This window comes from Psychroserpens citreus, assembly GCF_055686305.1.
The window spans coordinates 3,064,531-3,122,201 of the sequence record NZ_CM145999.1 but is presented as its reverse complement, the minus strand read 5'-3'; the positions used below and the strand labels follow the sequence as shown (position 1 = coordinate 3,122,201).

The 57,671-nt window shown below is 32.7% G+C and carries 53 protein-coding genes and 1 other RNA gene (2 of these 54 only partly in view); 37 read left to right on the top strand and 17 right to left on the bottom strand.

Going from position 1 to position 57,671, the window contains the following annotated elements:
• The 5 genes from mutL to ACTU6T_RS13930 form a co-directional block, all read right to left on the bottom strand.
• Positions 1–770, bottom strand: partial view of a DNA mismatch repair endonuclease MutL gene (mutL, locus tag ACTU6T_RS13950; protein WP_460218808.1) — the start only. Its footprint begins 1,096 nt before the window's first position; 770 of the gene's 1,866 nt are visible here — the first part of the coding sequence; it begins with the start codon at positions 768–770; the stop codon falls past the left edge of the window.
• Positions 770–1,057: a riboflavin synthase subunit beta gene (locus ACTU6T_RS13945; protein ID WP_460218807.1), complete on the bottom strand. Its 288-nt coding sequence runs from the start codon at positions 1,055–1,057 to the stop codon at positions 770–772. The genes mutL and ACTU6T_RS13945 overlap by 1 nt, the downstream gene beginning before the upstream one ends.
• A gap of 4 nt (positions 1,058–1,061) precedes the next feature.
• The gene (locus ACTU6T_RS13940; protein ID WP_460218806.1) at positions 1,062–1,280 is read right to left on the bottom strand and encodes a hypothetical protein; all 219 of its coding nucleotides are present in this window, start codon (positions 1,278–1,280) and stop codon (positions 1,062–1,064) included.
• A gap of 153 nt (positions 1,281–1,433) precedes the next feature.
• Positions 1,434–1,919, bottom strand: coding sequence for a 6,7-dimethyl-8-ribityllumazine synthase (gene ribH / locus ACTU6T_RS13935; protein WP_460218805.1), 486 nt, complete (start codon positions 1,917–1,919; stop codon positions 1,434–1,436).
• A 7-nt stretch (positions 1,920–1,926) separates the two neighbouring features.
• Complete coding sequence (locus ACTU6T_RS13930) at positions 1,927–2,700, bottom strand: tetratricopeptide repeat protein (protein WP_460218804.1); 774 nt, start codon at positions 2,698–2,700, stop codon at positions 1,927–1,929.
• Between the two features lie 121 nt (positions 2,701–2,821).
• Between ACTU6T_RS13930 and recF the strand changes: the two genes are divergently transcribed.
• From recF to ACTU6T_RS13885, 9 genes are all read left to right on the top strand, one after another.
• A complete protein-coding gene (gene recF / locus ACTU6T_RS13925; protein ID WP_460218803.1) occupies positions 2,822–3,901 on the top strand; it encodes a DNA replication/repair protein RecF in 1,080 nt (359 codons plus the stop codon).
• Positions 3,898–4,314, top strand: coding sequence for a hypothetical protein (locus ACTU6T_RS13920; protein WP_460218802.1), 417 nt, complete (start codon positions 3,898–3,900; stop codon positions 4,312–4,314). The genes recF and ACTU6T_RS13920 overlap by 4 nt, the downstream gene beginning before the upstream one ends.
• Positions 4,314–4,610 (top strand): DciA family protein, encoded by a 297-nt coding sequence (locus tag ACTU6T_RS13915; RefSeq protein WP_460218801.1) that lies wholly within the window; start codon positions 4,314–4,316, stop codon positions 4,608–4,610. Before ACTU6T_RS13920 ends, ACTU6T_RS13915 begins: the two co-directional genes overlap by 1 nt.
• A 48-nt stretch (positions 4,611–4,658) precedes the next feature.
• Entirely contained in the window at positions 4,659–7,073 is a 2,415-nt protein-coding gene (locus ACTU6T_RS13910) for a penicillin acylase family protein (protein ID WP_460218800.1), read from the top strand.
• A 1-nt stretch (position 7,074) separates the two neighbouring features.
• Entirely contained in the window at positions 7,075–7,431 is a 357-nt protein-coding gene (locus ACTU6T_RS13905; protein WP_460218799.1) for a hypothetical protein, read from the top strand.
• A gap of 126 nt (positions 7,432–7,557) precedes the next feature.
• The gene (locus ACTU6T_RS13900; protein WP_460218798.1) at positions 7,558–8,010 is read left to right on the top strand and encodes a hypothetical protein; all 453 of its coding nucleotides are present in this window, start codon (positions 7,558–7,560) and stop codon (positions 8,008–8,010) included.
• On the top strand, positions 8,007–8,465 hold the full coding sequence (locus ACTU6T_RS13895; RefSeq protein WP_460218797.1) for a GNAT family N-acetyltransferase: 459 nt from the start codon (positions 8,007–8,009) through the stop codon (positions 8,463–8,465). The genes ACTU6T_RS13900 and ACTU6T_RS13895 overlap by 4 nt, the downstream gene beginning before the upstream one ends.
• A 159-nt stretch (positions 8,466–8,624) precedes the next feature.
• The gene (locus tag ACTU6T_RS13890; protein ID WP_460218796.1) at positions 8,625–9,101 is read left to right on the top strand and encodes a tellurite resistance TerB family protein; all 477 of its coding nucleotides are present in this window, start codon (positions 8,625–8,627) and stop codon (positions 9,099–9,101) included.
• Positions 9,101–9,463, top strand: coding sequence for a VOC family protein (locus ACTU6T_RS13885; protein ID WP_460218795.1), 363 nt, complete (start codon positions 9,101–9,103; stop codon positions 9,461–9,463). Before ACTU6T_RS13890 ends, ACTU6T_RS13885 begins: the two co-directional genes overlap by 1 nt.
• Before the next feature lie 76 nt (positions 9,464–9,539).
• Here ACTU6T_RS13885 and ACTU6T_RS13880 read toward each other — a convergent pair whose 3' ends face one another.
• Positions 9,540–9,959 carry a nucleoside-diphosphate kinase gene (locus tag ACTU6T_RS13880; RefSeq protein WP_460218794.1) on the bottom strand — a complete coding sequence of 140 codons (420 nt, stop codon included), beginning with the start codon at positions 9,957–9,959 and terminating at the stop codon, positions 9,540–9,542.
• Positions 9,960–10,047: 88 nt separating this feature from the next.
• Here ACTU6T_RS13880 and ACTU6T_RS13875 point away from each other — a divergent pair, with 88 nt between their 5' ends.
• From ACTU6T_RS13875 to ACTU6T_RS13865, 3 genes are read left to right on the top strand one after another with little or no spacing between them, the layout of a single operon-like run.
• Positions 10,048–11,064, top strand: coding sequence for a DHH family phosphoesterase (locus tag ACTU6T_RS13875; RefSeq protein WP_460218793.1), 1,017 nt, complete (start codon positions 10,048–10,050; stop codon positions 11,062–11,064).
• 5 nt (positions 11,065–11,069) lie between these two features.
• Positions 11,070–11,603 carry a gliding motility-associated peptidyl-prolyl isomerase GldI gene (gldI, locus tag ACTU6T_RS13870; protein WP_460218792.1) on the top strand — a complete coding sequence of 178 codons (534 nt, stop codon included), beginning with the start codon at positions 11,070–11,072 and terminating at the stop codon, positions 11,601–11,603.
• 25 nt (positions 11,604–11,628) lie between these two features.
• The gene (locus ACTU6T_RS13865; RefSeq protein WP_460218791.1) at positions 11,629–12,849 is read left to right on the top strand and encodes a peptidylprolyl isomerase; all 1,221 of its coding nucleotides are present in this window, start codon (positions 11,629–11,631) and stop codon (positions 12,847–12,849) included.
• 62 nt (positions 12,850–12,911) lie between these two features.
• Here the strand turns inward: ACTU6T_RS13865 and ACTU6T_RS13860 are convergent, their stop codons facing one another.
• The gene (locus ACTU6T_RS13860) at positions 12,912–14,375 is read right to left on the bottom strand and encodes an aminoacyl-histidine dipeptidase (RefSeq protein ID WP_460218790.1); all 1,464 of its coding nucleotides are present in this window, start codon (positions 14,373–14,375) and stop codon (positions 12,912–12,914) included.
• A gap of 52 nt (positions 14,376–14,427) precedes the next feature.
• Here ACTU6T_RS13860 and ACTU6T_RS13855 point away from each other — a divergent pair, with 52 nt between their 5' ends.
• From ACTU6T_RS13855 to ACTU6T_RS13845, 3 genes are all read left to right on the top strand, one after another.
• Positions 14,428–15,498, top strand: a complete 1,071-nt coding sequence (locus ACTU6T_RS13855) for a DUF3810 domain-containing protein (RefSeq protein ID WP_460218789.1) — start codon at positions 14,428–14,430, stop codon at positions 15,496–15,498.
• Between the two features lie 80 nt (positions 15,499–15,578).
• Entirely contained in the window at positions 15,579–18,557 is a 2,979-nt protein-coding gene (locus tag ACTU6T_RS13850; RefSeq protein ID WP_460218788.1) for an amidohydrolase family protein, read from the top strand.
• A 13-nt stretch (positions 18,558–18,570) separates the two neighbouring features.
• Entirely contained in the window at positions 18,571–19,878 is a 1,308-nt protein-coding gene (locus ACTU6T_RS13845; protein WP_460218787.1) for an amidohydrolase family protein, read from the top strand.
• Positions 19,879–19,940: 62 nt separating this feature from the next.
• Here ACTU6T_RS13845 and ACTU6T_RS13840 read toward each other — a convergent pair whose 3' ends face one another.
• From ACTU6T_RS13840 to ACTU6T_RS13830, 3 genes are all read right to left on the bottom strand, one after another.
• The gene (locus ACTU6T_RS13840) at positions 19,941–20,744 is read right to left on the bottom strand and encodes a DUF6503 family protein (RefSeq protein WP_460218786.1); all 804 of its coding nucleotides are present in this window, start codon (positions 20,742–20,744) and stop codon (positions 19,941–19,943) included.
• Positions 20,745–20,848: 104 nt separating this feature from the next.
• A complete protein-coding gene (locus tag ACTU6T_RS13835; protein ID WP_460218785.1) occupies positions 20,849–23,149 on the bottom strand; it encodes a DUF7619 domain-containing protein in 2,301 nt (766 codons plus the stop codon).
• Positions 23,150–23,261: 112 nt separating this feature from the next.
• Positions 23,262–27,740 carry a DUF7619 domain-containing protein gene (locus tag ACTU6T_RS13830; protein ID WP_460218784.1) on the bottom strand — a complete coding sequence of 1,493 codons (4,479 nt, stop codon included), beginning with the start codon at positions 27,738–27,740 and terminating at the stop codon, positions 23,262–23,264.
• A 165-nt stretch (positions 27,741–27,905) separates the two neighbouring features.
• On the opposite strand from ACTU6T_RS13830, the gene ACTU6T_RS13825 reads away from it, so the two are divergent.
• The 15 genes from ACTU6T_RS13825 to ACTU6T_RS13755 all read left to right on the top strand — a co-directional run bounded on the left by ACTU6T_RS13825 (position 27,906) and on the right by ACTU6T_RS13755 (position 45,891).
• On the top strand, positions 27,906–28,706 hold the full coding sequence (locus ACTU6T_RS13825; protein WP_460220774.1) for a TrmH family RNA methyltransferase: 801 nt from the start codon (positions 27,906–27,908) through the stop codon (positions 28,704–28,706).
• A gap of 4 nt (positions 28,707–28,710) precedes the next feature.
• Positions 28,711–29,943, top strand: coding sequence for a M48 family metallopeptidase (locus ACTU6T_RS13820; protein WP_460220773.1), 1,233 nt, complete (start codon positions 28,711–28,713; stop codon positions 29,941–29,943).
• 42 nt (positions 29,944–29,985) lie between these two features.
• On the top strand, positions 29,986–31,050 hold the full coding sequence (locus ACTU6T_RS13815) for a T9SS type A sorting domain-containing protein (protein WP_460218783.1): 1,065 nt from the start codon (positions 29,986–29,988) through the stop codon (positions 31,048–31,050).
• A gap of 55 nt (positions 31,051–31,105) precedes the next feature.
• Positions 31,106–33,310, top strand: coding sequence for a RelA/SpoT family protein (locus tag ACTU6T_RS13810; protein ID WP_460218782.1), 2,205 nt, complete (start codon positions 31,106–31,108; stop codon positions 33,308–33,310).
• A 27-nt stretch (positions 33,311–33,337) separates the two neighbouring features.
• Positions 33,338–33,793 carry a Fur family transcriptional regulator gene (locus ACTU6T_RS13805; protein WP_460218781.1) on the top strand — a complete coding sequence of 152 codons (456 nt, stop codon included), beginning with the start codon at positions 33,338–33,340 and terminating at the stop codon, positions 33,791–33,793.
• 9 nt (positions 33,794–33,802) lie between these two features.
• Positions 33,803–35,074 (top strand): adenylosuccinate synthase, encoded by a 1,272-nt coding sequence (locus ACTU6T_RS13800; protein WP_460218780.1) that lies wholly within the window; start codon positions 33,803–33,805, stop codon positions 35,072–35,074.
• 113 nt (positions 35,075–35,187) lie between these two features.
• A complete protein-coding gene (locus ACTU6T_RS13795) occupies positions 35,188–36,984 on the top strand; it encodes an OstA-like protein (RefSeq protein ID WP_460218779.1) in 1,797 nt (598 codons plus the stop codon).
• The gene (locus tag ACTU6T_RS13790; protein ID WP_460218778.1) at positions 36,985–38,166 is read left to right on the top strand and encodes an aspartate aminotransferase family protein; all 1,182 of its coding nucleotides are present in this window, start codon (positions 36,985–36,987) and stop codon (positions 38,164–38,166) included.
• A gap of 168 nt (positions 38,167–38,334) precedes the next feature.
• A complete protein-coding gene (locus tag ACTU6T_RS13785) occupies positions 38,335–39,738 on the top strand; it encodes a tetratricopeptide repeat protein (RefSeq protein WP_460218777.1) in 1,404 nt (467 codons plus the stop codon).
• A gap of 96 nt (positions 39,739–39,834) precedes the next feature.
• Positions 39,835–40,803 (top strand): DUF368 domain-containing protein, encoded by a 969-nt coding sequence (locus tag ACTU6T_RS13780; protein ID WP_460218776.1) that lies wholly within the window; start codon positions 39,835–39,837, stop codon positions 40,801–40,803.
• A complete protein-coding gene (locus tag ACTU6T_RS13775; RefSeq protein ID WP_460218775.1) occupies positions 40,803–41,822 on the top strand; it encodes a DUF368 domain-containing protein in 1,020 nt (339 codons plus the stop codon). Before ACTU6T_RS13780 ends, ACTU6T_RS13775 begins: the two co-directional genes overlap by 1 nt.
• Positions 41,815–42,555, top strand: a complete 741-nt coding sequence (locus tag ACTU6T_RS13770) for a shikimate dehydrogenase family protein (RefSeq protein ID WP_460218774.1) — start codon at positions 41,815–41,817, stop codon at positions 42,553–42,555. Before ACTU6T_RS13775 ends, ACTU6T_RS13770 begins: the two co-directional genes overlap by 8 nt.
• An 83-nt stretch (positions 42,556–42,638) precedes the next feature.
• Complete coding sequence (locus tag ACTU6T_RS13765) at positions 42,639–44,738, top strand: DUF349 domain-containing protein (protein WP_460218773.1); 2,100 nt, start codon at positions 42,639–42,641, stop codon at positions 44,736–44,738.
• Positions 44,739–44,855: 117 nt separating this feature from the next.
• On the top strand, positions 44,856–45,320 hold the full coding sequence (locus ACTU6T_RS13760) for a nuclear transport factor 2 family protein (protein WP_460218772.1): 465 nt from the start codon (positions 44,856–44,858) through the stop codon (positions 45,318–45,320).
• Between the two features lie 82 nt (positions 45,321–45,402).
• Positions 45,403–45,891, top strand: coding sequence for a DUF3052 domain-containing protein (locus ACTU6T_RS13755; protein WP_460218771.1), 489 nt, complete (start codon positions 45,403–45,405; stop codon positions 45,889–45,891).
• On the opposite strand, the gene ACTU6T_RS13750 is transcribed toward ACTU6T_RS13755, so the two are convergent.
• From ACTU6T_RS13750 to ACTU6T_RS13725, 6 genes are all read right to left on the bottom strand, one after another.
• Positions 45,888–46,436: a 1-acyl-sn-glycerol-3-phosphate acyltransferase gene (locus tag ACTU6T_RS13750; protein WP_460218770.1), complete on the bottom strand. Its 549-nt coding sequence runs from the start codon at positions 46,434–46,436 to the stop codon at positions 45,888–45,890. The two genes, ACTU6T_RS13755 and ACTU6T_RS13750, sit on opposite strands and share 4 nt — an antisense overlap.
• Before the next feature lie 2 nt (positions 46,437–46,438).
• Positions 46,439–47,503 (bottom strand): iron-containing alcohol dehydrogenase family protein, encoded by a 1,065-nt coding sequence (locus ACTU6T_RS13745; RefSeq protein ID WP_460218769.1) that lies wholly within the window; start codon positions 47,501–47,503, stop codon positions 46,439–46,441.
• A gap of 123 nt (positions 47,504–47,626) precedes the next feature.
• The gene (locus ACTU6T_RS13740; protein ID WP_460218768.1) at positions 47,627–48,331 is read right to left on the bottom strand and encodes an HAD family hydrolase; all 705 of its coding nucleotides are present in this window, start codon (positions 48,329–48,331) and stop codon (positions 47,627–47,629) included.
• Positions 48,332–49,060, bottom strand: a complete 729-nt coding sequence (gene kdsB, locus ACTU6T_RS13735) for a 3-deoxy-manno-octulosonate cytidylyltransferase (protein ID WP_460218767.1) — start codon at positions 49,058–49,060, stop codon at positions 48,332–48,334.
• Positions 49,061–49,106: 46 nt separating this feature from the next.
• Positions 49,107–49,673, bottom strand: a complete 567-nt coding sequence (locus ACTU6T_RS13730) for a DUF4126 domain-containing protein (protein ID WP_460218766.1) — start codon at positions 49,671–49,673, stop codon at positions 49,107–49,109.
• Positions 49,674–49,684: 11 nt separating this feature from the next.
• Positions 49,685–51,112, bottom strand: a complete 1,428-nt coding sequence (locus tag ACTU6T_RS13725) for an ATP-dependent DNA helicase (protein ID WP_460218765.1) — start codon at positions 51,110–51,112, stop codon at positions 49,685–49,687.
• A gap of 203 nt (positions 51,113–51,315) precedes the next feature.
• On the opposite strand from ACTU6T_RS13725, the gene ACTU6T_RS13720 reads away from it, so the two are divergent.
• The 4 genes from ACTU6T_RS13720 (at position 51,316) to ACTU6T_RS13705 (ending at position 54,392) form a co-directional block, all read left to right on the top strand.
• Positions 51,316–52,053 carry a hypothetical protein gene (locus ACTU6T_RS13720; protein WP_460218764.1) on the top strand — a complete coding sequence of 246 codons (738 nt, stop codon included), beginning with the start codon at positions 51,316–51,318 and terminating at the stop codon, positions 52,051–52,053.
• A gap of 1 nt (position 52,054) precedes the next feature.
• On the top strand, positions 52,055–52,864 hold the full coding sequence (locus ACTU6T_RS13715) for a DUF3822 family protein (RefSeq protein WP_460218763.1): 810 nt from the start codon (positions 52,055–52,057) through the stop codon (positions 52,862–52,864).
• Positions 52,864–53,397 carry an RsmD family RNA methyltransferase gene (locus ACTU6T_RS13710; RefSeq protein ID WP_460218762.1) on the top strand — a complete coding sequence of 178 codons (534 nt, stop codon included), beginning with the start codon at positions 52,864–52,866 and terminating at the stop codon, positions 53,395–53,397. The genes ACTU6T_RS13715 and ACTU6T_RS13710 overlap by 1 nt, the downstream gene beginning before the upstream one ends.
• A gap of 236 nt (positions 53,398–53,633) precedes the next feature.
• Positions 53,634–54,392, top strand: coding sequence for a hypothetical protein (locus tag ACTU6T_RS13705; RefSeq protein WP_460218761.1), 759 nt, complete (start codon positions 53,634–53,636; stop codon positions 54,390–54,392).
• 48 nt (positions 54,393–54,440) lie between these two features.
• Here ACTU6T_RS13705 and rnpB read toward each other — a convergent pair.
• Positions 54,441–54,759, bottom strand: an RNA gene (rnpB, locus tag ACTU6T_RS13700) — RNase P RNA component class A.
• A gap of 68 nt (positions 54,760–54,827) precedes the next feature.
• Here rnpB and ACTU6T_RS13695 point away from each other — a divergent pair.
• The 3 genes from ACTU6T_RS13695 to ACTU6T_RS13685 form a co-directional block, all read left to right on the top strand.
• A complete protein-coding gene (locus ACTU6T_RS13695) occupies positions 54,828–55,694 on the top strand; it encodes a hypothetical protein (RefSeq protein WP_460218760.1) in 867 nt (288 codons plus the stop codon).
• Positions 55,695–55,799: 105 nt separating this feature from the next.
• Positions 55,800–57,533 (top strand): DNA polymerase III subunit gamma/tau, encoded by a 1,734-nt coding sequence (locus ACTU6T_RS13690; protein WP_460218759.1) that lies wholly within the window; start codon positions 55,800–55,802, stop codon positions 57,531–57,533.
• Between the two features lie 9 nt (positions 57,534–57,542).
• A protein-coding gene (locus tag ACTU6T_RS13685) for a hypothetical protein (protein WP_460218758.1) crosses the window boundary here: on the top strand, positions 57,543–57,671 show its 5' end (the start). The gene runs 435 nt beyond the window's last position; only the first 129 of its 564 coding nucleotides appear in the window; the start codon lies at positions 57,543–57,545; the stop codon falls past the right edge of the window.

Sequence of the window (57,671 nt, the reverse complement as noted above, 5' to 3'; positions counted from 1 at the left end):
CTATTGTTGACAAAAAAGAACTGTTCGTTTTTAGTCCGTTTTGCAAATTCAGGCTTTCCAACAAATCCTGAAATTTTTAGAACTTCAGTATCTTCTTCAACTGGAACTAATTTTTCATTTGTTTTAGTCCCAAAGATATTTACAACTCGCTGTCTATAGTTACTCACTGGAAGGTTAAAGTTTTCACTACCGTTATTATACATTAAAAATGCAATATTTGGATGCGCCAATGCAACGCGATGAAACTCATCGATGATGTGTCGCAACTCTACATTATTAGACTTCAAAAAATTTCGCCGAGCGGGAATATTAAAAAATAAATGCTTTACAGATAACGAAGTTCCTTTTGGAGTAACAACAACGTCTTGACTTTTAATAGTACTGCCTTCAATTTCTATAATAGTTCCTAATTCGTCTTGATCTTGTTTTGTTTTGAGTTCTACATGAGAAATAGCAGCAATACTGGCTAAAGCTTCTCCGCGAAAGCCTTTGGTATTCAAACTAAACAAATCTTCGGCAGAACGTATTTTGGAGGTGGCATGCCGCTCAAAGCTCAATCGAGCGTCTGTAGGACTCATACCCTTTCCGTTATCAATCACTTGGATTAAAGTTTTACCAGCATCTTTAACAATAAGTTTTATAGTATCAGAACCAGCATCTATGGCATTCTCTAGTAATTCCTTTACAACAGAAGCGGGTCGTTGTACAACTTCACCTGCTGCAATTTGATTCGCAACATGATCTGGTAACAATTGGATAATGTCTGCCATTAGCGTTTAAGGGAGAATATGGATAAATCGAAATCTATGATAAATAAAAAAGTTACGACTAATATTGCAATAATAATTAATACTCTGCGGTTAGCACCAGAAGTGTCTTTATTAGATTTATAATCATTTACAGCATTATTAAATTTTGTCTTCAAGCCTTTATTACTACTAGCAGTTACTCGATAATCATCAAATTTATGCTTTAACTCAAATGGACTACCTTCACCTTTGTAAAAACGTGGTTGATAGCTATACTTTTTGTTTTTCCGTGTGTTTAAAATTCCCATAATGCTATGATGTTTCGTAATGCGTTAAAATAAACCATAGTGCAATTATCATACCTAAAATAAGTAAAAGTAAACCGAGTGAAACACTTCTTTTACTTTTATGTTTACCTTGACCTCGTATAGATTTCCATTGTGATTTCAAATCTTCACCTCCTTCAGCATCTCTATGATGTCTTGGTTTATAATTAAATTGTCTATGTTTTCGTTGCTGAAATAAACCCACTACTTATCAAGTCTAATATTTCAAAAATACAGAATTTACAAGGAAAATAAGATATTCTATTCCTAAAAATTGTTAACAAATACAACCGCTAATTGGAAATACTAAAAGAAGAATTTAATGCTGAAGAGAATGGACTAAAAACTGTATTCTATATTAAATAGTTCGTCTTAAATTGGCCATTTTAATAGCAGCTATAGCAGCTTCTGTACCTTTATTACCATGTTTTCCTCCCGAACGATCAATAGATTGCTGCATTGTGTTGTCGGTAAGCACACAAAAAATTACTGGAGTATCCGAATTAAGGTTTAATTCCTTAATACCATGAGTTACACCTTCACAAACAAAATCGAAGTGCTTCGTCTCGCCTTGAATTACACAACCAATGGCAATAACAGCATCTACTTGATACTCCACCATTTTTTTGCTGCCATAAATCAATTCAAAACTGCCAGGTACATCCCATTTTATAATGTGTTCTGGCAAAGCACCACAATCAATTAATGCATCATATGCGCCTTGATATAGACCATTGGTGATCGTGTCATTCCATTCAGAAACAACAATCCCAAACCGAAAGTCTTTCGCGTTTGGGATTGTGTTCTTATCGTAGTGAGATAAATTATGATTTGCAGTTGCCATAATTTAATTATTTACTACCTCCAGCTCTTCCAATAAAAGCTTCTATATTTTTAGCTTGATCTGAATCTGAAAATTCAGACTTAATACGTTCGTAATATCCTAATGCTTTTTCTGGTTGACTAAGCGTTTCAGCAACACCAGCTGCCTTAAATAAATACATAGGCGTTGTATAGTCATTCGTTGAAGCATTAATCGCTTGCTCATAATAGCCTAAGGCATCTTCCAACTGATTTAATTGCACAAACGCATCTCCTATTGCTCCTTTTGCAATTGGGCCTAATACGTCATCGCTAGTATCAAAATCACTCAAATACTTAACCGCATTGGTATAATCTTTAGTATTTAAATATGCCATTCCTGCGTAGTAATTAGCCATATTTCCTGCTGGTGTGCTTCCATATTCATTCACGATATCAACTAAACCATATTTTCCTTCACCTCCATTAAGTGCTAATGTAAACAAAGAGTCTTTGTTTGTTCCTGCAATAGCTTCTTCGAAGTATTTTTGAGCCGTATACATTTCATTCATTGCTTCTTGAGCTTTAGGCTCAGCAATAAACTTATTATACCCTAAATATCCTAGAACGATTAAGGCTACTAAACCAATAATTACGAATATACCTTTCTGATTTTTAGCAACAAAATCTTCAGCCTTATTTGCACTTTCATCAAGTGTATTAAATACTTCTGCTGTTGTAGACTCTTGCTCTAAAACTTCTATCTTTTCACCTTTTTCCTTAATAGGTTTCGGTTTGTATCCTCTTTTCTTATATGTTGCCATAATTCTATATTTGTGCCCGCAAAAATAAAATTTTTATTGGGATTTAAAAGGTAAATTATTTGTTATTTTTACTTCGTCTTAGAATAAAAGCAACCTTAATACGAATATTCCTATTAGTTTTATGATTTTAAACACGTTAAGCTTAGTTAATTATAAGAATTTTGAAAGCCAAGATTTTAAATTTGACACTAAAATTAACTGTTTTGTGGGTTCTAATGGCGTTGGTAAAACAAATGCTTTAGATGCGATTTATCATTTATCCTTCGGAAAAAGTTATTTTAATCCAATAGCTACACAAAATATCAGACACAATGAAGACTTTTTTGTGATTGATGGCATTTTTAACAAAAACGATAAAACAGAAAAAATAGTGGTGTCCTTAAAACGCGGACAAAAGAAAATGATTAAGCGTAATGGTAAGGCCTATGAAAAATTTAGTGATCATATTGGGTTTATTCCTTTAGTGATTATCTCGCCTGCAGATCGAGATTTAATTATAGAGGGTAGCGATACACGACGAAAGTTTATTGATAGTGTAATTTCTCAGAGTGATAAAGGCTATTTAAACAATCTTATCAATTATAATAAAGTACTATCACAACGAAATGCACTACTAAAATATTTTGCACTAAATAATACATTTAATGCTCAAACTTTAGAAGTCTATAATGAGCAATTGAGCACTTATGGAAGTGAGATTTTTAAAGTTCGTGATGAATTCCTAAAGGTGTTCATTCCTATTTTTAAAGCTCGTTATAAAGCCATTAGCAACGACAATGAAGAGGTTAACTTAAAATATAAAAGTGATTTATTTGATGATGATTTACAATCACTTTTAGTCAAACAGATTAACAAAGACAAAGCATTACAATATACGAGTGTTGGGATTCACAAGGATGATTTAAATTTTCAAATAGAAAACTACCCAATTAAAAAATTTGGTAGCCAAGGACAACAAAAGTCGTTTTTAATTGCCTTAAAACTGGCACAATTCGATTTTATTAAACAACAAAGTAGCGTCACTCCTCTACTCCTCTTAGATGATATATTTGATAAACTAGATGAAAATCGAGTGGCACAAATTATTAGTTTAGTAGATAATGACGACTTCGGTCAATTATTTATTAGTGATACGCATGCAGAGCGCACAGAGAATGTAGTCAAACAAGTTCATCAGTCGTATAAAATATTTAAACTATGAAAAAACTCGCACTATTATGCTTTTCACTTTGCATATTTAATTGTTCCAAAGACCCTTCAAATTACATACAACATGTAGAAGGTTATTGGGAAATTCAAGAAGTTACTCTAAGTAATGGAACAAAAAAAGAATACACATTTAGCAACACTATAGATTATATTGAAGTTTCAGAAGATATGTCTGGTTTCAGAAAAAAATTAAAACCTAACCTAGTTGGAACATTCGAAACTTCAAAAATTAAAGAAACTTTCAGTATTAAAATAGAAAATGACAGCTTAAATGTGTATTATCAAACGCCATATGCGAATTGGAAAGAAACGATTTTGAATGCGACCGAGACTCAATTAAAAATAGTAAATACCAATAAAGATGTATATCTTTATAAACGATATCAACCTCTAGAATTAGAGTAATGGCAAAACGACAAAATGATCACTTACCAATTAGTGATATTCTTAAAGAATTTGTTGACACAAACAAACTGCAATCTGGCTTAGATAAAGTTGATGTTCGTGAAGCATGGACCTCAATGATGGGAAATGGAGTCAATAATTATACTACAGATATCAAGCTTGATAAACAAGTACTCTACGTCTCACTAAGTTCTAGTGTACTCCGTGAAGAACTCAGTTATGGATCTCAAAAAATCATTGAAATGCTCAATGAATCTATTGGTAAAGAGGTCGTTAAGAAATTAGTGTTACGCTAAGATTACTCTCAAAATATTTCAGTATTTTCATAATCTAATTCCAACCTTATGAAATTCCTTAAACTCATTACTACTCTGGTACTAACCTTAGTAGTATTTTATTGTTTAAATTCAAAACTTGGTGCCATTCCTCCTATTGGAAAGTTTCTAGATCCTGCTCATGGTATCTGGCAAAATGAATACGATGAAACAATTTCTGGAGACATCAGTATAAATGGATTGTCTGCGCCTGTAAACATTTATTATGATGAGCAATTAATTCCTCATGTCTTTGCTCAAAATGATATTGATTTGTATACAACTCAAGGCTATATAACCGCAAAGCATCGCTTATGGCAAATGGAATTTCAAACCTATGCTGCTGCAGGTCGATTATCAGAAATTTTTGGGTCCACCACTATAAACTATGATAAACTAGAACGCCGACGAGGCATGGGATTTGGAACAGAAAATGCTTTAGAACAAATGAAAGCTGATCCAGAAACACTAAAAATTATTCAAGCCTATTGCGATGGTGTTAATGCATACATCAATACTTTGGAAGATAAAGATCTTCCTGTAGAATATAAATTATTAGACTATAAACCAGAGCCTTGGACTATAAAAAAAACAGCATTGCTATTAATGTATATGACTAAAATGCTAGCTAGTAGAGAACATGATTTAGAATATACTAATGCGCTACGATTATTTGGTAAAGATCGTTTTGATGTGCTATATCCTGATTTTTTTCCAGATAATGATCCCATTATTCCAAAAGATACTGATTGGAGTTTTATTGATGTTGAAATCACACCAACTCCTCAAAGTGAATTACCGCTAGATACTATTGTAGAAACCATCACTAAACCACATCCAGATAATGGTAGTAATAACTGGGCAATATCTGGTTCCAAATCTACCACAGGTCATCCTATTTTAGCAAATGATCCACACTTAGGTTTAAATTTGCCATCTATTTGGTTTGTGATGCAACTCAGTACTCCCGAGCACAATAGCATGGGTGCTACATTGCCAGGTGCTGTTGGTATCATATCAGGTTTCAATAACCATATCGCTTGGGGAGAAACAAATGCTACTCGAGATGTTACCGATTGGTATAAAATTGAATTTAAAGACAATTCAAAAACCCTGTATAAGTACGATAATGAATGGAAATCTACTTCTTATCGCATTGAAGAAATCAAAATAAAAGGTGCTGCTACAATTAAGGATACGGTCTACTATACACATCATGGTCCTGTAACATATGATGATAACTTTAAAAATGACAATCCGAAATCTGGTTATGCTATGAAGTGGATTGGTCATCTTGGCGGAAATATCCAGCGCACATTTTTAGAGCTAAATAGAGGACGAACTTATGATGATTATCTCGATGCCATAAAACATTTTAATGCACCAGCTCAAAATTTTGTATTTGCTTCAACGGAGGGAGATATAGCCTTATGGATACAAGGTAAACTACCAAACAAATGGAAAGGGCAAGGTAAGTTTTTAATGGATGGATCAAATCCAGATCACGATTGGCAAAGTTTTATTCCTCAAGAATTTAATGCACATACAAAAAATCCAAAACGCGGATTTGTGAGTTCTGCTAATCAACATCCAACAGATGAAAACTATCCGTTTTATGTGTTTAATGATGGTTATGATACGTATCGCAGTCGGGTTATTAATGACTTCTTTAGATCAAAAGACAAATTTAGTATCGAGGATTTTAAAGCTTTGCACAATAATAATTTTAACCTAAAGGCTTCAGAGCTATTGCCTTATGTGTTTGAAACAATGGATACTTCTAGTTTAACTTCCGAAGAGCGAGACATTTATAATATCATAAAAACTTGGGATTTCAATAGTGACATAGATGATTTGGCTCCTAGCATTTGGCTCACTTGGTGGAGCAAACTCTACAACATAACTTGGGATGAATACGAGAATCAAGATGTAGCTATGGACAAACCATTTGAATATCAAACCATTTATATGCTTAAAAACAATTCCAATGATGAATTTATGGATATTGTAGACACTCCCGAAATTGAAACCTCTAAAGAATTGTTTTTGTTATCGTTTAAAGATGCAGCTAAACATTTATTACAATGGAAAACAGAACACGGAGATTTTGTCTATAAAAATTATAAAGCTACTTATGTTGGGCATTTACTTCAAGCTATACCTGCATTTTCCCGATTTAATGTCCCTATTGGTGGTGATCGAAATACGGTAAATGCCGCAGCTAAAAATCATGGACCATCATGGCGTATGATTGTTGAAATGAGTACGCCACCTAAGGCTTTAGGCATATATCCTGGAGGTCAGTCTGGTAATCCGGGGAGCCAATACTATGATAATATGATTGATGATTGGGCAAAAGGAAACTATTATGAGCTTAACTTTATGCAAAATGATAAGGCTTCAGGAAATATCATCGCTACACAAACATTAATACCAATTAATTAAGATGAAAAATAAAAACCTCATAAATTTTATTGTCACAATAATTATTGCATTACTCTTATCTCAGTTTTTACCTTGGTGGTCTGTTATGGTCGCTGGTTTTGTTTCTGCTTTGTTTTTTAGTTTGAAACAATCCGCTGTATTCATAGTGCCGTTTTTAGCTGTATTTTGCTTTTGGGTACTCTATGCGTTTGTGATAAGCAGTGCTAACGATTTCACCTTAGCTAAAAAAATAGCTGTGCTATTACCTCTTGGAGGGAATCCCTATGTTCTTATTTTAGTAACGGGCTTAATTGGTGGTTTAGCAGCTGGAGTTTCTGCTCTATTAGGCAAACAATTGAGTGTTATTGTTGGTCGGTAGTCTTATACTCTATTAATTCTGCTTGCTCTACATAAATTTAGCCAATTCCTATTATTAATTCATTTTTATTAATTTATATTAGACCATATTCAAATGCGTTTTGCATAAATCTATTATGAAATCTGAATGAAAAAAATACCGAAAAACATAAAATATCTCATTTTTGGAATAAGTATTTTGATTTTCATAGTACTAAATTCGGGGTTTGGAACAAGACTTATGGTTGGAATTTCGAATAAGTTATTACTACTTACAGATTATTTTTTTGCATTTTCTAGTACTAGCTTAGATTATTTGATATTATCGTTAACTCCAATTTTCGGAATGTTATACAATGCAACTAGAGACCATTTTAAATTAACCGAACTAATTATGGATATTGGCACAATTTTACTTTTTATAATCATATGTTTTGGAATCGGACTCTTTATTTTAACCTTTATTGGAAAACCTGAAAACCCAATAATGCCTCAGTATATACTTACGGAACCCTTTCATTTTTATATGACAATATTTATTAGTTTAGGAATTGTAACGCCATTTCTGATTTTAAGATGGATTAAAAATATAAAACTGTGACTTCAAATTTTAAAATAAGACCTGTTGCAAAAAGTGACCTAGAACAAATTTTTCAAATGGAAAAAGAGGCTTTTAAACCTAACCATTATCCCTTATTTGTACTTAGGCAATTTTATGATCTCTCTCCAAATCTCTTTATTGTATCAGTTAATGAATTCAATCATATCATAGGATATTGTTTTGGAGGTATTGACCATAATAGTAACATAGGTTGGATATTCGCATTAGCTGTAACTAAAGATCAACAAAAGAAAAAGATAGGTCAATATCTCACTACTAAATTGATAACGAGGTTTAAGAATAAAAACATAACTACTATTCAATTAACAACAACGCCAGATAATAGTCCAGCCATAAGTTTGTATCAAAAATTAGGTTTTAAAATTGAAGCTGAGGTTGCGAATTATTATTTTGACAATTCTCCAAGATTATTAATGAAATTGGAAATACAATAACTTTAATTCTATAAATATTCATTTTATTAATTAAACCTTTAATGAATCTATTGGTTAAAATCCTTTTATTACTTTTAAACTCTCTACACATTTGAGTTTTTTTAATGATGGTGATTGTAGAATAAATGAAACTATACTAATATAACTTAAAACAATAAAATGGGGGTATTTGATAAATTTGTTAGACAGCAAGAAACTAAAGAAACAGCTTACAAGCCTCATTCAGATTATGAAGCTTGGATTGGTATTCTCTATGCTTGTATGTCATCTGATGGAGTTGTAAGCGATGTAGAAATAGATGCACTTACCAGAATGATTGTGCACAAGCGAAAGTTTGTAGGCATAGATATCGCACCACTTTACAATGCAGTTTTTGAAGCTAAATTAAAGATTGGCGGTATTGGTTTAGTTGACATCTGTTCTAAATTTGTTGCCGAAAGCGATAAAGATACTTTGTTTTCTATGGCAATTGAAATTGTATTAGCAGATGGTATCCTTAATAAGGATGAAGAGAAAGTGATTGAACTAATTGCAGACCGAATGAATATAGACCCTGATTTAGTTGACAAAATTATTCAAGTCATGCTCATTAGAAATAAAGGAAATGTTGTTATTGTTGATAAAAAACCTTCCTAATGAAGCTATCAGGACAATCTATTAGAGCATTTATTGGTTCTAAAGACTTTCATATTTCTCGAAAATTTTATTCCGATTTAGGATTTGAGGAAATTGTCACCTCAAAAACCATGTCTTATTTTTATAATGATGCATTAGGGTTTTATTTACAGGATGCATATATAAAAGATTGGATAGATAACTCAATGATTTTCTTTGAAGTAGATGACTTGGAAAACATGTTAAAATATATACAAAGCTTAAAATTACCAGAACGCTATGATCATGTAAGGTTATCTAATATCGTATATAATGATTGGGGAAACGAGTTTTTTCTTCACGACCCTAGCGGTATATTATGGCATTTTGGAACTTTTAAGTAGAAAAAACTTGATTAACGACTCAAAAAAAACGCAACCTTTAGAGTTGCGTTTTTCCTTATAATTAATTTTGTATGTACTAAAACATATCTCTTCCAGAGAAATGAAAAGCACCTTCAATAGCTGCATTCTCATCACTATCACTTCCGTGAACTGCATTTTCTCCAATAGACGCAGCATATAATTTTCTTATAGTTCCTTCAGCCGCTTCTGCTGGATTAGTTGCTCCAATCAATGTTCTGAAATCTTCAACTGCATTATCTTTTTCTAAAATAGCCGCAACGATAGGTCCTCGAGTCATATATTCTACTAATTCTCCAAAGAATGGACGTTCTTTATGAATTGCATAGAATGCTTGCGCATCTGCTGTTGTCATTTGCGTTAATTTCATCGCTACGATTCTAAAACCTGAAGCTGTTATCTTTTCTAAAATTGCACCAATATTCCCTTTTTCAACAGAATCTGGTTTAAGCATTGTAAATGTTCTATTTGTTGCCATTTGTTTATTTTAAATTCGGTGCAAAAGTAATACATTTCTTTAAAATTTCAGTACAAACCAATATTAAAAAATTGTATCTTCGCTCACTATGAACAAAGACGATATTAATAGCATAAAATCGCTTTTGAATACTCCAAAAGCTATAGTTATCATTCCTCATAAAAATCCAGATGGCGATGCCATAGGATCTACCTTAGGCTTATATCATTACCTAAAGACATATAATCATGAAGCTGTCATAATTGCACCTAATGATTACCCTGACTTTTTAAAATGGATGCCAGGAGAATCTTCAATTCTTAAATATGACCAACAACAAGAGCAGTGCGATATACGTATTCAAAGTGCTGATATTATTTTTACTTTAGATTTCAATTCTTTAAGTAGAATCGACAATATGCAAAACATTGTAAAATCATCGCAGAGTGTAAAAATCATGATTGATCATCATCAACAACCTGATGATTATGCAACATTTATGTATTCAGATGTCAGCATGTCTTCAACTTGTGAAATGGTGTTTAATTTTATTGAAATGTTAGAAGATCTTAATCGCATTGATAAAGATATTGCAACATGTTTATATGCAGGTATTATGACAGATACTGGGTCATTCCGATTTCCATCAACCACAAGTGCAACACATCATATTGTAGGGCAACTTATTGAGAAAGGGGCTAATAATTCTCAAATTCACAATAACATACTTGATACGAACAGTTATGAACGTATGCAACTCCTTGGAAGAGCTTTAAGCAATCTTAAAGTGATTCCAGAATATCGCACAGCATATATCACTCTGTCTCAAGAAGAACTTAATAGATTTAATTTTAAAAAAGGTGACACCGAAGGCTTTGTCAATTATGGGCTCTCATTAAAAGGTATCATTTTCGCTGCCATATTTATTGAAAATCATCAAGAGAATATCATAAAAATATCCTTACGTAGTAAAGGTAATTTCTCTGTAAACGAATTATCTAGAGCACATTTTGAAGGTGGAGGTCATACCAATGCAGCAGGAGGAAAAAGTGATTTAAATTTAAATGACACCATTGATAAATTTATTAGTATCTTGCCTCAATACGAACAAGACCTCAAAGCGTAATGACCATGATGTATAGATTAATAATAATACTCCTACTTTTTGCTAGTTGCAAAGCGCCTGAAGCCCGTCAACCAGAACAAGTACAATCAGGATCATTTTATAAAGAATCGGCTGAGCGTAATAAAAAACTTAATCAAAGAGAACAAAAGCGTATTGAAGCCATTATGGCTCAAAATCCTGAATATGATTATCAAGCTTCTGAAACTGGATTTTGGTATTATTACCACACCAAAGTTGAACAAGAAGAAACAAATGCTGGGTTTGGAGATATTGTAAATTTCGATTATGATATTAAGGATCTTAATGGAAATACAATATATTCACAACAAGAACTAGGTAATCAAAATTATGCCATGGATCAGGAAGAGCTTTTTACAGGATTACGAGAAGGTTTAAAATTAATGAAACCCAACGAATCTGTAACGTTTTTATTTCCGTCTCAAAAAGCATTCGGCTATTATGGCGATAAACATAAAATAGGAACTAACATTCCTTTAATGGTCAAGGTGACCGTAAATTCAATAACACAAAATCAATAAATTTAAATAGAAAACTATGCAATTGATGAGTAGAACACTCCAAATTTTAATGCTATGTCTACTGGTAACAGTAACCGCTTGCAAAGAAGAATATCCTGAATTAGAAGATGGGCTTTATGCAGAAATTAACACAACTAAAGGAACAATGATCGCAAAATTATTTTACGATAAAGTACCAGTAACTGTGGCTAATTTTGTAGCTCTAGCTGAAGGAAATCACCCAATGATGGGAGATGAATTTAAAGGGAAACCCTTTTATGATAGTTTAACGTTTCACCGTGTTATGGACAAGTTTATGATTCAAGGTGGTGATCATACTGCAACAGGTGGCGGAAGTCCTGGTTATAAATTTACTGCCGATTTCCATCCAGATTTAAATCATGATGAAGGTGGTGTTATTTCTATGGCTAATGCAGGTGGGTTTAACACTAACGGAAGTCAATTTTTTATCACTGAAGTGCCATATCCTAGTCTTAATGCATATGACAATGAAGGCAATTTAAAACCTTGTGATCAACCAAGAGTAAGTTGTCACTCTGTATTTGGAGAACTAGTAAAAGGTGTTGAAGTTCAAGATTCAATTTCAAATGTTGAAGTAGCTGGAAGAAATAAGCCTGTTGAAGATGTGATTATTACAAAAGTTAATATTATTAGAAAAGGATCTGGTGCAAAATCATTTAATGCTCCTAAAGTATTTGAATCTCAATTGCCTGAAGTTGAAGAGAAAATTAGCCAAATTCAAGAAGAAAAGAGATTAAAAGCCGAACAGGAGAAAAAAGAACGTGACGCTAAAATTGCTGAAGCTTCTGCCATTACAAAGCCAAAGTTAGATCAATATACTTCTAAAACTACTACTCTTGCTTCTGGTCTTAAAAAATATGTCATCAAGGAAGGTAATGGACCAAAGCCAAAAGCTGGTGATTCTGTTAAAGTGTATTATGAAGGTTATTTTTTAGATGGACGTTTGTTTGATAGTGACAGAGTTGATATTGCCAAAAATTATGGAATGTATAATGAGAGACGAGCAGCTGCAAATGCATATGGACCAACAAAAATGTTAGTGAGTCCAGATGCACGAATGATTCCTGGATTTAAAGAAGCTTTAGCATCACTTAAGGTTGGAGATAAAGTGTTTTTCTATATGCCTTCTCACCTTGCTTATGGAGAGCGTGGCAATAGGGGAATTCCTCCTAATACAGATCTTACATTTATAGTGGAATTGGTTGATATCGTCAAGAAAAACTAATTTCAACTTTAATAATTAAAAAAAGCCTTTCGTATTGAAAGGCTTTTTTTAATTATTATCATTTATTTCTTTGGAATATGTTTCAATATTTCTAGAACATATGTCCAATATTTTTGTGCTGAAGAAATTTGTGCACGTTCATCTGGCGAATGCGCTCCTTTAATATTTGGGCCAAAACTAATCATATCCATTTCAGGATAGTTAGTTCCTAAGATTCCACATTCTAGTCCAGCATGACAAGCCGCAACATGAGGTACTTCTCCATTGTTCAATTTCTTATATAATGGCACCATAACTTTCAAGATATCAGAATCCATATTTGGTTTCCATCCAGGATAATCCCCATCACAAACCACTTCACAACCAGTCAACTCAAAGGTTGCTCTCAAACTATTTGCTAAATCCCATTTCGAGCTTTCTACCGAACTACGTGTTAAACACCCAATCTTTATCTTGCCATCTTTAACAATTACACGGGCAATATTATTAGACGTTTCGACTAGATCTTTTATATCTGGGCTCATACGATAAACCCCATTTAATGCTGCATAAATAGCTCTGGTCACACCTTCTTGAACACCTAAATCCATGATTTTGGGTGGTGTATCAACCTTAGAGACTTCAATAACTAAATCAGGCTCCATGGTTTTGTACTCTAGTTTAATCGAAGTTGCTAATTCATTTATTTCAGAAATGAAAGCTGCTTCGTGAATCGCATCTATGGCAACAATAGCATTACTCTCTCTTGGTATAGCATTACGCAAACTCCCTCCATCAATTTCAGAAATACGTAATCCAAAATTTTCAAAACCATCAAATAGCATGCGGTTCATTAATTTATTCGCATTACCTAAGCCTTCATGAATTTGCATACCAGAATGCCCTCCTTGCAATCCTTTAACAGATAATTTATATCCTATTTTAAATTCTGGTGTTTCTTCTTCATTATAAGTTCTTGTTGCTGTTACATCAACACCACCAGCACAACCAACTCCAATTTCGTCATCTTCTTCTGTGTCCAAATTCAAAAGAATATCGCCCTTTAACAATCCACCTTTTAATCCCATAGCACCAGTCATTCCTGTTTCTTCATCAATTGTAAACAAAGCTTCAATTGCAGGATGAGGAATATCAGTACTTTCTAGTATAGCCATAATTGTAGCAACACCTAAACCATTGTCTGCACCAAGCGTTGTTCCTCTAGCTCTAACCCAATCACCATCGACATACATTTCAATACCTTGAGTATCAAAATCGAAAATAGTATCATTATTTTTTTGATGAACCATATCTAAATGCGATTGCATTACAACAGTTTTGCAATCTTCCATTCCTGAAGTAGCTGGCTTTTTAATGATTACATTTCCAACCTCATCTTCTATAGTTTCTAAGTTTAAATTTGTTCCGAAATCTTTCATGAATTGAATTACACGCTCTTCTTTTTTAGAAGGTCTTGGAACGGCGTTTAAATCGGCAAATTTATTCCAAAGTTGTTTGGGTTCTAGTTGTCTTATTTCTGAGCTCATGCTGTTATTTTTTAGTTTAGCAAAGGTACATTCTTTTTAGTATTTTTGACATATGCAGAACTATAAAAAACGTATCATAGCGTTATCTATAATTCCACAGATTATACTTCTAAAAATCTTAGCTTACTATCCTAGTTTTGTTGAGTCTGTATATAGTCATGGAATTTATATTTGGATTTCTAAATTAATGCGATACGCCTTTGGTTGGATTCCTTTTTCTGTTGGTGATATTTTATATACAATTCTAGGAGTATATATCCTTAGGTGGTTATTTATTAACAGAAAACGTATCATAAAAGACACTATACAATGGACTCTAGATGTGCTTTCAGCTATATCCATTGGGTATTTAGCATTTCACGTGCTTTGGGCCTTTAATTATTATCGATTACCACTACATAAGTCCTTGCAAATAGACAATGAATATACTACAGAAGAGCTTGTAGACTTAACCAAACAATTGATAAATAAAACAAATGCGATTCACCAAAGTCTAGTAAAAGATGATTCTTTACAAGTAGTTTTACCTTATACGAAGACTGAAATTTTAAAAATGATTCCTTTAGGTTATAACAATTTATCACAGGAATTCCCTTACCTAGACTATAATCCTAGATCTGTTAAACGTTCATTATATAGTTTACCACTAACTTATATGGGGTTTTCGGGATATTTGAATCCCTTTACAAATGAAGCACAAATTGATGGTTTAATACCAAGTTTTAAATTTCCTACTACTGGAAGCCATGAAGTGGCTCATCAATTGGGATATGCAGCTGAAAATGAAGCTAATTTTATAGGAAGTATGGCTGCGATGCATCATCCAGATCGATATTTTAATTATTCGGGATTTGCTTTTGCTTTAAGACATTGTTTATTCGAAACCTATAGAAGAAACCCTGAACTTTATGAGGAATTAAAAGCTAAAGTGCATCTTGGAATCTTAAAAAATTACCAAGAAGTTAGAGATTTTTGGGACAACTATAAAAATCCAACAGAGCCCTTGTTTAAAGCAACCTATAATAATTTCTTAAAATCTAACAATCAAGCTGGTGGCATGGATAGCTATAGTTATGTAGTGGCACTTTTAGTAAATTACCATAAGGATAATCCTATAAAGTAAAACGTTAAAAGCCTTGGTAATTTTAGATTTTACTTTCTTAATTCTCTATCTTTAGACAAATTCAAAATCAACTATTTTTTATGAATAAAATCAAATTCACAATTGCTATGTGCTTGTGCAGCTTTATGCTATTTGCACAAGACTATTTTCCTAAAAATGACGGTGTAAAAACTACCAACACCAACTATCAAGCGTTTACTAATGCTAAAATTCACATTACACCTACTCAAGTTGTTGAGAATGGAACTTTGTTAATTAGAGATGGCAAAATTGTAGCTTCAGGTAGTCAGGTTACTATTCCTAAAAATGCAACAGTCATAGATTTAAATGGAAAAAGTATTTATCCATCATTTATAGATATGTATTCTACATTTGGTGTAAAAAAACCTGAACGAGTTCCTGGTCAAGGGAGAAGTCCACAATATGAACCAACTCGGTCAGGTTATTATTGGAATGACCACGTCATGCCAGAGAATAATGCCATTGATAATTTTATGTTTGACGAAAAAAAGGCTAAAGATTTATTGAAAGCTGGTTTTGGTATTGTAAATACTCACATTGAAGATGGTATTGTAAGAGGTTCTGGGGCTTTAATTGCTTTAAATACTAGTGGAGGAAACGAAGCGCGTATATTAGATCCACATTCTGCGCAATACTTTTCATTTAGAAAAAGTGTTACTTCTAGACAATCTTACCCTAGTTCAATTATGGGAGGCATGGCATTATTACGTCAGATGTATTACGATTCCGATTGGTATGCAAAAGGTAATAGCAAAACAAAAGACAGATCTTTAGAAGCTTTAAATAAAAATAAAGATTTAGTCCAAATCTTTGGTGCAGGAAGTCGAATGAATGCCATGCGAGCTGACAAAGTTGGTGACCTCTTTGGTATTCAATACGTTATTTTAGGTGGTGGTGATGAATACGAACGTATACAAGACATTAAAGACACCAATGCATCGTTTATACTTCCTGTAAATTTTCAAGACGCTTACGATGTAGAGAATGCATATTTAAGTCGCTCATTATCATTAAGCGATATGAAAGCGTGGAATCAAGAACCTTCTAATCCTAAGTTATTAGCTGACAACGGTATATCATTTGCCTTTACTACTCATGATTTAAAATCGGCAAAAGCGTTTATGACTAATATTAGAAAAGCCTTAGAGTATGGGCTTTCAAAAGAAAAAGCTTTAGAAGCGTTAACTACAGTTCCAGCACAATTATTAGGGAAGTCTGCTGAATTAGGTTCTCTAAAAAAAGGAGCATATGCTAATTTCTTAATTACTTCAGGAGATATTTTTGATAAAAAAACGACCCTTTATGAAAACTGGGTTCAAGGACAACAAACCATATTAGAAAATATGAATGTTAAGGATATTCGTGGAGAATACGATTTCAGGTTAGCAGGTGAAAATTATAAAATGACACTTAAAGGTGAGTTAAGCAAATTGAAATCTGAGATCACTAGTTCTGGTAAAAAAAGAGGGTCAAAAGTATCTTATGTTGATGATTGGATTAATATAGCTATGACTACTAAAGATACTACAAATCAAAAATTTATCAGATTAGTTGCTAATGTTGCCGATGGTACTACATTAAGTGGAAAAGCAATTTTTCCAAATGGAAATGAAATGACTTTTTATGGTACAAAAAAAACAATTGAAGAGACAGCACCAGAAGAGAAAAAGAACGAAGATGCAACTAAAATAAAAAAAACGGTAGCTGTCACCTATCCTAATGTAGCTTATGGATTTATAGAAAAGCCTAAAGCCGAAACCTTATTATTCACAAATGCAACGGTTTGGACCAATGAAGCTGATGGCATTTTAAATAATACAGATGTGCTGATTAAAAATGGAAAGATTGCTAAAATTGGAAAGAACTTATCTGATGGAAATGCTACAGTAATAGACGCTACAGGGAAGCATTTAACAGCTGGTATTATTGATGAACACTCCCATATTGCAGCCAGCTCTATTAACGAAGGTGGCCATAATTCATCTGCCGAAGTCAGTATAGAAGATGTGATTGATGATGAAGATATAGATATCTATAGAAACTTGGCAGGAGGCGTCACTTCTATTCAAATTTTGCATGGATCGGCAAATCCAATTGGAGGACGTTCAGCAATTATAAAATTAAAATGGGGAGAATCTGCTGAAGGTTTGATTTATGAGAATAGTCCAAAATTTATCAAATTTGCCTTAGGTGAAAACGTAAAACAATCTAATTGGTCAAGTTTTTCAAGATTTCCACAAACAAGAATGGGAGTTGAGCAATTATACATGGACTACTTTAATAGAGCGAAAGCCTATGATGCCATGAAAAAAAGTGGTAAGCCCTATCGAAAAGACATTGAAATGGAAGTGCTGGCAGAAATTTTAAACAAAGAGCGTTTTATCTCTTGTCACTCTTATGTCCAAAGTGAAATTAATATGCTGATGAAAGTGGCTGAACGATTCGATTTTAATATCAATACGTTCACACATATATTGGAAGGTTATAAAGTTGCTGATAAAATGAAAGAGCATGGTGTTGGTGGCTCAACTTTTAGTGACTGGTGGGCTTATAAATATGAAGTAAATGACGCCATACCTTATAATGCTGCGATAATGCATAATGCTGGTGTTGTTGTTGCTATAAACAGTGATGATGGTGAAATGTCTCGTCGATTAAATCAAGAAGCTGCAAAATCAGTAAAATATGGTGGAGTAAATGAAGAAGATGCTTGGAAGTTTGTGACGCTTAATCCAGCAAAACTATTGCATATTGATGATAGAGTTGGCAGTTTAAAAGTTGGAAAAGATGCAGATGTCGTGTTGTGGTCTGGTCATCCTATGTCTATTTATACTAAAGCCGAAAAAACAATTATTGAAGGCGTAACCTATTTCGATTTAAAACGTGATGAAATGTTACGTTCACAAATCAAGAAAGAAAAAGCAGAACTTATTAATGATATGCTTCAGGCAAAAAATCAAGGTTTAAAAACTCAGCCGATAAAAAAAATGGAGAAGGATCAAATGCACTGTGATTATTTAGACCACGTACAACACTAAAATTATGAAGACAATGAATATATATATAAAATTAACACTGGTAGCATTCCTTAGTTTTACATTAGGAAATGCACAACAAACCCCAGCTCCTAAACAGTCAAAATCAATAGCTATAACAGGTGCAACTGCTCATGTTGGTAACGGAACTGTGATTGAAAATAGCTTAATAGTTTTTGAAAATGGAAAGCTAACCAATGTCACAGACATGTCTGGCGTGAAGCTAGATTTAGGGAACATGGATGTTATAGATGCAACAGGAAAACATGTCTATCCAGGCTTTATAGTTCCAAACTCTACTCTTGGGCTTGTCGAAATTAGTGCAGTTAGAGCAACAGATGATGATGCTGAAATAGGCACATGGAACCCTCATATTAGAAGTTTAATTGCTTATAATGCTGAATCAAAAATTGTAGAATCTATGCGACCAAATGGTGTGCTTCTAGCCCAAATAACACCACGAGGCGGACGTATTTCTGGAACATCTTCTATTGTTCAGCTTGATGCATGGAATTGGGAAGATGCTGCAGTAAAAATTGATGATGGTATTCATATGAACTGGCCAAGTAGTTTTTCTAGAGGTCGTTGGTGGCTAGGTGAAGATCCTGCAATGAAAGTGAATAAAAATTATAATAACCAAGTCACTGAAATTGAACATTGGATAAAGTCTACTAAAGCCTATTTGAATGGTGACACATCACCAAAGCATTTACCATATGATGCCACAAGTGGTCTCTTTGATGGCAGTAAAACGTTATACATTCATGTAGATGATGAAAAAGGAATTACTGATGCTATAAATTTTGTGACATCTAATAACATTAGTTCGGCTGTTATTGTTGGAGGCTATGAAGCACATAAAGTAACAAGCTTACTAAAAAAGAACAATATTCCTGTTTTATTACAACGCGTACATACAAGACCGAGTCAATCTGATGATGATTATGACATGCCTTTTAAACTCGCTAAGCTACTAACAGATGAAGGAGTGGTTGTTGCTTTAGAAACCAGTGGGCAAATGGAGCGTATGAATTCTCGTAATCTACCATTTTATGCAGGAACAACAGTTGCTCACGGATTAACTAAAGAACAAGCTTTGCAACTAATAACACAGAATCCTGCAAAAATCCTTGGTATTGATGATTTATATGGCACTTTGGAAATAGGTAAAAGTGCTACCCTCTTTATTAGTGAAGGAGATGCATTAGATATGCGTACCAACCAATTAACCCATGCCTTTATTGATGGCCGCCAATTGAGTTTAGAAACACATCAAACTGAACTTTGGAAACGGTATTCAGAAAAGTTAGAAAGACAAAATTAAGTTGTCAAAATCAAAAAAAGACCTGAAACATTACAGGTCTTTTTTTTGACGTTTTGGTTTAATTATTCAATAATGGATGCGCCTTCAGGTATAGAAAAAAGCGTACTATCTGGAGTTTTTTCTGACAGCATAATATTTGTAAATTCTACCGTATTTCTTTCTTTAATTGGTAAGTTGTTTTCTACTGTATACCATTTAATGCTTTTTGGCAATTGCAAACCGTTGATTGTTTCCCAATTATGATATCTGATATATCGAAAATCTTTACTTTTTCCTTCTTTTCCAAAAGTAACAGTATATGCCAACCATTCCATTTTTCCAGTATCGGCATCATAATAAATAATATATTGATCATCTGGTGACTCACCTACTCCAGCTTCATAAGAAATTAATAGTCCTGGATAAGTTTTCCCATCAAATTCTAAGGACTGAGCTTCTTCATAAATAATACCATCATCACCTACAATAAATGGCATCGCATAGAAATACATCATAAGGCCTTTATAAAACTTTGCATTGCCTTTGTATTCAATACCATCTTTTTCTTTAACCCAGAGCGTTTGTCCATCATAACCAGAAGTATAAGTAGGTGTATCAATGCGCTCTGCTCGTGTCTTTAAATGTGTCGTAGTGACTTCTTTTCCGTTTGGTTTTTCCATGGTAAACGATAGTGTATTCATGGTATTCCACTTATCAATACCTCCATGAGCATCAAACACTTTAGTAATAGTTTCTGGATACGTACTAGTTGTCACATCAAGTGCTTCTTCTGAGTAATCTATAGAGTCTACTGTTTCTTGAATTTTATTGTCTTTACATGATATAAATGTAAAAACGACAATTAAAAATAAACTTTTAAGTTTCATAAGGTTTGTTTTGGTTTAGTACTTAGACGAAGGTAAAAAGAATTGTTTACAAAAAAACCTCAGTAAAATTCTGAGGCTTATATTAAACTAAATTTTGGTTTGGTCTATTTTATAATGAGTTTCTTTATAGAACGTTTTGTCGTTGTATCTAATATTATAAAATACAATCCGTTTTGCAAACGGGATGTATCAATATGTACTGTGTTTTCTTCTGAACTATCTCGTTTCAAAATTTGCTTCCCTTGCAAGTCAGTAACCGTAATAGTTGCATTTCTTAAGTCTGTCTCATTCCATTCTATATTAACATTATTTGACGCTGGGTTTGGGTAAATACTTAAATTCAATTCATCTATTTCTGAAACAGACAAACTCTGTTCTACAAATTCGGTTTGAAAAGTATTCGTTATAATAGGCGCATTAAAATCGAAATAAATAGACGCCGTATTTGGTATAATATCGTTAAGCGCATAGCCCGTTTGAGGCTTGATTCTAAAAAAAACGAAACCATTACTTCCTTCAGCATCATCTTGTTCTGCTGGTAAATGAATATTATCAAACTGCCATGTAATTTCGTTATCAACCTTAGACAATAAATAATTATGGCTAGACTGCAGCATTTCAAAAGTTGTTTGATCTAAACTAGTGTCTAATACATCTTCAATCCTGACCGTAATGGCATCTGCAGTTCCAACATTTTGAAAACGGATGGTGTAGTACAAATATTCATCTGATATCACAAAATCATCAAAGACAATTTCTGGTCCGTGCGCTTCCATTTTATCGTTTGGATCAAAAGATCCTACTACTATTTGGCTGATACTAGAATCATTATTCAATTGGAAATCATCAGTTTCAGAAGTCACATAGGTTACAGCATTAGTGACTGTTTGATTCAGTTCTATACTCGGTGGACAATACAGAAGCACATTAATAAATTCGATATCACCAGGTTGTAAATCTGTAAATTCCAAAATAAATCCGTTCGCAGTATCTGTAACAACATGGTTAGGATTTGTTTGATATAATGTGGATTCAAATTGAACCAAATCATCTGCTACAAACTCTATAGTACCTGAAGTAATTGTATTAAACCCAAAGTTTTCAATATATACGCGATTAACATAATTAAATCCAGGTCTTGGCAGTGCCATAAAAGGAGCCAATACATAAACCCCTAGGTCTTCACACATGAGATCGTTAGTTACAGGAAAATTTACTTCTAAATCTTCATTTCCAGTTACAGAAATGTTACTCACTGTATTTGTAGTCACCGTATAACAATCGTCATAGTTATCAAACAAATGATACGAAATTTCATAAGTATTTCCTTCTTCTGGATTAGCAATATAATAGCGACCATCTGAAGTCATTATTTCATTAATAATACCATTATTATTGACTTCATAGGTGAAATATCCATTTCTAAAATTAGAATCATTACCGTCCATCATTCCGTTGCTATTTTCATCAAAGAAAGCCCGACCACTAATACTTCCTGCAAAATCATTGCAAGACACATCAAAAGCAATAGACTCGGAACTCCCATCTCCACAACTTATACTTGCATTGGTTTCTATTCTAACTGCAATGGATGCTCCTGTAGACTGAAAAACTAGTCCGTCAAGATCGCCATTATTTGTACCATAGAACAATTGAGTTACGCCATCAGAATCGATGACTGTCACATAATCTCCATCTGCTTCTAATTGCCCTGAGTTAAACGTTAGTGTTAATGGAGAACCCGAATTACTTACAAAGTTGTACTGATAATTTGTATTATCTGGATAACAATAATCGATACTTACTGGAATAGCTCCACACAAAACTTCTATATCTTCGCAGTTAGGATCGATGATTAAACCAAAATTTACTATAGTGTAACAGCCAGTCTCAACATTTTCAGCTCGCGCCCAAATGGTTTGAGGGTTAGCAATATTAACATAAGGACTTAGTAAAGGGTTTACATAAGCTTGTGCATCAAATTCTGACTCATAATAACTCATTGAAATATTTGCTTCGTTCCCTATAATTTCGGTATCCTTAGTTGTGAAATCAAAGATTGCAAAACCTCCAGAATTGGCATCACATACCACATAATCTGTTGGTGTTTGAGCATTTGGTGGTGGATTAAATGTTACGAAAATGGTGTCAGTAAAAATAGTGTCTTGGTCAATAAAAACATGTACTTCATAAATATCTGTATAATTCACTTCTAAAGTTGGTTCATTTTCACCATCAATAATGAAACCATTCCTATACCAGGTATACTCAATAGCATTAGGAGTTGTAGCATCTAACACAACTGTATCTCCTTCACAAGTAAAAATATCCTCTCCTAAATCAACTTGTGGATAAGCAAATACAACACTTAAAGTAAATAAGGCAATTAGTAATTTTTGTTTCATAATGATAATACTGTTAGAGTTTCAAGATAGTAAATAAACAAGTACCACAATAAAAATGAAAGACCTTAGAATGAGTAACCCTAAGGTCTTTAAATTTCATATTTGAAATTGACTATTCGATGACAAGTTTTTTTACAACACTAGCAGTATTTACTGTTACTTTAACGAAATACAATCCGCTATGCAAACTTGAGATATCTACTTCTAGTCTATTGTCTCCGGAAATGTTATGGTTAACAATTAGTTTTCCTTGCAAATCCATAATGCTAATTTCGGTAGATTCAAAACTCACGTCATTCATTACAATAGTAATTTGTTCTTTTGCCGGATTTGGGAACATATCGAATGATGTAAAGCTTGTTTCAGTAATAGATAAACTCTCTTCTACAAACTCACTATCAAATCTATTGGTAATTACTGGAGCATTAAAATCGAAATAAATCGCTGCTGTATTTGGAATGACATCACCAATAGCATATCCAACTTTTGGTTTAATTCTGAAATACACATAACCTTGACTTCCAAGTTCATCATCTTGCTCGGCTGGCAAATTAATATCTTCAAAGAACCATTCTAGATTGTTATCTGTTCTCGTAACCACGTAATCATGACTAGAACGTAACATTTGGAAAGAGGTTTCATCTAATTGATTGTCTAACACGTCATCAATTCTAATAAAAGTTGCAGCTGCAGTGCCAAGGTTTTGAAAACGAATTGTATAATATAGATATTCATCAGAAGTTATAAAGTCATCATATTTAATTTGCGGTCCATGGGCTTCCATTTTATCATTTGGATCCCAAGAACCAACAACTATTTCAGATAATGTTGAGTAATTATTACTCACCACTAAATCATTAGTATCTGTAATATAAACAGCACTATTGGTGACAATATCATCTAATGTTACTGAGGCAGGACAGGTTAAGTAAATTTCTATATCCTCTTGTGATCCTGGCTCTAAGTTCACAAAATCTAATATAAATCCAGTACCAGTAGGTGTTACAGTATAATTAGGATTTATACTTCCAATACCATTAAATACCAATTGTGGGTCGATAGTAAATTCAACTGATCCAGAAGCAATTGTTGTAAACCCTAAATTTTCTAATATCAAATGGTTTTCATGACTAAATCCTGGTCTTGGCGGTGTCCAATAATTTAATAGATATAACGCAAGATCTTCACAGTTTTGTTCTTCGACTACTGGAAAATCTATAATTATTGTATTTCCAATAGCAACCGACACGTCATTAAAAACAGGAATTGAAACATCATAACATCCAGCAGATTCTTCATATAGGTTAAAAGTGATATCATACGAATCAGTAGCATTAGCACTGATGATTTGAAAACTACCAGTTGAAGAGTTTACAGTATTGATGTTTCCGTCGTTATTTAATTCATAAGTAAAGTAACCATTATTAAAGTTAGGTTCATTAGAATCGAAAACACTATTAACATTAGTATCAACAAAAGCATTTACTTGGATAAATCCAACAGATGACGAGCAAAATACATCAAAATCAAATTGCTCTGTACAACAGCTACTTCCAGATTGACAACTTATTGAGCCATCAGAATTAAATAATACAGAAATATTTGAACCTGTAGAAGTATAAGTTAATCCTGCAAAACTTCCGTTATTTCCATAAGGAAGGTTTGGATTTAAGATTGTACCATCAGAATCCACAATAGTAATTTGATCAAAATTCACTTCCGTTGCACCTGTATTGAACACTAGAGTTAATGGCAAACCATTATCACTTTCAAAAGCAAACTCCGAAGTATCATTATTTCCGTAGCAATAAGTGGTATTAATTGCTCCATTTTCACAGGCCACAATTTGAAATGGATTGGCTCTAGTTGTAAAACTTTGCTCGGTACAATTTTCAGCATCGCCATTATTATTATACGCAACAATTGTAAGGTAGTAAGTCACTTCAAAATCTAATGTATCAATTTCATAAGATAACACATCACCTACGTCTATATTATTTAAAACTTCAGTTCCTCCAGGGGTAATTCCGAGAGATAGTTTGTAGCCTGTTACGACTCCAGTAGAAGGCGACCAACTTAAATCGGTATTTTCATTAACATCAATGGCTTCATTTTCTGGAGTTAAAAGAATTGAAGTACAACCAGGTAAGGCATTTGGATCTATACAACTAACATTATAATCTAATGGTATATAATTTTGAGTTGCACAACTTATAATATCATCAGAATCTATAAATACTGTAATCGAGCTTCCAGAGGATGTAAAAGACAATCCTGTTAAATCTCCATTATTTCCATAAGTAGTAGTTTCTGGATTTATATTGGTAACACCATCAGAATCTAGAACTACCAATTCATCCCAGCCCAATTCAACTTGTCCAGCATTAAACACAACTTGTAGTTGTGAGTCATCATTACTCATATAGACATATGGTGTAGCGTCATTAATGTCATAACAGTAACTTGTATTTACAGGTTCATTTCCACAGATAACTTCTATGGGACAATTTTCTGTAATAATTTGAAAGGATTCTATCGAAAAACAGGCATCACCAATATTTTGTACCACAACGTAAATCGTTTCATTATTAGATGAAGGCACATAATCCTCTGGTACAGTAATAGCATTAACTTGATTAAAAGCATCATTACTAGTTAAATGAAAACTAATATTAAAATTAGTTGGGTCTTGAGAACCTAATAATTCAGCATATATCGAAGTTAAATCAAAACCAACGGTTGTATCACATGAAATGATATGTTCTGGTTGATTAGTTACTGGTGATTCTCCTTCGTCTACTAAGGTCTCTCCAAAAGACGAACAACCAGTAATTGTATCAGTGACAGTAACCGAATAAATACCAGGTTCAATAACAATGATTTCTGATTCTGTAGATCCAGTATTCCATAAGTAATTTAGACTATTAACATTTGCATTAGAAATAAATGGCGTTACTATGATTTCTTGACCACTACAAATTGCATAAGAATCATTGAAACTAATTTGAGGATTCAAAACAAAATTCACATAAATCTCAACTATAATATTATCCATAGTTGTTATATCTTCAATTCTTACATATACTACCGAAGAATTCCCGCTAACTTCATAGACTTGAGGATTTGCAATACTATTAGATTGATTTTGAGCATCCTGTAAGGTTAAATAATATTCAAAATTAAATCCAGAAGTATTTTGACCGTTTACGAGATCACTTTCGTTACTAGTTAAATCATAATCTACAGGTATATTTGGGCTATCACCACAAACAAATGCATCAACAGAAGAAGCCGAAACACAAGTGGTCTCTACTATTAAATCTAAAGTGGTAGTCTGAAAACAATCTCCAGAAATACTACTAACTCTTACGTAAATAGTTTGTGCAAATGGCTGTACATTAGTATAAATTGGATTAAGTGGATTCACATTTACATCTGCATCAAATTGAGATTCGTGATAGGACACAATAATTGTAGGATTGTCTTGTCCGTTTAATATTTCTGAAGTTTTAGTGTTTAAATCAAACACAAAAACACCATCATCATTATCATCACATACGATATACGGAGTTGGTTCATTAATATCAAAACTTGATTGGACATTTAAGTATACAGCTGTGTTTCCACTAACAAAAAAACAACCATTTGTATTATCTACAATTCGCGGAACAACGGTCTGAAAATAAGGATTTGTATTTACATATGAGGTTGGGTTAACAATCACATTAAGATCAGTAAGAGCATCATCAAAAGTTTCAAAATATGAAACCGACAAATTTGGATTGCCCATAGTTAACTCATTATCAAATTGTGTTAAATCGAAGGTTGAAAATCCATCTGGTTCACCCTCATCACACACGATAATCTCGACTGATACTCCGTTGACGTCCACTCCATTTACTTTAACATGAAAATTGGCTATATTATATAAACCAGAAGACAACTCAGTAACTCTAACAAATATCAAATCGGTTGGATAGGTCACATTAGTATATGGACTAGTCAATGAATTTACATTCTCCTCTGCTTCAGAAAGACTTGAGTGGTAAGTTACTTGATAGTTGTTTGGGTCTAAGCTTCCCAAAATTTCTGGAGTTTTTGAATCAAGGTCAAATTCTGCTACAGTTTCATTATTAAAACCACAAAGCTCATAGTCTGTAGGTTGGTTCATTAAAAATGTAGAAACACAACTAATATCTGCAAACCAACCAGAGGCTTCATCATCCTCATCACTAACAAAATTTAATGTTAAACACCCTGAAGGATTATAGGCATTAATTATAATTGTAGCAGTAGTTCCTGAGTAAACACCTTCTATAGGAGCATCTGTAGAATCACCATTATAAACAGTTAAAACATCGTTTTCATATTCGGTTAAAAAACTATTAAAGGTTAGTTTTACAAAATCTCCATTTGTTTCTGGACATATTGTTAAAGTGAAATTTTCATTGCTGCCGTATGGTGTTGATCCACCTGAATCACTAAATGTACCTCCACAAACTTCAAAAAAACCATCTTGCATGGTTAAAGTCGTTTGTGCGTAAATAAATGTAGAGAAAATTAGAAAAATTAAGGGTAATGTTTTTTTCATAATAGTGCTTGATTAAAATCATCTTAAACGATTAAGTATAGTGTTAAATTTGAGCTTCGAATATAAAACAAGATAAGTTTAAAAACTCCTACTTGAAATTCTCAATATACAAAGAAATAACTTGTAAATTTGTATTCAATTTATAATGTTAGTACTGAACTCAGGATGATCCATAAGCATATTAAAAGTACTCAAAATCCACTTGTAAAACAGGTTCTCTTATTAAAAGAGAAATCACGTGAGCGAAAAAAAACTGGTCTTTTCATCATAGAAGGCCAACGAGAATTAATGCTGGCCTCTAAGGCCAATTATAAGATTAAAACCATTCTATTTTACCCTGAATTAGTATCTGAAACTAGCTTGCTAGAATATGTCTCTTCTGATACTGAACGTATTCAAATTTCAAAAGAGGTATTCCAAAAATTAGCATATAGAGCAACAACCGAAGGCATCATTGCAATTTCAGAAACTAAACCACATCGTATAAATGATTTAAAATTTCAGAAGAAAAACCCATTAATACTTATTGCAGAAGCACCTGAAAAACCTGGAAACATTGGTGCATTGTTACGAACAGCAGATGCTGCCAATGTAGATGCAGTTATTATCGCGAATCCAAAAAGTGATGTCTACAATCCCAATATTATACGCTCAAGTGTAGGATGTGTTTTTACTAATCAGATTGGTGTTGGTAATACTTCAGATATTATATCTTTTTTAAAGCAACAGCATATAGCAATGTATTGTGCTGCATTACAAGCCTCTGTTAATTACCACACACAAGATTTCACTAAAGCAACAGCCATTATTGTTGGTACTGAAGCTACCGGTTTAAGCGATGAATGGCTTGAACATTCTACTCAAAATATTATCATACCAATGCAAGGAGAAATAGATAGTATGAATGTGTCAGTAGCAGCAGGAATTCTTATTTTTGAAGCCAAACGACAACGACATTTTGAATAATATTATGACTGGATCCTCTCTATTTTTTATCATTATTGCCATTATTGTAATCAACTTTATTATTGATAAGATCTTAGATTTTTTAAATGCTAAGAATTATGATAATCCAATTCCAGACGATTTAAATGACGTTTATGATGAAACTGAATATAAAAAATCACAGGCTTATAAAAAGACCAATTATAAGTTTGGAATCTGGAGTTCGTTATTCTCAATTGTATTAACACTCGGATTTCTTTGGCTTGATGGTTTTGAATATGTAGATAATATTGCTAGACATTATAGCGAAAATCCAATTATTATTGCTTTAGTGTTCTTCGGAATTATTATGATCGGAAGTGATATTCTATCTACACCTTTTAGTTATTATAAAACTTTTGTGATTGAAGAAAAATTTGGATTTAATAAAACAACCAAAAGTACTTTCATCTTAGATAAAATTAAAGGCCTACTTATGATGGCAATTATTGGAGGTGGTATTTTAGCCTTGATAATTTGGTTTTATGAACAAACTCAAGAATTGTTTTGGCTTTATGCTTGGGGAATTGTTACACTTTTTACAGTTTTTATGAATATGTTTTATTCTAGACTTATTGTGCCTTTATTTAACAAACAAACACCTCTTGAAGATGGAAGTTTACGGGATAAAATTTCAGATTATGCAACATCGGTTGGATTTAATCTCGATAAAATATTCATCATTGATGGCTCCAAGCGAAGTACAAAAGCGAATGCTTACTTCTCTGGGTTTGGTAGTGAAAAACGTGTAACACTCTATGATACATTAGTTAATGAATTAGAGGATGAAGAAATTGTTGCAGTGCTAGCGCATGAAGTTGGCCATTATAAAAAGAAACATATCATTTTTAATCTCGTAGCATCAGTATTACTAACAGGATTAACTTTATATATCTTATCTATTTTTATTTCCAATCCTATATTATCTAATGCACTTGGCGTTGAGATTCCTAGTTTTCATGTTGGATTAATAGCTTTCGGACTCCTCTACTCTCCTATTTCAGAAATTACAGGCTTAATAATGAATTACTTTTCACGCAAATTTGAATATCAAGCCGATAATTATGCTAAAGAAACTTACAAAGCCGAACCGCTTATAACATCTTTAAAGAAATTGTCTAAAAATAGTTTAAGCAACCTCACACCACATCCATCTTATGTTAAGGTACATTACTCACACCCAACTCTTTTAGATCGTGTAAAGAATTTAAAGGATTAGTAGTATATTACTATTCAATTTGAATTAAAACTATAAAAAAACATGTTAAAAAAAATCTCAACAATCATCATATTGTGTTTCGTGAGTGTAACAAACGCTCAAGAAGTAGAAATCATTGATGGCTTGTTTAACCCATTAGGCTTAGTTTTAAATAATGATGAATTATTTATTTGTGAACATGCAGCGAGTAATATTGGTCAAGGTAAAATTTCTAAGATTAATTTATCTGAAACAACACCTACAAAAATTGAATTAATAACCAATCTTATTTATCCAAGAGCAATTTGCCAATACGGTAACGACTTATATTTTTCGAATAGTAATTTGTATAAATTTGATATTAATGATGTCAATCCTACAGCAGAACAAATTCTTACTGTTGGTACAACTTATGCTCTTATCGAAATTGATGACTTCCTATATATTGCTGGTAACAATTCTATTTCAAAAATTGATTTAACAAGCACGAATCCAAGTCTTATTAATGTTATAAATAATCTTTCAGACAGACCTTTAGCCTTTGCCTATAGAGATGGATTTTTATACTTCGGTTATAGCAACAAGGTTGCAAAAATAGATCCAACCCAGACAAATCCCGTCCCTGAAATGGTTGTAGAAAATTTGGTTTCTAATATCTACTCATTAATTTTTTACGAAGATATACTATTAATAGGAATGTCTCTTGCTTCAAAAATATCTAAAGTTGATTTTAATCAAGACCCATTGATAGTAGAAGATTTTGTTGATACAAATATTGGTCGTCCGGCATCTTTTGCTATATGGAACGATAATTTATATATAGCTGGAGGCATAGATGGTAATATATTTCGGATAGAAAATTTAAATACTGTACTAAGCCTTAAAGAAGAAGAGCCTTTTCTTGCTTTGAGTATGTACCCAAACCCTTCAAGTGAAAAATTAAATATTTTGGGATTAGATGACAGATTCTTCTATGAAATATTAGATTCAAACGGAAAGCTAGTTTTAAAGAATCAAAATAATGATACTAATACCATTGATATTAGTGATTTATCATCTGGAATATATCATATCAAATTATATAACGATACTTCAAAAAAACAAGTTTTAAAATTTATAAAACGTTAAAAAACAAAACGTAAAACTCGTTGCACATTACATTTCTTATTACTACTTTAGTTCTATGACTGAAGAAGCAATAGAAAAAGAAAATGCTGAGATTGCTAAGGCATACAAAGAGCTCCTTAAGGTAAGTTATCGTACACTTACCAAAGAAGACAAAGTTCTCATACGCCAAGCGTTTGAAGTAGCTGTAGATGCGCATAAAGATCAACGCAGAAAATCTGGAGAAGCCTACATTTTCCACCCTATTGCTGTAGCCAAAATTGTTGCAAGTGAGATTGGATTAGATGCAACTAGTATTGCTGCAGCACTGCTTCATGATGTTGTTGAAGATAATGAAGACTACACCAAAGATGATATAGAACGCCTCTTTGGAGAAACTGTTGCTCGTATTGTAGATGGACTCACTAAAATTTCATCCTTAAGTAAGGATACAGATGTATCTACTCAAGCAGAAAATTTTCGCAAAATGCTATTGACACTTAATGATGATGTGCGTGTCATTATTATAAAGATTGCCGATAGACTCCATAATATGCAAACTATGGACGCTATGCGTCGAGACAAGCAAGAGAAAATTGCTTCTGAAACCTTGTATATTTATGCGCCTTTAGCGCACAGGATAGGATTGTACAATATAAAAACTGAACTAGAAGACTTAGGATTAAAATACACCGAGCCTGAAGTCTATAACGATATCCTTGAAAAACAAAAAGAAAGCAAATCAGAACAAGACGAATACATCAAGGCCTTTTCAGAAGTTATCGTCAATTCTCTCGATAAGGAAGGGTTAAACTACGAGATTAAAGGTCGACCAAAATCCATCTATTCTATTAGAAAGAAGATGGTAAAACAAGGTGTGAATTTTGATGAAGTCTACGATAAATTCGCAGTTAGAATAATTTATAAGTCAGATCTTAAAAATGAAAAGTTTCTTGCTTGGAAAATTTATTCGATTGTAACCGATCACTTTATACCTAATCCAACACGTTTAAGAGATTGGATTTCTTCACCAAAATCTACAGGATATGAAGCCTTGCACATCACTGTAATGGGACCAAAAAACAGATGGGTTGAAGTTCAAGTGCGAAGTGAACGTATGAATGAAATTGCTGAAAAAGGCTATGCCGCTCATTATAAGTATAAAGAAGGTAATACGGAAGATGCATTAGATTCTTGGATTTCGAAATTGCAAGAAGCTTTAGAGAGTAATGAAACTAATGCTGTAGATTTTGTTGAACAGTTTAAACTCAACCTCTACTCTAAAGAAATATTTGTATTCTCGCCTAAAGGCGATTTAAAATCATTACCTAAAGGAGCAACACCTTTAGATTTCGCTTTTAGTATTCACACAGAAGTAGGTATGAAAACTCGAGGTGCAAAAGTTAATGGTCGTTTAGTACCTCTAAGTCACGAATTATCCAGTGGTGATCAAGTTGAAATTTTAACTTCGGAAAACATAAGACCGAATCGTAATTGGCTAGATTATGCTACGACAGCGAGAGCAAGAAATAAAATAAAATCGTCATTAAAAGCTGATAAAAAAGATGTCGCCGAAGAAGGCAAAGAAATCTTAAGACGCAAACTAAAACAGCTTAAAATTACTTTAGACGAAAAGTCGGTGAATGAAATGGTCAATCATTTCAAACTAAAAACGAGTTTAGATTTATTTTACCGCGTTGGTATTGGTACTATTGATAACAAAATGCTCAAAGACTATGCTTCATCTAGAAGTAATATGTTTATGAGTTATATCAAAAATAAAATTCGTAAACCAACGGTTGCACCAGATATTGATAAAGATGAAATTACATCAAAATACGACCAACTTGTTTTTGGCAAAGAAGAAGAAAAATTAGATTATAAACTATCGTCTTGCTGCAATCCAATTCCTGGAGATCAGGTATTCGGATTTTTAACCATAAACGATGGTATAAAAGTGCACAAAAAAAACTGTCCAAATGCACTAAGTTTACAATCCAATTATGCATATCGTATCATGCAAGCCAAATGGATTGATTCTACCCAGCAAGAGTTTGCAACCCAAATTAAACTTTCAGGAATCGATAATTTAGGATTAGTCAACAATATCACTCAAGTCATATCGTCCAATATGCATGTGAATATGAAAAGTATAAGTTTTGACACAGATGGTGGCGTTTTTACAGGGAAAATTAATGTTGTAGTTACCAATAATACTATGTTAAGTAAATTGATTGCAAATCTCAAAAAAATTAATGGTATCGATAAGGTTTCTAGAGTTTAAAAAATGTGTAAATTTGTGGCTTGAATTATGAGTGAGAAAACCGAACAAACTAATCAAGAGATTGTAAAAAACGTATTTACAAAATTTCTAGAAGAAAAAGGTCATAGAAAAACACCTGAACGCTATGCAATTCTTCAAGAAATTTATGATAGTGAAGAACACTTTGATATCGAATCGTTATATATCAAAATGAAGAATAAAAACTATCGTGTTAGTCGTGCTACACTCTATAACACTATCGAAATATTAATGGAATGTGCCTTGGTGAGAAAACATCAATTTGGCCAAAATCAAGCACATTATGAAAAGTCATATTTCGATAAGCAACATGATCATGTGATTATGACAGATTCTGGAGAAGTCATCGAATTTTGTGATCCAAGAATCCAATCTATAAAAAAGACTATTGAAGAAGTATTCGATATTTCAATCACAAATCACTCACTCTACTTTTACGCTACAAAAAACAAACCAACTAATTAATTTTATAAAATGGCAGTAGATTTACTACTAGGACTACAATGGGGTGACGAAGGCAAAGGAAAGATTGTTGATGTACTCACCTCCAAATACAACATTATTGCTCGTTTTCAAGGCGGGCCAAACGCTGGACACACTTTAGAGTTTGATGGTATAAAACACGTACTAAGAACCATCCCATCTGGAATTTTTCATGATGATTCTATCAATGTTATAGGTAATGGTGTTGTAATCGACCCTGTTGTTTTTGTTCAGGAGTTAGACGGCTTAAATCAGTTTGACTTAGATTACAAATCTAAATTAATTATATCAAGAAAAGCGCATGTCATTTTACCTACTCACCGATTACTAGATGCTGCATCTGAAACCTCTAAAGGGAAAGCCAAAATTGGATCAACTTTAAAGGGAATTGGCCCAACTTACATGGATAAAACAGGACGTAACGGAATTAGAATTGGCGACTTAGAATTAGAAAATTGGAAAGAAAAATACCGAGCTTTGGCTAATAAGCATGAAGCTATGATTGGATTTTATAATGTTGATATCCAATATGATTTAAAAGAAATGGAAGCCGAATTTTTTGCTGCGGTTGAACGTCTCAAAGAATTACAATTTATAGATAGTGAAGACTATTTAAATCAGGCCTTAAAAAGTGGGAAGCCAATTTTAGCGGAAGGCGCCCAAGGATCTTTGTTAGATATTGACTTTGGTACGTATCCATTTGTGACATCTTCTAACACAACAGCCTCTGGAGCTTGTACAGGATTAGGCGTTGCTCCTAATAAAATTGGCGAAGTATTCGGTATCTTTAAAGCATACACTACTCGAGTAGGCTCTGGTCCTTTTCCAACAGAATTGTTTGATGAAACTGGTGCAGAAATGGCGCGAATTGGTCATGAGTTTGGAGCCGTTACTGGGCGTCCAAGACGTTGTGGTTGGCTAGATTTAGTTGCACTTAAGTATGCATGTCAGGTAAATGGCGTTACACAATTGAGTATGATGAAAGGCGATGTGCTTTCAGGGTTTAAAACCTTAAAAGTGTGTACCGCCTATAAATACAAAGGTGAAACAATCACTCATTTACCATTCAATATCGAAGCAGAAAACGTCACTCCTATCTATACTGATTTTAAGGGGTGGAAAGAAGATCTAACGCAAATGCGAGATGTGTCTCAGTTCCCGAAAGAATTAAATGAATATATCGAGTTTCTAGAAAAAGAATTAGAAATTCCAATTACGATCGTGTCTGTTGGACCAGACAGAACACAAACCATCAACAGATAACTGTGTATAAAATCAATATATTAGTATTGCTCAAACTCAATCTATTAAAAATCTGTTAAGGCATACTATTCCCAAAGGATAATAGTTATTTTTGGAGCAAACCATTTTTTACCTTGAATCTGAATTTTAGATATATACTCCTTTTAATATGTTGTTTTTCAACACTACTCTCCTATTCTCAAGAGCCCAAGCGTATCTATATTGAGTATTCTGGTTTTACTGTAAAAGATAGTTTAAAAGGCGAAAATGTAACCACCTTTGTTCGTAGTGACCAAGGCCAAATCCACATTGTACATGAAGGTGTTGATATGTGGTGTGACAAAGCACTATATTATCAGAATGAAGATTTTATCGAAGCATTCAGTAATGTTGTAGTTAAACAAGGGGATACTATAAACATGACTTCTAACTATGTTGAATACAGCGGTATTACCCAACTGGCTTTTGCTGCTGGTGATGTTGTACTTACCGAACCACAATCCGTTCTAACTACCGATACACTCTATTTTGATAGAACTAAACAACAGGCTTACTACAAAAGTAAAGGGCAAGTAGTTAGAGATTCTTCTGGAACGATTACTAGTCAAATTGGTCGCTATTATATGGATACGAGTAAATATCGTTTTCTTAAGGATGTTAATTTGGTGAATCCTGAATACACTTTAAACACGAACCAACTAGATTTCTATTCTGAAACAGGTCATGCGTATATGTATGGGCCATCTACCATCGTTGGTGATTCTAGTAAAATTTATTGTGAGCGCGGTTTCTATGATACCAATAATGACAAAGGTTATTTTATAAAGAATTCAAAAATTAATTATAATAATAGAGAAATTATTGGCGATAGTCTTTATTTTGATAGAAATCAAAGTTTTGCCTCGGCTTCCAATAATATTAAGGTAACTGATACTATAAATAATAGTGTCATCAAAGGGCACTATGCTGAAGTTTTTAGAGCCAAGGATTCAGTTTTTATCACGAAGCGAGCATTAGCAATTACTGTGCAAGAAAATGACTCTTTATACATTCATGCCGATACATTAATGGTTACTGGAAAACCAGAACACCGAATTACACGTGCCTATTATAATGCCAAAATGTATAAAAGTGATATGAGCGGAAAAGCAGATTCTATTCACGCCGATCATAAATCTGGATTAACCCAATTAATAAATCTTGAGCGTTTCAATACAGGAGATGCATTTGCAGTAAAAAGAAAACCCGTAATATGGAATTTGGGGAATCAAATGACAGGAGACTCAATTCATCTTATTTCTAATGTTGAAAAAGAAGAATTAGATTCCTTGAAAGTATTCAAAAATGCTTTTCTTATCAGCAAAGACACCCTAGGTGATGGATATAACCAAATTAAGGGTCAGCGTTTAATTGGCTTATTTAATAATAATGAATTATATAATGTAGATATTATTAAAAATGCTGAAATCATCTTTTATTCTAGAGATGATAAAGACACTTTAATAGGTATTAACAAGTCTAAATCTGGAAGTATTAATCTTAAGTTTGATGAAGGATATAAAATAATCACACTACTCAATCAAGTTGATGGTGATATTTATCCTGAATCACAATTCCCAAAGAATGCGAGACAATTCAGAGGTTTTGATTGGCGTGGTGAAGAGCAACCACAAAGTGTTGAAGACCTCTTTAGCGAGGATCCTCCCTTAAACCTTCCAAAAATAAAAGGTCTTGATCCCTTTGTTCCTGAAGAAGAGTTTTTTGATGAGGCTTTGATGAAACGTGTAGATTCCGCTGAGTCAAAGGATAAAAATAAAGTCAACAAGGCTGCCCGTCAAATCCCAAGGGGAGTACAAAATCCGAAACAAAAGAAGTCTACCATTAGGTCGTCAGAATCATCAAAACGTCCAACCAAGACCAAAGATAATTAGATGAAGCAAGACTTCTTTAAATATCAAGCACAAACGACACCTCACCCCTTAGCAATGAGCATTTCTCATGCTGAAGGAGCTTATATTTACGATACTAATCAAAAAGAATATCTTGATTTTGTTGCAGGTGTTTCAGCATGTAGTTTAGGCCATAGACACCCAAAAGTTATAGCTGCTATAAAAGCGCAATTAGATAGTTACTTACATGTAATGGTGTATGGTGAGTATATTCAGGAACCAGCTGTTGAATTAGCTAAGTTATTAGCTTCTCACCTACCTAACTCGCTTGAAAAAACATATCTTACAAACTCAGGTACCGAAGCCATCGAAGGTGCATTGAAGCTAGCAAGGCGAGTCACAGGCAGAAGTGAAATTATTGCAGCCCATAACGCCTACCATGGAAACACAATGGGTTCCATGAGCGTGATGGGTTTCGAAGAGCGTAAGCGTGCATTTAGACCTTTGATACCTGATGTTAATTTCATACACTTTAATGCTTCAAATGACTTAACAAAAATTACGACAAAAACCGCTGCAGTTATTTTGGAGACTATTCAAGGTGGTGCTGGCTTTATAGAGCCTATCGACAATTATCTTATAAAAGTTCGTGAGCGTTGTGATGCTGTAGGTGCTCTACTTATTTTAGATGAAATTCAACCTGGATTTGGACGTACAGGAAAACTATTTGGTTTTGAACACTACAACTGCATTCCTGATATTTTAGTCACAGGTAAAGGCTTAGGTGGAGGAATGCCTATTGGAGCTTTTACTGCATCAAAAGAACATATGGATCAACTTCAAGATCAACCTAAATTAGGGCATATTACAACTTTTGGTGGTCATCCAATTATAGCAGCAGCAGCCTTGGCAACGGTAAAAGAAATTACTAAGAGCAACCTAATGGCAACAGTTAGGGAAAAAGAACAACTTATTCGTAAACATTTAAAGCATCCTATGATTTCTGAGATCAGAGGAAAGGGATTAATGCTAGCTGCAATTACAGAATCAGCTGAGTTTACAAATGAAGTCATTTTAAAATGTCAAGACCAAGGATTAATTTTATTTTGGTTGCTTTTTGAGCCAAAAGCTATCCGAATTACTCCTCCTTTAACCATTACTAATGATGAAATCATTAAAGGTTGTCATATAATAAGACAAGTTTTAGATACACTTTCGGCATAATTTATGCTACTATATTACATATATAAATGACTGATTTGCAACAGGTAAAAATATGTTACTTTAATTTTTCATCTAACTGTTAACTATTTTGTTGAAAACATTACATTCAAAAATTAAAATTTTTAGTCGATAACAGTACTTTTAATAAACGAACAACGCTACTTGCTTATGGAGTTTGGTCTACCCGAAGACAACAACAAAATATCGCTTACTAGATTTGAGTCTATGCTCAAAACCAATAATGTTTTATTTTTTGATTCAAACGAATTTGAAAATATCATTCATCATTATCTAGAAACTGGTAAAATAGCTTTAGCAAAAAAAGCTGTAAAATTAGGACTTGAACAGCATCCAACATCTATTAATTTAAAATTATTTCAAACTGAGCTTTTGGTCTTAGAACATAAGTTTGAAGAAGCCGATAGATTATTAGATGAATTGCATACTTTAGAACCATCTAATGAAGAAATATATATTCAGAAGGCTAATGTTTTATCTAAGCAAGACATGCATGAAAAAGCAGTCAATACGCTTTTAATTGCCCTAGATTTAGCAGAAGAAGATGAAGGTATTAGTGATTTATATGCACTTATTGGTATGGAGTACTTATTTCTAGATCAGTTTGATAATGCAAGAATTTATTTCAAAAAGTGTTTAAGCATAGACAAAGAGGACTATTCTGCACTTTATAACGTTATTTACTGTTATGATTTTCTTGATGAAAACGAAGGAGCCATTACGTTTTTAAATACCTATATAGATACAAATCCATATTGTGAAGTAGCTTGGCATCAATTAGGACGTCAATATTTCACAACCAAAGATTATGATAAAGCACTTGCAGCATTTGAATTTGCTATTATTTCTGATGATAGTTTTGTAGGTGCTTACCTTGAAAAAGGAAAGGTTTTAGAAAAGAAGAAATTATACCATGAAGCCATTGATAATTACAAAATCACATTAGCACTAGATGAACCTACTTCATTTGCCTTATTGCGAATTGGTTATTGTTATGAAAAATTAGGAGAAGATGATTTAGCTGTTCAATATTTTTATAAAACAGTTCATGAAGATCCTTTACTAGATAAAGGATGGATTGCAATTACAAAATTTTACAACAAACAGAAAAACTATCAAAAAGCCTTATTTTATATTAATAAGGCCATAAATATTGATGCCGAAAATGTCATCTATTGGAAACTCTATGCGCAAATTAATTTGCGTCTAAACTTCTTAGAAGAAGCCGAACGTGGGTTTAAGAAAACTTTAGATTTAGGTAATTATGAATTACAAACATGGTTATCTCGTGCTGATGTTCTTATTAAATTAGGTGAATATGAAGCATCTGTTCTTAATTTAATTCAAGCAGCAGAATTTCACCCAGAAACTGCAGAAATTGAATTTCGTTTAGCTGGATTACATTTTACGCTTCATGAAAATAGTAAAGGGCAATACCATCTTAAAAATGCACTTCTTTTAAATAGTGAGTTTGATTTTATTTTGGATGAACTATTTCCTACCATGCTCAATAAACCTTCTGTGCAACAACTCATTTCTCAAGCAAGAAAATAGTTTCATTGTACTTATCTGTTTTTAGAAATCATTCTTTTGAAGTAAGAAAATACTCGAGTATCTTTCATACCTTTACATTTCATATTTCTACATAGAATGCAAAGACAACTTAAAGATTATATTTTGATCACATTAAAGGGAATCGCTATGGGAGCTGCAGATGTTGTTCCTGGTGTTTCAGGAGGAACCATTGCCTTTATTTCTGGTATTTATGAAGAACTCATAGAAAGTATTGACAACCTAAACCTCGGCATATTTAAGACATGGAAACAACATGGATTTAAAACTGCTTGGGAAACAATAAATGGCTCATTCCTTCTAGCCTTATTTTCGGGGATTGCCATTAGTATTTTATCATTAGCAAAACTCATTAAACATTTATTACATAACGAGCCAATTGCATTATGGTCATTTTTCTTTGGGCTTGTTTTAGCAAGCATACTATTTATAGCAAAACAGATAAAACATTGGTCACCAAGTATTATCGTGGCAATTATTATCACGTCAATTCTGTCTTATTGTATCACATTGGCAGAACCTTTTGCATCGCCAGATAGCTCAATGTATCTTCTGTTTTGTGGTTTTATAGCCATTATAGCAATGATTCTACCTGGTGTTTCTGGCGCCTTTATATTATTAATATTAGGAGTTTATGAGACTGCAATAAATACTATAAATAATTTAATGGAAGGTATTAGCACAGGAAATTTCGAAATGCTAAAAGATGCCTTATTTAAATTTTTTCTTTTAGCTATTGGAGCAATTATTGGGCTTAAGGTGTTTTCTAAAATTTTAAATTGGATGTTTAAACACAAGAAAAATCTAACTTTGGCTATTCTCACTGGGTTTATGATTGGTTCACTAAATAAGATTTGGCCATGGAAAAAAGTCCTCAAAACGCGTATCAATTCCGAAGGATTAGAAGTTACTGCACTAGATAAAAGTATTCTTCCTAGCTCTTATATTGGCGACTCACAAATCATTACAGCAATAATTCTTGTAGTTGTTGGATTTGGAACCATACTTGTTTTAGAACGCTTAGGCAATAAAAAACCTCAAGCTTAATGCAAAGCACAAGAACACTAAAAGACCGTATATTTTTAGTTATTAAAGGACTAGCAATGGGAGCTGCAAATAAAGTTCCTGGAGTTTCAGGTGGTGTTGTCGCATTTGTTGCTGGATTTTATGAAGAGTTTATATATTCTTTACAGCGCGTAAACAAAACAGCATTTAAATTGTTATTTAATGGGCGCTTTAAAAGTTTTTATAGATATATCAATGGCAAATTTTTGGGTTTATTATTCCTAGGAATGATTATAAGCTATTTTAGTGTTTCAAAAATTCTCGATTACTTTATAGAAAATTATGAATTATATGTTTGGAGCTTATTCTTCGGAATGATCATTGGTTCAATATATTATATCAATAAAGATTTTAAGGATTGGAATTACAAAAGTATTCTTGCTCTTGCTATAGGAATTAGTTTAGGTATTGCCATAAGTTTTTTAGATCCTGCAATGGAAAACGATAATTTAATTTTTGTGTTTTTCTGCGGAATTATAAGCGTTTCTGGTATGACATTACCTGGCTTTTCTGGATCATTTATTCTCATTTTATTGGGTAATTATGTATTGCTATTAGTAGATTCTGTAAATGCCCTATATGATACATTTGCAGATATATTCTCAGGAGATTTTAACTTTGTGCAAAATGAAATCAGAATGCGATTATTAAAAGTTCTTGGAATGTTTACCCTAGGTTCTATAACAGGACTTGTTACGTTTTCACACCTGCTAAATTATGTTTTAAAGCATTACAAAAACATTACCACAGCCTCAATAATAGGGTTTATCATTGGATCATTAGGTGTTGTTTGGCCATGGAAAAATACCATATACAAAACGAGTGAGTCTGGAGAATTATTATTTGATTCTCAAGGAGAAAAAATTATCTCCAATTATGAACGCTTTTTGCCAGAGTTACAATCTGAAACCTATTTTGCTATAGGATATATTATATTAGGAATATTGATTGTACTCGCATTAGAGAGGTATGGTCAACGCACAAATAAGATACATGACTAGATTAGGATTATTAGGAAAGAATATTTCATATTCATTTTCTCGAGGCTATTTTTCCAAGAAATTTGAAGATGAACAACTGGCATTTACATATGAGAATTTTGATTTGGAATCTATAACAGAATTTCAAGACTTAATTAATAATAATCCTGATGTTACTGGTTTGAATGTCACTATTCCGTATAAAGAACAAGTAATACCATATTTGGACTCATTAGACAAAAAAGCAAAAAAGATTGGAGCGGTAAATACGATTACAATAGACGCTAAAGGTGCTACAAAAGGATATAATACAGATTGCTATGGGTTTAAAAAATCTATTCTACCTCATATCAAAAAACACCATAAAAGAGCACTTATCCTAGGAACTGGTGGCGCTTCAAAAGCAATAGCATATACGTTAAAGCGTTTGAAAATCAAATATGAATACGTATCGAGAACTAAAAAACCGGGTGTAAAATTCACCTATGATACGCTAACAAAAAATGAGATTTCAAAGTATAAAATCATAATTAATTGTACACCAATTGGTACGTATCCAAATATTGAAGATTGTCCAAACATTCCTTATGACGGTATTTCAGAGAAGCATTTATTGTATGATTTAATCTATAACCCAGACAAGACTAAATTTTTGCAACATGGTTACCATCAAGGAGCTCAAATTGTAAATGGGTATGACATGCTAGTTTTTCAGGCAGAAAAAGCATGGCGTATTTGGGATTTAACATCTTAAATAGAACTATTATTATTAGTCCTTCTTTTTTGTAAATCAGTCGCTTGTTAGTATATTAGCCTTCTAACAAAAAACATTGAAAGATGTCTGAGAATGATAACCTGCAAGAAGCAGACGGAAACACTAAAACAAATACTCCTGAAACGCCTCAACCTATCGAAGACGCACAAACGCCCAACGAGACTATTTCAGAAGAGATAATTAAAGCCTCTGACACCGTAGAGACTGTTGTTGAAGATACTACTGAAGTTGTATCAGAAACCGAAGAAACAATTGTAGAAGAGACTCCTGAAACTATTGATGATACTGTTGGTGAAGTTGAGAACATTTTAGAAGTAGTAACGGAAGATATTAAGGAAGCAACTACTGTAGTTGAAGACAAGAAAGCTGATTCCCATGTTGAAGAAATTGAAGAGGCTAATGCCGAAGATGCGGAAGATGAAGAAAATGTTGAACGCCACACGCTAGAATCAAAGGACTACCATTCTATGTCAATGGAACAATTAACTATCGAACTAGAGCATTTAATTGAAAGGCATAAGATTCAGAATATTAAAACTCAAGTTGATGAAATCAAAGCTGAATTTAATTCAAAGTTTGATGCTTTACTTGATGAGAAAAAAGAAGAATTCATAAGCGAAGGTGGTAATGAAATTGATTTTTATTATTCCTCACCAGTTAAGAAGCGTTTTAATGGAGCGTTTAAGAATTATAGAACATCCTTAAATGCGTATTATAAAGAACGTGAAAATAATCTAAAAGCCAATCTTGAAAAGCGCTTAAGCATCATTGAGGAAATAAAAGGTTTGGTAAATGCTGAGGAAAATATCAATACAACATACAAGCATTTTAAAGATTTACAAGAACAATGGCGAAATGCAGGCCCTATTCCAAGAGATCGCTATAATAATGCATGGAATTCTTATCATCATCATGTAGAAATTTTCTATGATGTTTTACATCTTAATCGTGATTTGCGCGATATGGATTTCAAACATAATCTTGAGCAAAAAACAAAAATTATAGATCGTGCTGAAGAATTGGCAAAAGATGATAATATTAATCGTTCATTTAGAGAATTACAAGTCTTGCACAAACTTTGGAAAGAAGATTTAGGACCAGTAGCTAGGGAGCATCGTGATGAAATATGGGAACGTTTTAGCAATGCTACCAAAACGATTCATGATAAGCGTCAAGCATATTATGCAGATTTAGATAAAGCTCGTGAGGCTAACTTGATAAAAAAAGAAGAAATTATAGGGAAAATTGAAGAGGTTGCGGCAGACACTTCAAATTCTCATCAAGCTTGGCAAAAGAAAATTAAAGCGATTGAAACTTTAAGAGAAGAATTTTTTAATGCAGGTAAAGTTCCTCAAAAAGTAAATGAGCAAACTTGGTCCAAATTTAAAGGAGCGGTTAGAAACTTTAATAGAAATAAAAACGCATTCTATAAAAACCTTAAGAAGGATCAATATGATAATCTTGAGAAAAAGAAAGCATTAATTCAAATTGCAATTGACAACAAAGACAATGACGATTTTGCCGCTACCACGCCATTAATGAAGAAAATTCAGAATGATTGGAAAAAAATTGGCCATGTACCAAGACGTGATAGTGATAAAATTTGGAAAGAATTTAAAGGCGCTTGCAACGCTTATTTTGATAGGTTACATGCTGAAAGAAATGAAGCAAATAAAGAATTAATGGCTGCTTATGAGCAAAAATCGGCAATGTTAGAAGAGGTGAAGTCTTTAGAATTAACCGGTAAACCAGATAAAGACATTGTTACTATCAAAGAAAAAATTACTGCATGGAAAACTATTGGTCATGTCCCTCAAAATAAGCGCTATATTGATGGGAAATTCAATAAAGCCTTAGATGCTCTATTCGGAAAACTTGACATGGATAAAGAAAAACTAGAAATGATTAAGTTTGAAAATAAATTGGAAGGTTTATCCCAGCCTAACGATACAAGACTACTAGATAACGAACAAAATTTTATTAGAAAGAAAATTTCTGAAATAAAAGGAGAAATTAATCAGCTAGAAAACAATATGCAATTCTTTTCAAATGTAGATGAAAGTAATCCACTTGTAAAAGATGTGATAAAAAATATCGACAAACAAAAGAAAGGGCTTGCTATATGGGAACAGAAGCTAAAAAAGATTAGAAGTATGTATTAATCTATAACTTCTTATAATATAAGAGACCATCTTAAATAGATGGTCTTTTTTTTTATTTAACTCTATTTAATAAATAGTAATCATAATTTTAATGCTTAAAATCATTAACTTTAAATCATGAACGAACTTATAGAAAAGTTTTACAAAGCCTTTAACGAACTTGATGCCGATACGATGGCTTCATGTTATCATAAAGATATTACATTTGAAGATCCTGCCTTTGGTGTTTTATCAGGGCAACATGCAGGTAATATGTGGCGAATGCTATGTAACTCTCAAAAAGGAAAAGATTTTAAAGTAATTTACTCCAATATTAGGTCTAATAATAATACAGGAAGTGCACATTGGGAAGCATTTTATGAGTTTAGTAAGACTGGACGACCTGTCCACAATAAAATTGAAGCAACATTTGAATTTAAAGATGGGAAAATCATTAAACATACTGATATTTTCAATCTACACAAATGGGCGAAACAAGCTTTAGGATTAAAAGGGTTTCTACTAGGAGGCACTAAGTTTTTTCAAAAACAACTAAATTCACAAACCAATAAACTTCTATACAAGTTTGAGAATACATTATAATACAAAAAAGCTACTATGATGGTTCTTAGTAGCTTTTGTAATAATCAATATCTGTTTCTTTTTAGGGACCTAAGTTTACTTTATGTTTCAGTATTTGATTACAATTTTATTATTTCAAAATGCGTGCCAAAATCAAATCATAATAGAAAAACTTACTATGAGTTCTGGATATTCAAAAACACCTCTTGCCAAAAAATTAGGACTTAAATCTGGATATTCATTTTTATTATTTAATGCTCCCAAGTATTATTTTAATTTATTTGAAAACATCCCAGAAAATTTAATAGAACTAACAAGTGTTAAAAATAAATCTGCTGATTTCATCCACTTATTCTGCACTTCTTTACAGGAATTAAATACTACAATAGACACCTTTAAACCTGCACTTAAAATTAATGGAACACTTTGGATAAGCTGGCCAAAAGGTAGCAGTAAGATTATTACAGATTTGCGGCGTGAACCCATAAGAAACTTAATACTTAATACAGGCTTAGTAGATGTTAAAGTTGCAGCAATTGATAAAGACTGGAGTGGTTTAAAATTTGTTTACCGACTTAAAGATAGAGTCTAAGAATACTCAGGTTTTTTCCCAACAACACCTTTATAGAAGGATTTCATAAATTTAAAATCGGCATCCACGTCATCTGTTGGATAAAACGGTTCGGATACATGATTTTGTTTATTCTCAAAATCTAAAGTGAACATAATTATTGGAACATTGGCTGTTTTAGCGATATAATAGAAACCTGTTTTCCAATGCTCAACTTTTTTTCGCGTACCTTCTGGAGCGAGTGTTAACCTAAACTCATCTTTACCTTCAAATAATTTAGCGATAGCTTCAACTTTGTTTTGACCAGAAGTGCGATCTAAAGGTGCGCCTCCAACTGCTCTAAAATAATACCCAAATGGCCAAGTGAATAATTCTTTTTTTCCTACGAAGTTTGTCTTAACATTAGAAACTTTACGCAATAGTATACCAATTAAAAAATCATACCAACTGGTATGAGGCACTGCAATAATAACAGCTTTTTTTATGGTGTCTTTAGAAAAATTAGTGTTGCCTGTGATGTTCCAACCCCAAAGTTTAAAATAGATAAATCGTGCTAACCATCGCATACCTACATTTTTTTATACAAGGACTTAAGCTTATCTCTTGTAATCACTTGTTTCCATTGTTTCCCAATGGCATTCTCCCATAAGGGTTCAAGGCTTAAGGCTACATCAATCATTGTATCCAATTCATCATCATGCAAGTTTGCACATATACCTCGTGGTAATTCAATCCCATGTTTTTTCTTCATAGATTTGAATAAGGCAACACCTTCTGGATAAAATTCTTCTAGATGATCAAAAACGATACAGTTTCCTATACCGTGTTTTGTTCCTAACAAGTAAGACAATCCATAACTCATAGCATGAGCTACTCCAACTTGGGAATATGCAATACTCATACCTCCATGCCAAGAAGCCATCATGAGTTTGTCTTGAGCTTCTTCTTCACTAAGAGACTTGTTATCCATGAATATTTCTTCACAAAGTGCAAATGCCTTTTCTCCATAACTTTTACTAAAGGCATTTAGATAGGTTCCATTAAGGGATTCTATACAATGAATATAACAATCCATACCTGTATAAAACCATTGATGTTTTGGAACACCTTTCGTTAATTCTGGATCGAGAATAACTTGATCAAAGGGTGTGTAATCTGAGTTGATTCCTAATTTCTTTTCTGGACCAGTAAGTACAGTTGTTCGTGAAACTTCTGCACCAGTTCCAGAAATTGTTGGAATACCTACATGATAAATAGCTGGAGTTTTAACTAAATCCCATCCTTGATAATCTTTAGCTTCACCTCCATTTGTTAACATAATAGATATGGCTTTTGCAAGATCAAGAATGGTTCCTCCTCCAATGCCAATTATTCCTGAAGGTCTATCTTTGTGAGTGACAATAATTTGCTCAACCAATTCATCAACCTGAGATGTTTTAGGCTCGTTTTCAGCAGAGATATATAAAAGTTGATCATCATACGCTAAAGGTATTCTAGCAGTAATTTCTGAATTACCTTTAAACACATCATCAACCAAAAAAATAAATGGTGCTTTCCTATTTAGTCGTTTAGGTTCTATAATCTCCCCTAACTGATTAAAACTGCCACGTCCAAAAATTACTCTGGACACCATTGGATAATTTTTATAACTCATTTATTTGTCTTCGTATAACAAAAATAAAAACATAGTTGGATATATCTTTACATATTCAAATAATGTTCGTTTTTTTTCAACTGTATCTTTATTTAACGTTTTTTATTTTAATATATCGCACAGTTCAATTAAGCTCGATATTGTTTTATATTTATTTGATTCAGCGTCATTAACACTTACTTGTTCATGTAACCAAGTGGTATGAAAAGGAACATGTACTGCTTTAGCACCTATGTTGACTAGGGGCAAAATATCAGATTTCAATGAATTCCCAACCATCAAAAATTCTTCAGGCATAATATCTAAATGATTCAATAATTTAGAATAGTTAGTCTCTTTCTTGTCACTTAACACTTCTATATGATGAAAATAAGCCGTTAGTTTTGATTTTTCAAGCTTTCGTTCTTGATCTAGCAAATCTCCTTTAGTAGCTAAAATTAAACGATAAGATTTGGATAAGGCTTTAAGTGTTTCCTCTACACCAACTAGCAATTCTACAGGCTTATTAAGCATCTCTTTACCAATATCTAGAATTTTACTAATCGTATTATGAGACACGGTATGATTTGATAATTCTAGAGCCATTTCAACCATGGATAACACAAACCCTTTAACTCCATAACCGTATAAAGGAAGGTTATCCATTTCCTTTTTAAATAATTCTTGGTCAATTTTATTGGCAGTTTCGTAAGGAGCCAATAATTTGGCAAATTCTAGTTCGGCTTCACGAAAATAAGTTTCATTAACCCATAACGTGTCGTCTGCATCAAAACCGATAACTTTTATATGTTGATAGTCACTACCCAATTATTTCCAAAGTTTTTTTGCACGTTCAAGGTCTTCAGGTGTGTCAATTTCAACACCTTCAACTGAGGTTTCTACCATTTTAATACGCTTACCATATTCCAAGTATCGTATACATTCAATTTTTTCGGTAGCTTCAATAAATTGCATTGGTAACTCATAAAAATCTAACAATGCTTCTTTTCTAAAGGCATAAATTCCTTTGTGTTTGAAATATCGAGCTCCTGCTTCTTTATCACGAGGAAATGGAATCGGACTTCTTGAAAAATACAATGCAAAATTATGTTGATCTACAATCACTTTTACTGTATTTGGGTTGTTGATTTCTTCCCAATCGTGAATTTCTACCATTAAAGACGCTAAATCAATGTGTTTATCATGGTCATCTTTAAATACTTCCAATACTTTCTCAAGGCTTTCTCGTTCTGTAAACGGCTCATCTCCTTGGACATTAACTACAATATCTACATCCAAGTCGGCTACAGCTTCTGCTATTCTATCACTCCCAGACTCATGCTCTTTTTTACTCATAATAGCTTTACCACCATTAGCCGTAATTTCATCAAAAATAATTGAACTATCAGTCACTACATAAACATCATCAAACAATTGAGTGGCTACTGTTGCTTCATACGTTCTTAGAATAACCGTTTTTCCGGCTAGATTCTGCATAAGCTTGCCAGGAAATCGAGACGCACTATATCGCGCAGGTATCATTGATATTATTTTCATTTGATCAATATAACTTGAAAATCAAAAATATAACTTTTAAAGGACTTTAAGACTTACTTCTTTTAATCTTTTTATAAACTCTAAAGATGAAATATAAAATAACTAGAACAGCTATAAATGCTAGAACGGGAACGAATAAAGACATAATAGACATCACAACAGAAGTACCTGTCTCTACAGTAGATATAATTGGATTTGCAACACCTCCAGTAGTGGCAGTTGATGTTAATCGTGTAACACCTGAGCTTCCAGCCACAGCAGCAGCTGTACCTCCTCCAGCAATAATAGCCAATGCCCATGTAATGACAGGACTCAAATCGGCAACTGTTGATACCATTACAGCAGTACCTGCAATAGTAGCTAATGGGATAGCAATAGAATCTAAAAGATTATCTATGTAAGGAATATAATATCCAAATATTTCAACCAAAGTAGCAACACCCAAAGTTACTACAGTAGCTAAACTCCCTATCCACTCCCAAGACTCATTAAGTTCCCAAAGGTTAAAATATGCTGCAAGGCTTAATGCAAAAAGCGGCACAAATACACGAAAACCAACAGAAGCAGATAATCCAATCCCTAAAAATATACTAATAATAGTTTCTGTTGTCATAAAAAAATTTATTAATTATCTTCAAAGAATTCATCTTTAAAACCAATAAGATACAACTTTTCTGTAGCTCTTGTCGCAGCTGTATACAACCAACGCATATAATCTCTATCAATACCATTTGGCAAATAAGGCTGTTCTACAAAAATGGTATTCCATTGACCACCTTGAGATTTATGACAAGTAATTGCATAAGAAAATTTCACCTGAAGCGCATTAAAATGTTTATTCCCTTTGATCTTTAAAAACTTCTTATAATTTGACGTTTCGTCTTCATAATCTTTTTGGACTTCTTGATACAGTCGATTGCTATCTTCATAAGTAAGCGAAGGTGTTTCTGCCTCAATGGTATCGAGCAACAAAACAGTTTCAAAAGGGCGCATCTTTGGATAATCAACCATTTGAACTTTTACTTCTGCAAAACGAAACTCATATATCGTTTGAATCGAAAAAATCTCCAAGACTTGAATAATATCTCCATTAGCTATAAATCCAGCTTCTGTAGTGGGCTTTATCCAGAAATAATTATTTTTTACTACCATCAAAAAATCACCAACAGTAAGCTCATTTTCATTGAATAAAATTCGGTTTCTAATTTGCTGATTATATAAGTTTGCTCTTTTATTACTACGTACTATAATTGCTGTATCTTCATGTCCGTGCGTACTGTATGAATCATTAATTGCATCCATGATTTCATGACCATCAATCAGTCTTATAATATCTAAAAACCCATTAAGGTTAAACTGAAATGATTCATAAAAATCATGCTCCAAAACTTCTCTCATTCGTGTAGCATTACTCAAAATACCTGAATCTTGATTTTGTCTTACAACTTCATCTAATTCTATCGAAGTTACACGTTTATTATAGTTTAAATCTAGTTTATCATGATCTAAAGCTGGAGAAAAATCTGATTTTACTGGAGGTAATTGAGCTTTATCACCTATTAATAGGAGTTTGCACTTGTGTCCAGAATATACAAATTGTATTAAATCATCTAATAAAGATGTACTTTCAAAATTTTTAGAATCGGTTGGAGTATCTGAAATCATAGAAGCTTCATCTACTATAAAAATGGTATTTCGGTGTTTATTAGGTTGCATAACAAATTTGACACCTCCTCCTCTATCTTTCTTCGGAAAATAGATTTTTTTGTGAATAGTAAACGCTTCTTTTTTCGAATAATTTGAGATTACTTTAGCGGCTCTACCAGTTGGAGCCATTAAAACAGCACTTTTTTTTGTTTCCCATAAATTAGAAACTAAGGTCCCTATGATACTAGTTTTACCTGTTCCAGCAAAACCTTTCAGCAAGAACAATGCGTTAGGTGAATCATCAAACACAAACTGCGCTAACTGCTCTAAAGCAACTAGTTGCATAGTCGTTGGCTCGAAAGAAAACTTTTTAATAAGTAGTTTATAAAAATCTGATGACGTCATATTCATAGCTCAAAAGCAAATGAAAACGCAATATAACATTTAATGCGATAATGTTTTTATGTATTTACATCACAAATTTTGTTATAGAATTTGAAAGTAATTTTATATCTTTCAACTTTGATTGATTTTTGTCTACAATATTTTAACCAATAAAAAAAAATTGTAGATTTGCGTAACTCCTTAACAAAATAAAAAAACTAACTATGTTAACAATAATTCTTGTAGTTGTCGGCCTTATCTTACTAACCATTGGTATTGTTTGGTTAATTGATAGGTTTGTTCCTAAAAAACTTAAACCAATTCTCAATCTTGTATTGTGGGCCTTAATTTTCTTTTTAGGATATCTTACATTCATGTCTGTTTATGGTGAAATTCAATTTAACAAAATTAAAGATGACCGTTATAAAACAGTAATTACAAAATTAAAAGACATTAGAGAGGCTCAATTGGCACATAGAACTGTTAATAAAAATTTTGCTGGTAATTTTGACAATCTTATCAAATTTGTAGATACTGCGCAATTTACAATAACTCAGCGTAGAGACTCTACGATTATTGATGAGGAACTAACACGTCGCTTTGGTGGTGTTGAAACAACTAAAGATATTGTTATTATAGATACATTAGGTTTTGTTTCTGTAAAAGACTCCTTATTTGGTGCTGATAACCGCTACAAAACAATGATGAATCTTCCTGAAGGAATTGGTCCGGCCGGATCTAAATTTAATCTTAAAGCAGGAATGTTAGATGATAGTAATATTGCTGTGTTTGAAGCTTGGGTCGATAAAGATGTAATCTTACATGATCAAGACAAAAATTTAGTAGCAAAAGAAAAGGAAGTAATGTCAGTAGATGGTGTTAACGGTCCTAAAATACAAGTAGGTTCTATGACAGAAGCTGACACTGGTGGAAACTGGCCTAAAAACTTAAGTAAAGACTAAATTGAAACAAAATAGTATAAAAGCATTGTCCATTCAAATTCGTTTGAGTGGACTTTCTTTTTGCATTCTAAATCGTAACACTAATACCATTGAGTTGCTTAAACACGTTTATTTGGAAAAAAAAGCGACACCGTTTGAGCTGCTAAATGAATTAAAGACCGTAATAGAATCGCATCCTGACTTTGAATACGCATTTGATTCTGTAACGTGCATCTATCAAAACGAATTGTCTTGTCTGGTTCCAAGAGCTTTATTTAACGAAAATAATTTAGCAGACTATTTGAAATTTAATGCGAAAATATTGAAAAGTGATTTTATTAGTTATGATGAATTATCAAAAAGCGATGCCGTAAATGTATACGTCCCTTTAGTAAATATAAACAACTATATATTTGGTAGGTTTGGTAGTTTTGAATACAAACACTCTTCAACTGTTCTTCTAGATACATTGTTACAGTTAGGATCAAAGTTTTCTGAAGATAAATTGTATATTAATGTAAATACATCAACATTTGAAATGGTTTATATTAAGGCACAACAGTTAGTGTTTTACAATACTTTTGAGCATCTCACTAAGGAAGACCTTATTTATTATGTACTATTTACTATGGAACAACTAAAGCTGGATCCTGAAATCATTAAAACTGTACTTTCTGGTAAGATTGAAAAAGATGATGAATATTATAATATCCTCTATAAATATATACGATTTGTAGATTTCGCACACTCCAATCATAATTATATATCTAAGGATAATACAGTAAAAACTAAAAACCATAAAGACTATATTTTATTAAACAGTTTTAGCTAATGCGTATTATTTCTGGGCTATATAAAGGGAGACGTATAATTGCTCCAAAAAAACTACCTGTGAGACCTACTACTGATATGGCAAAGGAGTCTCTATTCAACATTTTAAATAATCAGTATTATTTTGATGATATTTCAGTATTAGATTTATTTGCCGGAACAGGAAATATCAGTTATGAATTTGCATCGAGAGGTACTGAAAACATTACTGCTGTAGATGTACACTACGGTTGTATAAAATTCATCAACGAAACAGCAAATCAATTTGACATGGCTATTTCTACAGTTAAGAGTGATGTGTTTGCATTTTTAAATAACTCAAAACTCCAGCACACGATTATTTTTGCTGATCCTCCATATGATTTCCCACTAGAAGAGTTTGCGAGAATTCCTCAATTGGTATTTCAAAATGATTTATTAGAAAATGACGGTTTACTTGTTGTTGAGCATTCTAAACACACCAATCTATCTGATTTAAATCACTACTCGCACTCCAAAAGTTATGGTGGTAATATGTTTAGCTTTTTCAGGTAAAAATACCTATCTATCAGATTACGTAAATCATCGCTAACACTAAATTCTTATTTCTCTTTTCTTTGTAGGGTAAATCCCAATTTTATTTTTTGTTTAACTTATAGGTCTTCAATTCTGAGTATTCACTCGATTCAAACCTATAAATTGCCCTCCAATTTACATTGTACTATCTATCATTTGATGTGGTTAATTATTGGCTATTAATGCAATCAACATATTAACTTAAATCAATTATTATGAAAACTTTAAAAACAGGATTAGTATTACTAATCACAATGATTTTTGCTGTGAATTTTGGCAATTCACAAGACACACCAACCATGTTTGTTGTCCATACAGACAATGTGAAATTTGAAAAACTACCACAATATGAAAAAGCTGCCAAAAGTTTAAAAGACAATTGTGCTAAACATGATATTAAAGGTCTAAACTGGACAGCTATAAGTATTGAAGATGGTAGATATGTATATGTATCTCCAATTAAAAGTATGGCCGACTTAGATAATGACCCTATGGCGCCTCTTTTTGAAAAAATGGGTAAAGAAGCTGCTGAAAAACTATTTAGTGACATGAATCAATGTTATGACTCACACAGCAATGCAATTGTACACCATTCTCCAGATTTGTCATATATTCCTGAAGGCTACAGTTCAGAAGGCAAAAATCATAGAGAATATCATTTTTTATACTATCCACCTAAACATGGAAAAGCTATGAAAGAAGCTATGATGAAAGTCAAAGAATTATTTGAATCTAAAGGGATTAAAAATGGCTATAATGTATATCATAGTGGATTTGGTAGCGAAGAAAGCTATTATATGGTATCTATCGCTGGAAAAGATGATGTCTCTATAGCTATGGGAGGTCAAGAAAATGACAAACTCTTTGGAGATGATAAAGGTCCAACATTTTTCAATGTCATTAAACTAACATCTAAATATGACCAAGTTGAAGGTGATATTAGACCAGATTTAAGTTACAATCCCTCTAATTAATTAAGAAAAAAACAAGAAAACCCTTTACGGAGTGTAAAGGGTTTTTTATACATAAGTAAATCTATAAGCCGAATCCTGTATACTGACACATCTTGTCAGTATCCTTATCATTTATCTATATTTACTGTTACCAGTAAACTTTAGCTGCCTACCCTCTAGCATCGTGCGTGCACACTCAAACACTAGTATACATGACATTGCACCACATAGAGTTTACCTGATTTCACTACAGCATAACCTGTACATTCTTTCTGTTGCACTTTTCCTCACCTTTCGATGGATGGCTGTTAACCACTATGATTGCACTATGGTGTTCGGACTTTCCTCCATCTCGAAAAAACGAGACAGCGATAAGGCGATTTACTTGGGCTCAAAAGTACAATAATCTTTAAATTTTTGTTATATTGAAATACCTGAAATATATAATTTTTGATTATGAAAAAAACAATACTGGTATTCTGTATGGCATTAATATGCTTCAATACTTCAGCTCAAATGGGAGTGCTTGGAAAAAAAGCAGCAAAACAAATAGAACTATTGAAAGACCGAACTATGTTGGTCGTTCTCTGGGATGACGACGAACTAGATGGCTATAATGAAAACATAAAAAAAGCTATTGACGACGTTTGGACCTTTTCTAATGACATAAAATATGTAACAAAAGATGAATGGCGAGAACTTTCAAAAAACAAAGATGAGCGTGAAAAATACACGAATCTTTATTACACAACAAAAATGTTAAATGCTAATGCTCCTAATCATAGTTTAGTGTTTGGTCTTCTAGAAAAAAAGGTGTCTACTCATTTTATTTTTACTCCAAAAGTTGGGCTTGCCGATCTTATGCTTTCTCTTAAAAACATGCAGCTAGATCTTGAAATTGGAAACAATTACAAGAAAGTAGTTAAAGAACAAAGAACAAATTTTATCAATTACGCAAAAGATAATTTGCCTAATATGACGTTGTATATTGATAAAGATATGGTTACAAAAAAACTTATTAAAAATATTGAAAAAACCTATCCATATCCATACAAGCTAGTGAGTTATGAAGACATTAATGCAGCTATTTTGAGTAAAGATCCAAACGTTTTATTCATTAGAGAATTTGTAAAAGCGCAACGTCCAATGACCAAAACAAGAGAAACTGCAAATAATGTAGCTTATTCAAAAATGGGAAGTATGAATTTCGCAATGAAAATGCTCTATAGAACCTCAGATCTAAAACTTGTTGGCGGAACTGGACCTGGTGATAAAATAGATATCAAAGATTTAGAAATGTTACTAAAGGTTATGAAAATGTAATTATATTTCATTATGTCGACCTTGTTAATAACTCAAGAAAACAAAGCTCAAATTAGAATTAAATTTGAGCTTCTTTTTTTAAATTTGTTATTCTAAGTTTTTAAAATGGAACATTTCGTAGTATCGGCACGTAAATATAGACCACAAACCTTTAAGGATGTTGTAGGACAGCAGGCTATTACGAATACCTTATTAAACGCTATTGAAAATAATCATTTAGCTCAAGCCTTGTTATTTACTGGCCCGAGAGGTGTTGGAAAAACCACATGTGCCCGTATTTTAGCTAAAATGATTAATAGTGATGGAACAGAAACAGAAGATGAAGATTTTGCTTTTAATATCTTCGAGTTAGATGCAGCATCGAACAATTCTGTAGATGATATTAGAAGTTTAACTGATCAAGTAAGAATACCTCCTCAAGTTGGTAAATATAAAGTCTATATTATTGATGAAGTCCATATGCTTTCTCAGGCAGCATTTAATGCGTTTCTTAAAACTTTAGAAGAGCCGCCAAAACATTGTATTTTTATTTTAGCAACAACAGAAAAACACAAAATTATACCTACAATTCTCTCGCGTTGTCAAATTTTTGATTTTAAGCGCATCACTGTTAAAGATGCTAAGGAATATCTCAAATATATCGCCCAAGAACAAGGTGTGAATGCCGAAGACGATGCATTGCATATTATTGCCCAAAAAGCAGATGGTGCAATGCGTGATGCCTTGTCTATTTTTGATCGAGTGGTTAGTTTTTCGGGGAAAGAGCTTACCAGACAAGCCGTTACTGAGAATTTAAATGTTTTAGATTACGAAACTTATTTTAAAAGTACCGACCTAATTTTAGACAATAAAATACCTGATTTATTAATTCAGTTTAACCATACTTTATCTAAAGGTTTTGACGGTCATCATTATATTGCAGGATTAGCATCGCATTTTAGAGATTTATTAGTCTGTCAAAATGAAAAGACCATTGAATTACTCGAAGTTGGTGAAGATACTAAAACCAAATACCTAGATCAGTCTCGAAAAGCACCTCACAGCTTTCTAATTAAAGGCATTGCCTTAGCAAATGATTGTGATTTAAAGTATAAATCAAGTAAGAATCAGCGCTTACTTGTTGAACTTTGCCTTATGCAGCTTGCCTCTATCACTTTTGATGGAGAAAAAAAAAATAGCAAATATTACATAATTCCGCCATCCTATTTTAAAAACAAAGGCGTTACACCAATTCCAGTCGTTTTACCCAAAACAGATACATCTTCAGCTCCTATTATTGAAAGTAAAATTGAAGAAGATTCTGATAATAGTTCTAAAACGACAGACACTGTTACGACAGAAACCCAACCAACGCATCCAAAAATAAATTTATTAAAGGATAAACGTACATCTGGTCTATCCCTAAAAAGTATTAAGGCAAAAAAAGAGCATCAGATCCGACAAATGGAAGTCGTGATTGATACTGAAGACTTACCAACAGAACCATTTACAGAAGAACAGTTTAACGAAGCTTGGAATGGTTACATCCAATTATTACATAAAAAAGGCGAAAAAATCATGGCCTCTATTTTAGAAATGGGAAATCCAATACTAAAAGACACCATAATACAATTGGAATTTCCTAACGATACCTTACGTGTTGAATTGGAACGTGCTCAGTATCCATTAATGGAGTTTATACGTAAATCCTTGATGAATTATGATATTAAGCTTGACATAAAAGTCAATGAAGAAATTGCAAAAAAATATGCATTTACTACCCAAGAGAAATACGAAAAGCTAAAAGAAAAAAATCCAAATATTGAAGTACTTAGAAAAACATTTGGATTAGATATTTAATTGATTGTTATGAAAAAAATTAGTTTAGCAATTGTCTTAATTTCTGTGTTGATTACGATGTCTTGTGATAAAAGAACTAGTAAAAAAGAACGGTTAGAAAATGCTATCTCTGAGTTTAACAAAAACCTTAAATTAGAC

What these genes read in the sequence shown, in the direction of transcription:
- ACTU6T_RS13820 (WP_460220773.1), top strand. Translation starts at nt 28,711, where the DNA reads ATGACTGGATCCTCTCTATTTTTTATCATTATTGCCATTATTGTAATC.
- ACTU6T_RS13910 (WP_460218800.1), top strand. Translation starts at nt 4,659, where the DNA reads ATGAAATTCCTTAAACTCATTACTACTCTGGTACTAACCTTAGTAGTA.
- gldI (WP_460218792.1), top strand. Translation starts at nt 11,070, where the DNA reads ATGATGTATAGATTAATAATAATACTCCTACTTTTTGCTAGTTGCAAA.
- ACTU6T_RS13835 (WP_460218785.1), bottom strand. Translation starts at nt 23,149, where the DNA reads ATGAAACAAAAATTACTAATTGCCTTATTTACTTTAAGTGTTGTATTT.
- ACTU6T_RS13900 (WP_460218798.1), top strand. Translation starts at nt 7,558, where the DNA reads ATGAAAAAAATACCGAAAAACATAAAATATCTCATTTTTGGAATAAGT.
- ACTU6T_RS13760 (WP_460218772.1), top strand. Translation starts at nt 44,856, where the DNA reads ATGAACGAACTTATAGAAAAGTTTTACAAAGCCTTTAACGAACTTGAT.
- kdsB (WP_460218767.1), bottom strand. Translation starts at nt 49,060, where the DNA reads ATGAAAATAATATCAATGATACCTGCGCGATATAGTGCGTCTCGATTT.
- ACTU6T_RS13930 (WP_460218804.1), bottom strand. Translation starts at nt 2,700, where the DNA reads ATGGCAACATATAAGAAAAGAGGATACAAACCGAAACCTATTAAGGAA.
- ACTU6T_RS13825 (WP_460220774.1), top strand. Translation starts at nt 27,906, where the DNA reads ATGATCCATAAGCATATTAAAAGTACTCAAAATCCACTTGTAAAACAG.
- ACTU6T_RS13745 (WP_460218769.1), bottom strand. Translation starts at nt 47,503, where the DNA reads ATGGTGTCCAGAGTAATTTTTGGACGTGGCAGTTTTAATCAGTTAGGG.
- ACTU6T_RS13850 (WP_460218788.1), top strand. Translation starts at nt 15,579, where the DNA reads ATGAATAAAATCAAATTCACAATTGCTATGTGCTTGTGCAGCTTTATG.
- ACTU6T_RS13815 (WP_460218783.1), top strand. Translation starts at nt 29,986, where the DNA reads ATGTTAAAAAAAATCTCAACAATCATCATATTGTGTTTCGTGAGTGTA.
- ribH (WP_460218805.1), bottom strand. Translation starts at nt 1,919, where the DNA reads ATGGCAACTGCAAATCATAATTTATCTCACTACGATAAGAACACAATC.
- ACTU6T_RS13775 (WP_460218775.1), top strand. Translation starts at nt 40,803, where the DNA reads ATGCAAAGCACAAGAACACTAAAAGACCGTATATTTTTAGTTATTAAA.
- ACTU6T_RS13705 (WP_460218761.1), top strand. Translation starts at nt 53,634, where the DNA reads ATGAAAACTTTAAAAACAGGATTAGTATTACTAATCACAATGATTTTT.
- ACTU6T_RS13790 (WP_460218778.1), top strand. Translation starts at nt 36,985, where the DNA reads ATGAAGCAAGACTTCTTTAAATATCAAGCACAAACGACACCTCACCCC.
- ACTU6T_RS13755 (WP_460218771.1), top strand. Translation starts at nt 45,403, where the DNA reads ATGTTTCAGTATTTGATTACAATTTTATTATTTCAAAATGCGTGCCAA.
- ACTU6T_RS13810 (WP_460218782.1), top strand. Translation starts at nt 31,106, where the DNA reads ATGACTGAAGAAGCAATAGAAAAAGAAAATGCTGAGATTGCTAAGGCA.
- ACTU6T_RS13885 (WP_460218795.1), top strand. Translation starts at nt 9,101, where the DNA reads ATGAAGCTATCAGGACAATCTATTAGAGCATTTATTGGTTCTAAAGAC.
- ACTU6T_RS13725 (WP_460218765.1), bottom strand. Translation starts at nt 51,112, where the DNA reads ATGACGTCATCAGATTTTTATAAACTACTTATTAAAAAGTTTTCTTTC.
- recF (WP_460218803.1), top strand. Translation starts at nt 2,822, where the DNA reads ATGATTTTAAACACGTTAAGCTTAGTTAATTATAAGAATTTTGAAAGC.
- ACTU6T_RS13690 (WP_460218759.1), top strand. Translation starts at nt 55,800, where the DNA reads ATGGAACATTTCGTAGTATCGGCACGTAAATATAGACCACAAACCTTT.
- ACTU6T_RS13720 (WP_460218764.1), top strand. Translation starts at nt 51,316, where the DNA reads ATGTTAACAATAATTCTTGTAGTTGTCGGCCTTATCTTACTAACCATT.
- ACTU6T_RS13765 (WP_460218773.1), top strand. Translation starts at nt 42,639, where the DNA reads ATGTCTGAGAATGATAACCTGCAAGAAGCAGACGGAAACACTAAAACA.
- ACTU6T_RS13905 (WP_460218799.1), top strand. Translation starts at nt 7,075, where the DNA reads ATGAAAAATAAAAACCTCATAAATTTTATTGTCACAATAATTATTGCA.
- ACTU6T_RS13855 (WP_460218789.1), top strand. Translation starts at nt 14,428, where the DNA reads ATGCAGAACTATAAAAAACGTATCATAGCGTTATCTATAATTCCACAG.
- ACTU6T_RS13875 (WP_460218793.1), top strand. Translation starts at nt 10,048, where the DNA reads ATGAACAAAGACGATATTAATAGCATAAAATCGCTTTTGAATACTCCA.
- ACTU6T_RS13805 (WP_460218781.1), top strand. Translation starts at nt 33,338, where the DNA reads ATGAGTGAGAAAACCGAACAAACTAATCAAGAGATTGTAAAAAACGTA.
- ACTU6T_RS13750 (WP_460218770.1), bottom strand. Translation starts at nt 46,436, where the DNA reads ATGCGATGGTTAGCACGATTTATCTATTTTAAACTTTGGGGTTGGAAC.
- ACTU6T_RS13880 (WP_460218794.1), bottom strand. Translation starts at nt 9,959, where the DNA reads ATGGCAACAAATAGAACATTTACAATGCTTAAACCAGATTCTGTTGAA.
- ACTU6T_RS13860 (WP_460218790.1), bottom strand. Translation starts at nt 14,375, where the DNA reads ATGAGCTCAGAAATAAGACAACTAGAACCCAAACAACTTTGGAATAAA.
- ACTU6T_RS13710 (WP_460218762.1), top strand. Translation starts at nt 52,864, where the DNA reads ATGCGTATTATTTCTGGGCTATATAAAGGGAGACGTATAATTGCTCCA.
- ACTU6T_RS13845 (WP_460218787.1), top strand. Translation starts at nt 18,571, where the DNA reads ATGAATATATATATAAAATTAACACTGGTAGCATTCCTTAGTTTTACA.
- ACTU6T_RS13915 (WP_460218801.1), top strand. Translation starts at nt 4,314, where the DNA reads ATGGCAAAACGACAAAATGATCACTTACCAATTAGTGATATTCTTAAA.
- ACTU6T_RS13770 (WP_460218774.1), top strand. Translation starts at nt 41,815, where the DNA reads ATGACTAGATTAGGATTATTAGGAAAGAATATTTCATATTCATTTTCT.
- ACTU6T_RS13920 (WP_460218802.1), top strand. Translation starts at nt 3,898, where the DNA reads ATGAAAAAACTCGCACTATTATGCTTTTCACTTTGCATATTTAATTGT.
- ACTU6T_RS13800 (WP_460218780.1), top strand. Translation starts at nt 33,803, where the DNA reads ATGGCAGTAGATTTACTACTAGGACTACAATGGGGTGACGAAGGCAAA.
- ACTU6T_RS13865 (WP_460218791.1), top strand. Translation starts at nt 11,629, where the DNA reads ATGAGTAGAACACTCCAAATTTTAATGCTATGTCTACTGGTAACAGTA.
- ACTU6T_RS13890 (WP_460218796.1), top strand. Translation starts at nt 8,625, where the DNA reads ATGGGGGTATTTGATAAATTTGTTAGACAGCAAGAAACTAAAGAAACA.
- ACTU6T_RS13840 (WP_460218786.1), bottom strand. Translation starts at nt 20,744, where the DNA reads ATGAAACTTAAAAGTTTATTTTTAATTGTCGTTTTTACATTTATATCA.
- ACTU6T_RS13780 (WP_460218776.1), top strand. Translation starts at nt 39,835, where the DNA reads ATGCAAAGACAACTTAAAGATTATATTTTGATCACATTAAAGGGAATC.
- ACTU6T_RS13785 (WP_460218777.1), top strand. Translation starts at nt 38,335, where the DNA reads ATGGAGTTTGGTCTACCCGAAGACAACAACAAAATATCGCTTACTAGA.
- ACTU6T_RS13730 (WP_460218766.1), bottom strand. Translation starts at nt 49,673, where the DNA reads ATGACAACAGAAACTATTATTAGTATATTTTTAGGGATTGGATTATCT.
- ACTU6T_RS13830 (WP_460218784.1), bottom strand. Translation starts at nt 27,740, where the DNA reads ATGAAAAAAACATTACCCTTAATTTTTCTAATTTTCTCTACATTTATT.
- ACTU6T_RS13695 (WP_460218760.1), top strand. Translation starts at nt 54,828, where the DNA reads ATGAAAAAAACAATACTGGTATTCTGTATGGCATTAATATGCTTCAAT.
- ACTU6T_RS13945 (WP_460218807.1), bottom strand. Translation starts at nt 1,057, where the DNA reads ATGGGAATTTTAAACACACGGAAAAACAAAAAGTATAGCTATCAACCA.